This is a genomic window from Prescottella subtropica (genome assembly GCF_005434945.1).
GTDB lineage: Bacteria > Actinomycetota > Actinomycetes > Mycobacteriales > Mycobacteriaceae > Prescottella > Prescottella subtropica.
The window spans coordinates 1-49,334 of record NZ_SKCH01000027.1; the positions used below are offsets into that span (position 1 = coordinate 1).

General features: G+C 67.4%; 45 protein-coding genes and 1 riboswitch. Of the genes, 29 read left to right on the forward strand and 16 right to left on the reverse strand.

The window, feature by feature from the left end; genetic code table 11:
* Positions 1–249 precede the first annotated feature (249 nt).
* The gene (locus tag E0497_RS17750) at positions 250–1,812 is read right to left on the reverse strand and encodes a DUF3459 domain-containing protein (protein ID WP_137726125.1); all 1,563 of its coding nucleotides are present in this window, start codon (positions 1,810–1,812) and stop codon (positions 250–252) included.
* A gap of 96 nt (positions 1,813–1,908) precedes the next feature.
* On the opposite strand from E0497_RS17750, the gene E0497_RS17755 reads away from it, so the two are divergent.
* A complete protein-coding gene (locus E0497_RS17755) occupies positions 1,909–2,763 on the forward strand; it encodes an SAM-dependent methyltransferase (protein ID WP_161987440.1) in 855 nt (284 codons plus the stop codon).
* Between the two features lie 4 nt (positions 2,764–2,767).
* Here E0497_RS17755 and treY read toward each other — a convergent pair whose 3' ends face one another.
* Complete coding sequence (gene treY, locus E0497_RS17760) at positions 2,768–5,137, reverse strand: malto-oligosyltrehalose synthase (RefSeq protein ID WP_137726127.1); 2,370 nt, start codon at positions 5,135–5,137, stop codon at positions 2,768–2,770.
* 71 nt (positions 5,138–5,208) lie between these two features.
* Between treY and E0497_RS17765 the strand changes: the two genes are divergently transcribed.
* From E0497_RS17765 to E0497_RS17795, 7 genes are all read left to right on the forward strand, one after another.
* Positions 5,209–7,557, forward strand: coding sequence for a glutamate--cysteine ligase (locus tag E0497_RS17765; RefSeq protein WP_241665951.1), 2,349 nt, complete (start codon positions 5,209–5,211; stop codon positions 7,555–7,557).
* An 11-nt stretch (positions 7,558–7,568) separates the two neighbouring features.
* Positions 7,569–7,720: riboswitch (adenosylcobalamin (AdoCbl) riboswitch) on the forward strand.
* Between the two features lies 1 nt (position 7,721).
* Entirely contained in the window at positions 7,722–8,738 is a 1,017-nt protein-coding gene (locus E0497_RS17770; protein WP_206663654.1) for an ABC transporter substrate-binding protein, read from the forward strand.
* Positions 8,735–9,772, forward strand: a complete 1,038-nt coding sequence (locus E0497_RS17775; protein WP_137726128.1) for a FecCD family ABC transporter permease — start codon at positions 8,735–8,737, stop codon at positions 9,770–9,772. Before E0497_RS17770 ends, E0497_RS17775 begins: the two co-directional genes overlap by 4 nt.
* Before the next feature lie 7 nt (positions 9,773–9,779).
* Positions 9,780–10,535 carry an ABC transporter ATP-binding protein gene (locus tag E0497_RS17780; protein WP_206663655.1) on the forward strand — a complete coding sequence of 252 codons (756 nt, stop codon included), beginning with the start codon at positions 9,780–9,782 and terminating at the stop codon, positions 10,533–10,535.
* Positions 10,532–11,335 carry an LLM class flavin-dependent oxidoreductase gene (locus tag E0497_RS17785; protein ID WP_161987441.1) on the forward strand — a complete coding sequence of 268 codons (804 nt, stop codon included), beginning with the start codon at positions 10,532–10,534 and terminating at the stop codon, positions 11,333–11,335. Before E0497_RS17780 ends, E0497_RS17785 begins: the two co-directional genes overlap by 4 nt.
* Before the next feature lie 9 nt (positions 11,336–11,344).
* A complete protein-coding gene (locus tag E0497_RS17790; protein WP_137726131.1) occupies positions 11,345–12,577 on the forward strand; it encodes a PucR family transcriptional regulator in 1,233 nt (410 codons plus the stop codon).
* 67 nt (positions 12,578–12,644) lie between these two features.
* The gene (locus E0497_RS17795; protein ID WP_137726132.1) at positions 12,645–13,568 is read left to right on the forward strand and encodes a DUF5685 family protein; all 924 of its coding nucleotides are present in this window, start codon (positions 12,645–12,647) and stop codon (positions 13,566–13,568) included.
* A gap of 106 nt (positions 13,569–13,674) precedes the next feature.
* Here E0497_RS17795 and E0497_RS17800 read toward each other — a convergent pair whose 3' ends face one another.
* The 3 genes from E0497_RS17800 to E0497_RS17810 are packed head-to-tail and all read right to left on the reverse strand — an operon-like array spanning position 13,675 to position 15,483.
* Positions 13,675–14,073: an arsenate reductase ArsC gene (locus E0497_RS17800; protein WP_137726133.1), complete on the reverse strand. Its 399-nt coding sequence runs from the start codon at positions 14,071–14,073 to the stop codon at positions 13,675–13,677.
* 1 nt (position 14,074) lies between these two features.
* On the reverse strand, positions 14,075–15,145 hold the full coding sequence (arsB, locus tag E0497_RS17805) for an ACR3 family arsenite efflux transporter (protein WP_137726134.1): 1,071 nt from the start codon (positions 15,143–15,145) through the stop codon (positions 14,075–14,077).
* Complete coding sequence (locus E0497_RS17810) at positions 15,142–15,483, reverse strand: ArsR/SmtB family transcription factor (RefSeq protein ID WP_137726135.1); 342 nt, start codon at positions 15,481–15,483, stop codon at positions 15,142–15,144. Before E0497_RS17810 ends, arsB begins: the two co-directional genes overlap by 4 nt.
* A gap of 156 nt (positions 15,484–15,639) precedes the next feature.
* Between E0497_RS17810 and E0497_RS17815 the strand changes: the two genes are divergently transcribed.
* The 6 genes from E0497_RS17815 (at position 15,640) to bioD (ending at position 22,205) form a co-directional block, all read left to right on the forward strand.
* Positions 15,640–16,887 carry a cytochrome P450 gene (locus tag E0497_RS17815; RefSeq protein ID WP_137726136.1) on the forward strand — a complete coding sequence of 416 codons (1,248 nt, stop codon included), beginning with the start codon at positions 15,640–15,642 and terminating at the stop codon, positions 16,885–16,887.
* A gap of 115 nt (positions 16,888–17,002) precedes the next feature.
* Positions 17,003–18,532 carry an alpha/beta hydrolase gene (locus tag E0497_RS17820; protein ID WP_137726166.1) on the forward strand — a complete coding sequence of 510 codons (1,530 nt, stop codon included), beginning with the start codon at positions 17,003–17,005 and terminating at the stop codon, positions 18,530–18,532.
* Between the two features lie 25 nt (positions 18,533–18,557).
* A complete protein-coding gene (locus E0497_RS17825) occupies positions 18,558–19,865 on the forward strand; it encodes an adenosylmethionine--8-amino-7-oxononanoate transaminase (protein ID WP_137726137.1) in 1,308 nt (435 codons plus the stop codon).
* Positions 19,866–19,887: 22 nt separating this feature from the next.
* Positions 19,888–20,322, forward strand: a complete 435-nt coding sequence (locus E0497_RS17830; protein WP_137726138.1) for a hypothetical protein — start codon at positions 19,888–19,890, stop codon at positions 20,320–20,322.
* A 42-nt stretch (positions 20,323–20,364) separates the two neighbouring features.
* Positions 20,365–21,519: an 8-amino-7-oxononanoate synthase gene (locus E0497_RS17835; RefSeq protein WP_170313007.1), complete on the forward strand. Its 1,155-nt coding sequence runs from the start codon at positions 20,365–20,367 to the stop codon at positions 21,517–21,519.
* Complete coding sequence (gene bioD / locus E0497_RS17840; protein ID WP_137726140.1) at positions 21,516–22,205, forward strand: dethiobiotin synthase; 690 nt, start codon at positions 21,516–21,518, stop codon at positions 22,203–22,205. The genes E0497_RS17835 and bioD overlap by 4 nt, the downstream gene beginning before the upstream one ends.
* Here bioD and E0497_RS17845 read toward each other — a convergent pair.
* The 8 genes from E0497_RS17845 to E0497_RS17880 form a co-directional block, all read right to left on the reverse strand.
* On the reverse strand, positions 22,194–22,499 hold the full coding sequence (locus tag E0497_RS17845; protein WP_241665953.1) for a hypothetical protein: 306 nt from the start codon (positions 22,497–22,499) through the stop codon (positions 22,194–22,196). The genes bioD and E0497_RS17845 overlap by 12 nt on opposite strands.
* A gap of 79 nt (positions 22,500–22,578) precedes the next feature.
* Positions 22,579–22,779: a hypothetical protein gene (locus E0497_RS17850; protein ID WP_137726141.1), complete on the reverse strand. Its 201-nt coding sequence runs from the start codon at positions 22,777–22,779 to the stop codon at positions 22,579–22,581.
* 143 nt (positions 22,780–22,922) lie between these two features.
* Complete coding sequence (locus tag E0497_RS17855; protein ID WP_137726142.1) at positions 22,923–24,080, reverse strand: acyl-CoA dehydrogenase family protein; 1,158 nt, start codon at positions 24,078–24,080, stop codon at positions 22,923–22,925.
* Positions 24,081–24,112: 32 nt separating this feature from the next.
* Positions 24,113–25,096 (reverse strand): NAD(P)H-dependent flavin oxidoreductase, encoded by a 984-nt coding sequence (locus E0497_RS17860; protein ID WP_137726143.1) that lies wholly within the window; start codon positions 25,094–25,096, stop codon positions 24,113–24,115.
* A complete protein-coding gene (locus E0497_RS17865) occupies positions 25,090–25,734 on the reverse strand; it encodes a TetR/AcrR family transcriptional regulator (protein WP_137726144.1) in 645 nt (214 codons plus the stop codon). Before E0497_RS17865 ends, E0497_RS17860 begins: the two co-directional genes overlap by 7 nt.
* Positions 25,735–25,765: 31 nt before the next feature.
* Positions 25,766–26,527 carry a 3-hydroxyacyl-CoA dehydrogenase gene (locus tag E0497_RS17870; protein ID WP_137726145.1) on the reverse strand — a complete coding sequence of 254 codons (762 nt, stop codon included), beginning with the start codon at positions 26,525–26,527 and terminating at the stop codon, positions 25,766–25,768.
* A gap of 30 nt (positions 26,528–26,557) precedes the next feature.
* Positions 26,558–27,751, reverse strand: coding sequence for a thiolase family protein (locus E0497_RS17875; protein ID WP_137726146.1), 1,194 nt, complete (start codon positions 27,749–27,751; stop codon positions 26,558–26,560).
* Between the two features lie 78 nt (positions 27,752–27,829).
* Positions 27,830–28,630 carry a crotonase/enoyl-CoA hydratase family protein gene (locus E0497_RS17880; protein ID WP_137726147.1) on the reverse strand — a complete coding sequence of 267 codons (801 nt, stop codon included), beginning with the start codon at positions 28,628–28,630 and terminating at the stop codon, positions 27,830–27,832.
* Between the two features lie 189 nt (positions 28,631–28,819).
* Here E0497_RS17880 and E0497_RS17885 point away from each other — a divergent pair, with 189 nt between their 5' ends.
* Positions 28,820–29,608, forward strand: a complete 789-nt coding sequence (locus E0497_RS17885; protein WP_137726148.1) for an enoyl-CoA hydratase-related protein — start codon at positions 28,820–28,822, stop codon at positions 29,606–29,608.
* Positions 29,609–29,657: 49 nt separating this feature from the next.
* Here the strand turns inward: E0497_RS17885 and E0497_RS17890 are convergent, their stop codons facing one another.
* From E0497_RS17890 to E0497_RS17900, 3 genes are all read right to left on the reverse strand, one after another.
* Complete coding sequence (locus tag E0497_RS17890) at positions 29,658–30,269, reverse strand: TetR/AcrR family transcriptional regulator (RefSeq protein ID WP_194150333.1); 612 nt, start codon at positions 30,267–30,269, stop codon at positions 29,658–29,660.
* A gap of 109 nt (positions 30,270–30,378) precedes the next feature.
* Positions 30,379–31,929: a long-chain-fatty-acid--CoA ligase gene (locus E0497_RS17895; protein WP_137726149.1), complete on the reverse strand. Its 1,551-nt coding sequence runs from the start codon at positions 31,927–31,929 to the stop codon at positions 30,379–30,381.
* Between the two features lie 193 nt (positions 31,930–32,122).
* Positions 32,123–32,686 (reverse strand): VOC family protein, encoded by a 564-nt coding sequence (locus E0497_RS17900; protein ID WP_137726150.1) that lies wholly within the window; start codon positions 32,684–32,686, stop codon positions 32,123–32,125.
* Positions 32,687–32,927: 241 nt separating this feature from the next.
* Between E0497_RS17900 and E0497_RS17905 the strand changes: the two genes are divergently transcribed.
* From E0497_RS17905 to E0497_RS17970, 14 genes are all read left to right on the forward strand, one after another.
* Positions 32,928–34,040, forward strand: a complete 1,113-nt coding sequence (locus E0497_RS17905; RefSeq protein ID WP_137726151.1) for an alpha/beta hydrolase — start codon at positions 32,928–32,930, stop codon at positions 34,038–34,040.
* Positions 34,037–35,065 carry a phosphotransferase family protein gene (locus E0497_RS17910; RefSeq protein ID WP_137726152.1) on the forward strand — a complete coding sequence of 343 codons (1,029 nt, stop codon included), beginning with the start codon at positions 34,037–34,039 and terminating at the stop codon, positions 35,063–35,065. Before E0497_RS17905 ends, E0497_RS17910 begins: the two co-directional genes overlap by 4 nt.
* Before the next feature lie 7 nt (positions 35,066–35,072).
* Entirely contained in the window at positions 35,073–36,359 is a 1,287-nt protein-coding gene (gene eno, locus E0497_RS17915; protein WP_137726153.1) for a phosphopyruvate hydratase, read from the forward strand.
* Positions 36,356–37,312 (forward strand): 2-hydroxyacid dehydrogenase, encoded by a 957-nt coding sequence (locus E0497_RS17920; RefSeq protein WP_241665956.1) that lies wholly within the window; start codon positions 36,356–36,358, stop codon positions 37,310–37,312. Before eno ends, E0497_RS17920 begins: the two co-directional genes overlap by 4 nt.
* 178 nt (positions 37,313–37,490) lie before the next feature.
* Positions 37,491–38,978 carry an ABC transporter substrate-binding protein gene (locus tag E0497_RS17925; protein WP_161987442.1) on the forward strand — a complete coding sequence of 496 codons (1,488 nt, stop codon included), beginning with the start codon at positions 37,491–37,493 and terminating at the stop codon, positions 38,976–38,978.
* A 13-nt stretch (positions 38,979–38,991) separates the two neighbouring features.
* Positions 38,992–39,936, forward strand: coding sequence for an ABC transporter permease (locus tag E0497_RS17930; RefSeq protein WP_137726156.1), 945 nt, complete (start codon positions 38,992–38,994; stop codon positions 39,934–39,936).
* Positions 39,933–41,936, forward strand: a complete 2,004-nt coding sequence (locus tag E0497_RS17935; protein WP_137726157.1) for a dipeptide/oligopeptide/nickel ABC transporter permease/ATP-binding protein — start codon at positions 39,933–39,935, stop codon at positions 41,934–41,936. The genes E0497_RS17930 and E0497_RS17935 overlap by 4 nt, the downstream gene beginning before the upstream one ends.
* 3 nt (positions 41,937–41,939) lie before the next feature.
* Positions 41,940–42,950: an oligopeptide/dipeptide ABC transporter ATP-binding protein gene (locus E0497_RS17940; RefSeq protein WP_137726158.1), complete on the forward strand. Its 1,011-nt coding sequence runs from the start codon at positions 41,940–41,942 to the stop codon at positions 42,948–42,950.
* A gap of 16 nt (positions 42,951–42,966) precedes the next feature.
* Positions 42,967–44,505: a class I adenylate-forming enzyme family protein gene (locus E0497_RS17945; RefSeq protein ID WP_137726159.1), complete on the forward strand. Its 1,539-nt coding sequence runs from the start codon at positions 42,967–42,969 to the stop codon at positions 44,503–44,505.
* Positions 44,502–46,079, forward strand: coding sequence for a sulfatase family protein (locus E0497_RS17950; protein ID WP_137726160.1), 1,578 nt, complete (start codon positions 44,502–44,504; stop codon positions 46,077–46,079). Before E0497_RS17945 ends, E0497_RS17950 begins: the two co-directional genes overlap by 4 nt.
* Before the next feature lie 94 nt (positions 46,080–46,173).
* Entirely contained in the window at positions 46,174–46,905 is a 732-nt protein-coding gene (locus tag E0497_RS17955; protein WP_161987443.1) for an HpcH/HpaI aldolase family protein, read from the forward strand.
* Positions 46,881–48,371 carry a 3-isopropylmalate dehydratase large subunit gene (gene leuC / locus E0497_RS17960; protein WP_421958360.1) on the forward strand — a complete coding sequence of 497 codons (1,491 nt, stop codon included), beginning with the start codon at positions 46,881–46,883 and terminating at the stop codon, positions 48,369–48,371. Before E0497_RS17955 ends, leuC begins: the two co-directional genes overlap by 25 nt.
* A gap of 99 nt (positions 48,372–48,470) precedes the next feature.
* Positions 48,471–49,082, forward strand: a complete 612-nt coding sequence (locus E0497_RS17965) for a TetR/AcrR family transcriptional regulator (RefSeq protein WP_137726163.1) — start codon at positions 48,471–48,473, stop codon at positions 49,080–49,082.
* Positions 49,083–49,227: 145 nt separating this feature from the next.
* A partial coding sequence (locus E0497_RS17970) for a transposase (protein WP_137726116.1) occupies positions 49,228–49,334 on the forward strand: 107 nt, incomplete at its 3' end.

Below are 49,334 nucleotides of genomic sequence, written 5' to 3' on the forward strand. Positions count from 1 at the left end.
CTCCTCGTCGACCGGGGTGACCAGTCCGCCACCCCGGCCCCGACGCAGCGGTGGACCCCCGAGTCGATACCACAACGACTGCGCACCCCGCCGTGACATCCCTACCGCCCGGGCCGCTTTCCCCTGCGGCACACCACCACAGATCAGCCGGACGAACCGCCGCCGATTCAACAATCCCAACGCCATCCCAGCCTCCTCACGATCACCTTGTTGCTGTGACCATATGAATCCGCCCTCCACTGCGGGCTGTTACTGCGTGTGCCTCTCGGGCGATGCCGCAGCAACAGCCCGCAGTGCTGTGTCCAGGACCGCGAACGACTGTCCGGGCACGGTGACGGCCGACGCTGTCTCGTCGACGTGCGGCTCGTCCCACCACAGGACGGGGATCCCGCCGATCGGGACTGCCACCGGTCCGTCCCCGAGGTTGCACACGACACGCAGTTGTCCGCGGATCAGGGCGATCCACCGGGCGTCCTCGTCGTATTCGATGCGGAGGTGTTCGAGCCACGGGTCGGTGAGGTCGGCGCGGGCGTGCCGGAGTGCGATCAGCCGGCGGTGACAGTCGAGTAGCCGGTCGTGCCCGGGCCGGCCGGGTTCGGTCCAGTCGAGCGTCGACGACGCGCCCGTGCCCCATTCGTCGCCCATGAACAGGGTCGGCGTGAACGGGGAGCACAGGACGAGGGCGGCTTCGACGGCGCGCTGCCCGGCCGTGAGTACCGGCCCGGAGTGTTCGCCGGTGCCCCGGCAGCGTCCGGTGTACGCGATCATCGCGTCGGCGGGAACATGCCGAATGTCCATGGGACGTCCGTGGTTCCGGCCGTGGAACGTCGAGTAGGCGCCGCCGTGGAAGTAGCCGTGGGTGAGGGTGTGGGCGAGGGCCCGGATCGAGCCGAAGTCGCCGTAGTAGCCCTGCCGTTCCCCGGACACCGCGGCATGCACCGCGTGGTGGACGTCGTCGGCCCACTGGGCGTCGAAGCCGTAGCCGCCGGCAGCGCGGGCGGTGACGATCCTCGCGTCGCCCGACGCGCTGTCCGCGACCAGGGTCAGGGGGCGCCGCAGATGCGCGGCCAGACGGTGGGTGTCGATCGACAGTTCCTCGAGCACGTGGATCGCGCCGTGGTCGACGAGGGCGTGGGTGTCCTCGACCCGGACGGCGTCGAGGTGGAAGTCTCGGAACCAGTGCAGGACGCTGTCGACGATGTGCCGGCGGACCCCGATGCTGCCCGGCCCGGACAGGTTGAGCGCACCGTCGGCGCGGTAGGGGGCGACGCCGTCGAGTTCGGGGCCGGTGTGGTGGGCGACCGTGGTCGCGACCGCCAGTCCGCGCTGATGACAGGCGTCGACGAGTCGCTGCAGCCCGTCCGGACCGCCGGACGCCTCGGCGACGGCGAACCAGGCGGCGCCGTCGGTGACCGGGCACAACTCCACGAACCCCACCCCGAGGTCCACGAGATGGTCGAGGCAGTCGATTGCGGCGTCGAATGTGCCCGTCTCGGTGAATGTTCCGACATCCAGCGCGTAGACGACGTTCCCGGCGAGCTGCCGTCCGGTCCACTCCGCATCCGTCCAGCCGACCGGATCGAGATCGTGCACCTGCGACAGGGCGTGGGGGCCGTCGGGTTGGCGCGTCGACCGCGGATCGGGCAGCACCGCAGGCGCGTCGTCGAGCACGAATCCGTAACGGGCCCCGGCCGTCACGTCGATCTCGGCGCGCCACCAGCCGTCGGGGGTGCGGGCCATGTCGTGATCGGTGCCGTCGATCCGGACGCGCACCATGGACGGTGTCGGGGCCCAGACCTCGAAGGTGTGCACATGCCCAGCATGCACCGGATGCGCGGTGGCCGCACAGCGTTTCCTGGAGGACAATCGGCGGTGGACCGACTGTGCGGGGGCGAGGAGGTAGGTGTCGTGAACCGACCCGAGGGTGTGGGTGCGACGGCGGTGTTCGTCGCCGCGGGACGAGCATTCGAATCCGAACGTGACGATCATCTGTTCGACGATCAGTGGGCGGGCAGATTCGTCCGCAGTGCGGGCTGGGTGCCGTCCACCGAGGCGATGGACGACACGAGCCGCGAGATGCTGACGACGTGGATGGCGGTGCGGACGAAGTTCCTGGACGACTACGTGCTCGCCGCGGTGGCCGGCGGCTGCGGGCAGGTGGTGCTGCTCGGTGCGGGCCTCGACTCCCGCGCGTTCCGGCTGCCGTGGCCGAAACCGGTCACCGTGTACGAACTCGACACCAGCGAGATGGTCGCGTTCAAATCCGCGGTGCTCGGTGCGGCGACACCCGGCGCGGCGACGCGGATCGTCGTGCCGATCGACCTGCGTGACGACTGGCCGGCCGCCCTCACCGACGCCGGATTCCTCCCCGACGTCCCGACCGCGTGGATCCTCGAGGGGCTGCTGCTGTACCTGCCCGAGGATGCCGTCGACGGGTTGATACGCCGGGTGGGGGACCTGTCGGCGCCCGGCAGCGAGATCGGTGCGACCGTCACGAACGTCGACGTCGAGGCGGTCCGCAACGATCCCAACGCGTTCCAGCACGGGTTGCTCGGACGCGAGGAATGGCTGGACCTGCTCAACTGGAACGGCCCGGACGATCCCGAGATCTGGCTCGGCGGCTACGGCTGGGACGCCACCGCGGTCCCGACCGACGACCTGACCCGCCGCTACGGCCGCACCCTGTCCACGGAGGCGATGCAGCGTCCCGCGCGCCCCGGGGACCGGTGGATGGTGTCGGCGGTGCGACGCCGGGAAGCCTGAGCGCTCACCCGCGGTCCAGTCGCACCAGGAGCGCCACCGGCAGTCGGTCGAACACGGACGCGAGCCGGGCGGTGCCGATGTGGACGTCGCCGCTGACCCGGTCGAACCATTTTCCGGTCGGCAGGGTCACCGCGGTGGTGCCCCAACCGGTTTCGGTCAGCCGGATGCTGTGGCGGGTGGCGAGGGCGATGACGTCGGCCGGGCCGTCGGCGGGGCCGCGGGCGTATCCGAGCAGATGGTCACCGGCCGGGCCCACGGCGAGTATCGGCCGGTAGCGGCCGCCGACGAAACTGTCGGGGCGTTCGCGGCGCAGTCGCAGCGCCGTGCGCGTGACGTGCAGTTTCGTCGCACCGGACGCGTCGAGCGGTGGCGCATCGACACCGGGGGTGTCCATCGACGTCAGCAGGTCGCGGCGCACCCGATAGTCGACGGGGCGCCGGTTGTCGGGGTCGACGAGCGCGTCCTCCCACAGTTCGGTGCCCTGGTACACGTCCGGGATGCCCGGCCCGCACAGCTGCAGCAGCTTCTGCCCCAACACATCCGACCAGCCGTGCGGGGCGAGTTGCCGCGCCACCGCGTCGATGCTACGGCCGACGGGGCCGTCGACGACACGGTCGATCCACGCGTGCAGTGCCGTCTCGAACGTCGCGTCGACGGCCGTCCACGACGTGCGCAGACCGGCCTCCCGCGCTGCTTTGACGGCGAACCGGTGCAGCCGGTCCCGGAACTCGGATGACGTCGCCGCCGCGGTGCCGGATCCGTGGACCGGCCACACCCCGAACATGTTCTGCCACAGGAACAGTCCCGTGACACCGCCGGGGCTGGGGGTCGTCATCTCCCAGTCGGCGATGCACCGCATCCACAGATCCGGCACCTGGGAGAGGACACCGATGCGGGCGCGGACGTCCTCGCCGCGTTTCGTGTCGTGCGTCGACAGGGTCGTCATCGTGCTCGGCCGTCTCCGGGCCCGTTCGGCGGCCCGGAGATGGAACTCGGCGGGCGACATGCCGAATCGTCCGGGGTCCGAACCCAGTTCGTTCAGCGACACCAGGCGGGCGGTCCGGTAGTACAGGCGGTCCTCGACGGCCTTCGCGGCGACCGCGACGCGCACCTGCCGCAGCCGGGTCCGGGATTCGGTGCCGGCCGCGACGGCCCCGGCGAGGACGGTCAGGGCGGTCAGGGTGGTTTCTGCCGCGGGCCGCGACTCGAGCAGGTCCGCGATCACGCGGGGGAGCGGAACCTCGGACGGTTGCGCGAGTACCTCGACGAGGATGTCCCGCAACAGGTCCGGGCTGCAGAACGCCGGTGATTCGCGCAGCACGGTCCGCCCCAGCCGGGCCACATCGGCCGCCAGTTCGGTCCGGGCGACGTCCCGCCGCAGCTCGGCGCCTGTGTCGCGCAGCCAGTCCCGGTCGCCGGCGGCCCCGGCCCGGCCGGCGAGTTCGGCCAGCACCGCGGCCCCGGCCGGGTCGAGGAACACGCTGCCGTATTCGGTGAGCGCGTCGTATCCGGTGGTGCCGTCGACGGGCAGTGTCGGGTCCAGGGATTCGTCGGGTCCGAGGATCGTCTCGATCACGAGCAGCCGATCGGGTCCGAGCAGTCCGCGTAGCCGGCACAGATAGTCGCCGGGGTCGGCGAGTCCGTCCGGGTGGTCGACGCGGACCCCGTCGACGAGGCCGTCCCGTACCCACGTCGCGAGCTGGCTGTGGGTGGCGTCGAACACCCGCGGATCCTCCTGCCGCAGCGCCGCCAGGTCACCCACCGTGAGGAACCGGCGATACCCGACGACCCCGTCCCGCCACGGCACCAGCCGGTACACCTGCCGGTCGTGGACCTCGACGGCCGGCCCGCCCTCCGTGCCGGGCGCGATCGGCCACCGCCGGTCCCCGAGCGCGAGGACCGGGTCGTCCCCGTCGCGGTCGATGCGCAGCCCGAGCAGGTCGGCGGCGTGGTCGAGGACCGGTAGCGCGATCCGTCCGGCCGCGCCGTTGTCGTCGTGCCAGTCGATGTCGAAGAACGGGGCGGACGCGGAACGGCGGCCATAGGTCAGCACGTCCCACCACCACGGGTTCTCGTGCGGTCGGGCGACACCCATGTGGTTCGGGACGAGGTCGACGATCAGACCCATGCCGCGGTCGCGCAGCTCCGCCGACAGCGCCACCAGCGCCGCCCGTCCACCCAGCACAGCCGACACCGTGGTCGGGTCGGTGACGTCGTAGCCGTGCGTCGATCCGGTCGTCGCGGTGAGGATCGGCGACAGATACAGGTGGGAGACGCCGAGCCGGCCGAGGTAGTCGGCGAGGCGGCGGGCGTCGTCGAGCGTGAACGTGCCGGCGCGCAACTGCAGCCGGTACGTCGCGGTGATCGCCCTCACGCCCGGAACACTAGCCGCCCGGAGTTGCCGGCTCCTTCCGGAAACCCGGCCTGCGGCGTTAGCCTGACTGGGTGAGTGTCCGCCGGAAGGTGGGCGTCGAGGAGGAGTTCCACCTCGTCGATGCTCGGACCCGCCGTTTGACTCCACGGGCGCAGGAACTGCTGGCGCGGCTGCCGGAGGACCGGTTCGTCGCCGAACTGCAGCGGTGCGTGGTCGAGGTCAACGGCAGCGTCGTCGACGACATGACCGCCCTGCACACCGATCTCGTCACCGACCGGCGGCTTCTCGTCGACACGGCCGCCGACCTCGGTGTCGGGGTGGCCGCGGCCGGGGCGATGCCCCTGGCGGTGCCCACCGAACTCGAGGTGACCGGGTCCCCCCGTTTCCGGCACATGCTCGACGAGTACCAGCTGCTGGCCCGCGACCAGCTCATCTGCGGCACCCAGGTGCACGTCGAACTGCCCGACCGGGACGAGGCTGTCCGGGTGGCGGGCCGTGTCGTCCCGTATCTGCCGATCTTCCTGGCCTTGAGCGCGAGTTCACCGTTCTGGGCGGACGGCACCGACACCGGCTACGCGAGCGGACGGGCCCTGGTGTGGCCGCGGTGGCCGAGCACCGGGCCGGCCGCGCAGGTGACGACGGCGTCCGAGTACGACGCACTGATCGACGGCCTCATATCGAGTGGGGTGATCTCCGATCCGGGGATGGTGTACTTCGACGTCCGGCCGTCGGCGCACCGGCCCACCCTGGAGCTGCGGGTGTGCGACAGCTGCCCGCACGTGGAGTCGGTGGCGTTGATCGCGGCCCTGTTCCGGGCCCTCGTCGACCGGGAGGTGGCCGCGGTCCGGGCCGGTGAGCCGCCGCCGACGGTCGCCCCGACGCTGGCGCGGGCGGCCCTGTGGCGGGCGGCGCGTTCCGGTCTCGAGGACGGGCTGGTCGACGTGGACCGGGCGGTTCCGCGGCCCGCCACCGACCTGGTCGGGGAGTTCGTCGACCGGCTGCGGCCGCACCTCGAGGACACCGATGACTGGGACACGGTCACCGACCTGTGCGCCCGCGCGCTGCGCGACGGCAGCTCGGCGGAGCGGCAGCGTCGGGCGCTGCGGCGGCGGGGCCGGCTCACCGACGTCGTCGACCTGCTGGTCGCCGAGACGGCGGACCGGTCCCTCGCGGTGCCGGTGGAGCCGCCGGCCGCCGTCGAACCGGTGCGCGGGGAACCCACCACCGCGCACCGGCACCACCACCGCGCCGGGACGTTCCGGCCCGGAGTCGTCGGCGACACCACCGGGCTCACCGACACGCAACTGGTCGGGTGGCGCCGGGATCTGCACGAACATCCGGAACTGTCGTTCGAGGAGCGGCGCAGCACGACACTCGTCGCCGATCACCTGCGGGCGCTGGGCCTGACGCCGGTCCTACTGCCGGGCGGCACCGGACTGTGGTGCGATCTCGGCCCGGCCACACCGCAGTGTGTGGCGTTGCGCGCCGACCTGGATGCGCTGCCGGTGCCGGAGGCGACGGGACTGCCGTACGCGTCGACGGTTCCGGGTGTCTCGCACGCGTGCGGGCACGACGCCCACACTGCGATGCTGTTGGGGGCCGCGACCGTGCTGGCCGCGGCTCCGCCGCCGCAGCGGGTGCGACTGGTGTTCCAGCCGGCGGAGGAGACGACACCCGGCGGCTCCGTCGACACCATCGCCGCCGGTGTTCTCGACGGCGTCGCGAAGATCTTTGCGCTGCACTGTGATCCGCATCTGCAGGTCGGTCGGCTGGCCACCCGGACCGGGCCGATCACCTCCTCGAACGACGCGGTCACGGTGCGGTTGTGGTCGGCCGGTGGGCACACCGCCCGCCCACATCTGACCGGTGACCTGATCCACGCCGCCGCGGTGCTGGTCACGGGGATGGCGTCGGTCCTCGACCGTCGGCTCGACGCGCGCACCGCGACGGTCCTGACGTGGGGCCGGATGGCGGCCGGGCAGGCCGGTAACTCGGTACCGGAGTCGGGTGAGCTGGTCGGCACGCTGCGCAGCGCGTCCCGGGACACGTGGGCGAGCCTCGAACCGCTGGTGACGCGCACGATCGGTCAACTGCTGGCGCCGTACGACGTCCGGCACGAACTGTCCTACCGGCAGGGGGTGCCGCCGGTGGTCAACGACCCCGACTGCACCGAGGACCTGCGGGAGGCGATCGGTGCGGTCGTCGGCGACGACCACCTGGTCGAGGCGTCGCAGTCCAGCGGCGGGGAGGACTTCGCGTGGTATCTCGAGCAGGTGCCGGGGGCGATGGCCCGGCTCGGGGTGTGGGACGGCACCTCGCCCCGCGAGGACCTGCACCAGCCGGCGTTCACGCTGGACGAGCGGGCACTGATGCTCGGGGTCCGGACCTTCGTGGCGCTCGCGCATTCCGGTCTCGGCTAGTATTCGCGACGTCCAACATGTTTCGGACAGCGCTACGGGTGGAAGTCCGGTGTGAATCCGGCACGGTCCCGCCACTGTGAGCCGCGACGATGCGTCGCGGCGAGTCAGATCGCCCCGCTGTCCGCTCCGGCTTTCGAGGCGTGCGACCTCGGAAAGGAACCTCGGTGCTCCGTCCTGCCCCCTTCTCGTCCCGACGCGTCCTGGCGGCCCTGCTGCTGGGCTCGGCCACCGTCCTCACCGCGTGCGGCCAGGCCGTGGCCGACGACCCCGCCGCCGCGGACGGGACCCACTCGTTCACCGACGCCGACAACTGCGGTGTCACCACCGAGTACGACGCCGTCCCCGCCCGCGCGGTCACACTGACGTCGAACGCCACCGAGACGATGCTCGAACTCGGGCTCGCCGATCGGATGGTCGGCACCGCGTACATGCGTGGCCGGGAGATCGCCCCGGACTACGCCGCCGCGTACGCGACGGTGCCGGTCCTGTCGTCGGAGCAGCCGACGATGGAACAGCTCGTCGACGTCGACCCCGACTTCGTCTACTCCGGCTACCCGGACGGGTTCAGCGAGAAGAACAGGCACACCCGCGAGCAACTCGCGCAGGTCGGCGTCGACACCCGGCTCAACGCGGAGGGATGCTCGACGGCGCCCGTCGGCATCGACGGCATCTTCGACGAGATCGCCACCGTCGGAAATATTTTCGGTGTTCCCGACCGGGCGGAGGCGTCGGTGACGCGGCTGCGGGAGCGACTGGGCGCCGTCCGCGACCGGATCGGCGACGAACGCCCCGTCACGGTGTTCCTGTACGCGTCGGGCACGGACAAGGCACAGACCACCGGCGGCAACAGCACGGCGACCGCGCTGATCGAGGCGGCCGGCGGCGTCAACGTGTTCGCCGACGTCCCGGAGCGCTGGATGAGCGTGTCGTGGGAGCAGGTCGCCGACCGGGCGCCCGACGTGATCCTCGTCCGCGAGGAGGGCACCACCCCGGAGTACCGGTCGCCGTCGGTGGAGAAGAAGATCACCGACCTGAAGTCGGTGCCGGTCATCGCCGACACCCCGGCGCTGCGGGACGGCCGGTTCGCGACGGTCACGCTGTCGCAGCTGCAGCCCGGCCCGTACTCGATCACCGGTGTCGAGCACGTGGCCCGGCAGCTCCATCCCGCCGCCTTCGAGTGATCGGGCAGGCGCAGCGCACCCGGTTCCGGGTGGTGCTCGCGATCGCGACGATCGTGCTGCTCGTCGTCGCGACCGCGGGTATCCTCGTCGGCTCGGTCGGTGTCGACCCGGCGACGGCGTGGCGGATCCTCGGGCACCGGATCGTCGGATCCGGGATGATCAGCCCGGACTGGACGCGGTCGCAGGACCTCATCATCGCCGACGCCCGCGCCCCCCGGGTTCTGCTGGCCGGGGTGGTCGGGGCGGGACTCGCCCTGGTGGGCACCACGATTCAGGCGGTGGTGCGTAACCCGCTGGCCGGGCCCGGCATCCTCGGGGTGTCCGCGGGCGCCGCGGTCGGCGCGGTGGCGGTGCTGCGGTTCGGACTCGGCGCGCAGGCGGTGCTGCTGCCGGTCGCCGCATTCGGCGGGGCGCTCGCCGCGATGCTCGTCGTCCTCGTCGTGGCCCGCGGCCGCGGCGCGCTCGAACCGACCCGGCTGGTCCTCGCCGGCACCGCGGTGTCGGCGGTGCTCAGTGCGCTGACGTCACTGATGGTGCTCACCTCCCCGGATCAGAGCCTCGCCGGGCAGGTCCTGCAGTGGACGCTCGGCGGATTCGGCGGCGCCCGCTGGGACCGACTGCTCGTCCCGGTCGTCGTGCTCGCGGTGTCGTGCCTGGCGCTGATGCCGCTGGCCCGGCACCTCAACGTGCTCCTCGCCGGCGACGAATCCGCCACCGCCCTCGGCCTCGACGTGCGCCGCATGCGGTTCGGGCTGATCGTCGGCTGCGCGGTCCTCACCGGGGTCCTCGTCGCGGTGTCCGGTGTGGTCGGCTTCGTCGGGCTGATGATCCCGCACATCGCCCGCATGCTCGTCGGCTCCGACCACCGCCGGGTACTGCCCGTCGCGCTCGTCGTCGGTGCCGGGTTCGCGATCGCCGCAGATCTGGTGGCGCGCACCGTGATGATCCCGCAGGAGATTCCCGTCGGAATCGTCACCGCGCTCGTCGGCGGCCCCTATTTCGTGTGGCTGCTGCGCCGCACCACGAGCCGGTGAGGCGATCGTGCTGACCTTCGACCACGTCACCGTCCGCGCCGGGCACACCACCCTCGTCGACGACGTGTCCCTCGACGTCCGGGCGGGGGAGGTGCTCGCGCTCGTCGGACCGAACGGCAGCGGCAAGTCGTCGCTGCTGCGCACCGCCTACCGGGCGATCCGGCCCGCGTCCGGGACCGTCACCCTCGCCGGACGGGACGTGTGGCGCACCCCGGTCCGCGCGATCGGCCGCACCGTCGGCGTCGTCGCCCAGCACACCCCGGCCGACTTCCCGCTCAGCGTCGCCGACGTGGTGCTGCTGGGCCGGGCCGCGCACAAGGGACTGTTCGACGCCGACGACAGCCTCGACCACCAACTGGTGATCGCGGGACTCGACGCCGTCGAGATGCTCGATCGTGCCGACGACGACTTCGCGACCCTCTCCGGTGGGGAACGGCAGCGGGTGCTGGTGGCGCAGGCGCTCGCGGGGGAGCCGTCGGTACTGCTGTTCGACGAACCCACCAACCACCTCGACGTCCGACACCAGTACGCGTTGATGAAACTCGTTCGCGCCCAGTCCTGTACGGCTGTCGTCGCCCTGCACGACCTGGGTCTCGCGGCACGTTTCTGCGACCGGGTCGCGGTCCTGCACGACGGCCGGGTGTGGGGGGTGGGGACACCGGAGGAGATCGTCACCGCGGGACTGCTCGACGAGGTGTACGGGGTGAAGGCCGACATTCGGGCGCACCCGATCGACGGCAGCCCGATGGTGGTCGTGCTGTGAAGTGGGGTGTGCTCAGCCACGTGGACACCGACCCGCGTCCGGGCGTCGCGATCGAGCAGACGATCCGGTTGGCCCGCGTCGCCGAGGACCTCGGATTCGACTCGTTCTGGATCGCGCAGCACCGCTTCGGCGACCAGCGCGGCGTGATGCCGAGTCCGCTGGTGCTGCTCGCCGCCCTCGCCCGCGAGACCGACCGCATCGAGTTGGGGACCGCGTCGATCGCGGCCGCATTCGAGGATCCGCGCCGGCTCGTCGAGGACGCCGCCGTCGTCGACGCACTCACGTCGGGTCGGCTGCAACTGGGGCTCGGGAGCGGATCGTCGCCGCGGGCGTCGGCGGCGTGGGGACTCGACCACGACGACCGCCGGGCCCGGTTCTGGCGGACGGTCGACGACATCCTGGGTGCCGCCGACGGTATCGGTGCGGGGGAACGGCACACGGTGGTGCCGTCGGCGGCCGGTCTACGGGAACGCACCTGGATCACCAGCGGCAGCGCGGGCGGGGTGCGGTCCGCCGCCGACCGCGGGCTCGGCCTGATCGTCGGACGCCGCTCCGTCGGCCCGGACGGACCCCGCGCCGAGGACGAACGCGTCGCCGGACTCGTCCGCGACTACCGCCGGTACGCCGGGGACCGGGCGCGGGTGGCACTGTCCCGGCCGATCGGCGCGGTCGAGGACCTACGCGACGACCCGGGAGCCGCGCTCGCCGACCACATTCTGATCCACAACCGCCCGCACACCGTCCCCCACGAGGCGACGGTGGCGGGCCTGAGACTGGTTGCGGAGCGGATGCGGGGCTAGGTTGGCGGCATGGGGGAGCAGTCGCGCGCCGAGATCTGGTTGCGGACCTACATCGCCTCGACGTGGACGCCGGACGAGTTGCACGCGTTCCTGGACGGGCTCGAGGAGTCGTTCGCCGCGGACGTGCCGGAGTTGGCGGCGGACGCCGAACTGCATCGGGACCTGCGGGCCGCGCTGCGCAGCCAGCTGGCGGTGTTCCTCGATGCGAGCCGGCTGCCCGAGGGTGGCCCGGTCACCGCACCGGTGTCCGCGGAGGCCCACGCCCTGGCCCGCACCGTCGCGCAACGCGGCCTGGAACTGCGGGTGCTGTCGCAGCTCTACCACGCCGGACATCGCGCGGTGCTCGGGTTCGCGACCGGATTCCTCGAGCAGGAGGACCTCGATCCGCGATTCGTGCTGCAGGTGCTGACCACGATGTGGTCGCAGACCAGTGAACTGCTCAACACGATGCTCGACGAACTCGCCGTCACCTACACCGACGAGCGGGAACGACTGCTGCAGGGCGCGTTCGCGTCCCGGCTCGAGGCGGTCCGCGAGATCCTCGACGGGGTCGGGGTCGGGGTCGGGGTCGGGGACGAGGCGCAGGCGTCGAGCCGGCTCGGGTATCCGCTGCGGCTGCCGCACACCGCGATCGTCGCCTGGATCGACGACCCGGCTGTCTTCACCGGCTCCCTCGACACGGTGGTGACGCGGATGGCCGACGGCCGGCGGGTGTTGACGGTGCCGTCGGGGGCGCGCGGCGTGTGGGCGTGGATCGTGCACGACGCCGCGGACATCGGTATCGACGACGTGCCGGCGGGCGTGCGGATCGCGGTCGGCGACACCGCCCCCGGCATCGACGGGTTCCGGCGCAGCCACCGCGAAGCCGCGGCGGCGCAGCGGATCGCGGAAACGGCAGTCGCAGGCGCCCCGGTCACCCGCTACACCGACGTGGAGGTGGTGTCGCTGCTGTCCGCGAGCCCGGAGGCGACGCGGGTCCTCGTCGAGCGGGAACTCGCGGGCCTGCTCGGCGCCGATCCGGCGTCCGGGCGTCTGCGGGACACCCTGCGAGCGGTCTTGGGCTGCAACGGCAACCACGAGGCCGCCGCGAGGCGGCTCGGCATCCACAAGAACACCGTCCGGTATCGGATGCAGCGGATCGAGGAACTCCTCGGCGGGGATCCGTCGACGCGCAGGCTGCCCCTCGAACTCGCGTTGGAATGGGTGACGGTGTCCGGGGTGGATGGAGTGTCCGGCGGGTAGGGCGACCGTCACGGTGCATGATGTTCCGGGAACCACGCTCAGGTAGCTGTGTTCGGGAGGAATCGTCATGCTCGGTCTCGTCCACCCCTGTTCTGCGGGCCTGGGCCCGGAACTGCGTGAGCAGTGGCGCGCACACCTGTGCGGCACCTGTCTCGCGCTGCGGTCGGGGGCCGGGCAGGTCGCCCGGGCGACGACGAACACCGATGCGGTGCTGCTGTCCGCGCTGGTGGAGGCGCAGCAACCGGAGACCGCGGCGACCCGGACCGCGGGCCCGTGCCCGCTGCGGAAGTCCGTGCGCCCGCAGGTCATCGCGCCGAGCGAGCTCAGTGTGCGACTCGGGGCGACCGCATCCCTCACGCTGGCCGCCGCGAAGGTCGACGACACCGTCGCCGAACAGCGCGCCGGTCTGGCACCGCGGCGGCGGGGCGTCGGACTCCTGGCGGCCGCCGGCACCCGATGGGCGCGCAAGGCGCGGCGGGACCACCGGGTCGCCGATGCCGCCGGGGTCCCGCAGGTGCTCGACCGGCTCGCCGGGCAGGCCGCGGTGGAGTCCCGGTCGACGGCGCTACCGGAGATCACCGCCCCGACGGCGGACGCGGTGTCCGCGATGTTCGCGGCCACCGCCGACCTGGCCGGCGTGCCGGAGAATCGGGACGCGCTCGCGGACCTCGGCCGGATGTACGGCGAGTACGCGCACCTGCAGGACGCGGTCGAGGACCTCGAGGCCGACCGTGCCGCCGGTGTCTACAACCCACTCGACGCCACGGGCACCACCGTCGAACAGGCGCGGGAGCGGATGCGGCACCTCGGACGGCAGGCCGCCGACGCACTGGGGCGGATCCGGATGCGGGACGACCGGCTGGTGCGACCCCTGCTGCTCGGGGCGATGGCGGTGGCGATGCTCGCCGACGGCGCACCGGGCAGGAAGAAGCAGCCGAAGGGCAGTTCCTGCTGTGACTGCTGTGAAGTCTGTGACTGCTGCGACAGCTGACGCGGTGTCCTGACCACCTGGCACCCTGCCGCGGGAGGTTGCTGCGCACGCCTCTCGATGTTCGGTACAGCAGCCTCCCGCGGCGGCGGCGGTCGGTCCCGGTCGGTCAACTCTCGCCGGTCAACTCCGCGATCAGCGCCTCCACCCGCACCCGGATCGCGTCCCGGATCGGCCGGACCGCGTCGAGGCCCTGCCCGGCGGGGTCGTCGAACACCCAGTCGCGGTAGGACTTTCCGGGGAACACCGGGCACGTGTCGCCGCAGCCCATCGTGATCACCACGTCGGAGTCCTGGACGGCGTCGACGGTGAGGATCTTCGGGTTCTGCGTCGAGATGTCGATACCGACCTCGGCCATCGCGGCCACGGCGGCGGGGTTGACCTGGTCGGCGGGGGCGCTCCCGGCGGAGCGGACCTCGATCCGTCCGGCAGCCAGATGGGTCAGGAACCCGGCCGCCATCTGCGACCGTCCGGCGTTGTGGACGCACACGAACAGCACACTGGGCATGTCAGGACTCCTTCACGGCGCTGAAGCGTTTACGCAGCGCGAGCGAGACGTAGACGAGGGCGACGAGGACCGGCACCTCGATCAGCGGCCCGACTACTCCGGCGAGGGCCTGCCCGGAGGTGACGCCGTAGGTGGCGATCGCAACCGCGATGGCGAGTTCGAAGTTGTTGCCGGCCGCGGTGAACGCGAGGGTCGTGGTGCGGGCGTAGCCCAGGCCCATTACGGCACCGAGCAGGTAGCCGCCGCCCCACATGATCGCGAAGTACGCGAGCAGCGGGAGCGCGATCCGTGCGACGTCCCACGGTTGCGAGGTGATCTGCTCACCCTGCAGCGCGAACAGGATCACGACGGTGAACAGCAGCCCGTACAGCGCCCACGGCCCGATCTTCGGCAGGAACGTCGACTCGTACCAGTCGCGCCCCTTCGCCTTCTCCCCGAAGTGCCGAGTCAGGAATCCGGCGAGCAGGGGGATGCCGAGGAAGATCAGGACCGAGGCCGCGATCTGCCACGGGGAGACGTCGATCGTGGTCTGCTCGAGGCCCAGCCGGCCGGGCAGCACCGACAGGTAGAACCAGCCGAGCACCGCGAACATGATCACCTGGAAGACGGAGTTGATCGCCACCAGGACCGCCGCCGCTTCGCGGTCCCCGCAGGCGAGGTCGTTCCAGATGATGACCATCGCGATGCAGCGGGCGAGGCCGACGATGATCAACCCGGTCCGGTATTCGGGCAGGTCGGGTAGGAAGATCCAGGCGAGGGCGAACATCAGCGCCGGGCCGAGCACCCAGTTCAGCAGCAGCGACCCGAGCAGCAGACGCCGGTCGCCGGTGACGGTGTCGAGGCGGTCGTAGCGGACCTTCGCCAGCACCGGATACATCATGATCAGCAGGCCGGCGGCGATCGGCAGGGAGATGCCGTCGATCTCCACCGCGCTCAGGGTGTCCCCGAGGCCCGGGATCGTCCGGCCCAGCAGCAGGCCGGCGAGCATTGCGGCGCCGATCCACACCGGCAGGAACCGGTCGAGTGTCGAAAGCCTACCTGCGGCAACGGGTCCGGTGGCTGTGTCGCTCACGGGGCCACCTCCGCGCACCGCGACGACGCGACGGCCGGTGCGGCGTCGAAACGCAGCACCGCAGACAGCCGTTCGAGTGCCGCCGGAACGATCCGGTAGTACACCCAGGTGCCGCGCCGCTCGTGCTCGACCAGTCCGGCCTCGCGCAGCACCTTCAGGTGGTGCGAGACGGTCGGCTGCGACAGCTCGAAGGCTCCCGAGATGTCGCACACGCACGCCTCGCCGCTCTCGTGGGCGGCGACGATCCCGAGCATCTGCAGGCGCACCGGATCGCCGAGCGCCTTGAACATCCGGGCGTCGGCGAGTGTCCCGTCCGCGACCGCTGATTGATTCGACATGTGTCTATATTGACAGATGTCGAATCAGTGGCGCCACTCGCTGTGTGCGCGGCACAAAACGTGACGGACGGTTGTGCCGATCGGCCAAGCGCGCCCGCCGTCGACCGTGTGACGATGGTCATGACAGGCGACGGTCTCCGAGAGAGGGTGTGCGACATGGCAGTTCCCGGTGTTCCCGACGGTTTCGACTTCACCGACCCCGACGTGTACGAGCAGCGACTCCCCGTCGAGGAGTTCGCGGCACTGCGCCGGTCGGAGCCGGTGCACTGGGTGGAGCAGTCGCCCACGACGGGCGGTTTCGCCGACGAGGGGTACTGGGCGGTGACCCGGCACGCGGACGTCAAGGAGGTCTCCCGCCGCAGCGACATCTTCTCGTCGTGGGAGAACACCGCGATCGCCCGGTTCTCCGACGACCTGCCCCGTGAGAACGTCGAGATGCTGCGGCACCTGCTGCTCAACAAGGACGGCGTCGAGCACACCGCGCTGCGCAAGATCGTCTCGCGCGCGTTCACGCCCCGAGCGGTGCAGGGCCTGCGCGCCGCGCTGAAGGAGCGGGCCGAGAAGATCGTCACGGAGGCCGCCGGGTCGGGCCGCGGCGACTTCGTCGAACAGGTGGCGTCCGAGTTGCCGCTGCAGGCCATCGCGGAACTCATCGGGGTGCCGCAGGAGGACCGGCACAAGATCTTCCACTGGTCGAATCAGATGATGGGCTACGACGATCCGGAGTTCGCGCAGGAATCCCTGGTGGCGTCGACGGAGATCCTCGCGTACTCGTACGCGATGGCGGAGGATCGCCGCACGTGCCCCGCGGACGACATCCTCACCGCCCTCGTCGACGCCGAAATCGACGGCGGCGCCCTCGATTCCGCGGACTTCGGGTTCTTCGTGCTGCTGCTTGCGGTCGCCGGCAACGAGACCACCCGCAACGCGATCACCCACGGCATCCTGGCGTTCATGGACAACCCGGACCAGTGGGAGCTGTTCCGGCGGGAGCGGCCGGCCACCGCGATCGACGAGATCGTCCGCTGGGCCAGCCCGGTCGTCGGCTTCCAGCGCACCGCGACGGTGGACACCGAACTCGGCGGGCAGCAGATCCACAAGGGTGACCGGGTGGTGATGTTCTACGCGTCCGCCAACTTCGACGAGGACGTCTTCGAGAACCCGATGACGTTCGACATCACCCGCACCGGCAACGACCACCTCGGTTTCGGCGGCACCGGTGCCCACTACTGCATCGGCGCGAACCTCGCCCGCATGGAGATCGAGCTGATCTTCGACGCCATCGCCGACCACATGCCCGACATCACGGCGCTCGGTGATCCGCGGCGGCTGCGGTCCGGATGGATCAACGGCATCAAGGAACTTCGCGTCGACTACGGCGGCGGCTGCCCGGTCCCGCACTGACCGCGCCGGGCAACCGGTCGGTCCGCACGCTACTGTCGTGTTTGTGAGTATTTCGGGGAATGGTGCACGACGTTCGGCAGGCAAGCGGATCGGGTCGGGGGTGCTCACCGTCGGCATGGCGATCGGATTCGCCTCCGGTGCAGCATCATCGGCGTCCGCAGCGGACACGCTCGACTGGGGGGTGTGTCCCGCCGAGTACGCGCTCGACGCCGCCGAGCAGTGCGCGACGGTCCCCGTGCCCCGCGACTACGGCAATCCCGACGCCGGCACGATCGACGTCCTGGTGACGCGGCACCGCGCGGAGGATCCATCGGCGCGCCGCGGAGTCCTGTTCACCAACCCGGGCGGGCCGGGCGGCGACGCGATCGCGTCGAACGCGATGCTCGCGCAGGCACTTCCGGAGCAGATCCGGCAGCAGTGGGACGTGATCGGGGTGCAGCCGCGCGGACTTCCGCACGCCGGGGCGCCCGAGTGTGTGCTCTCCCCGGAGATCATGGCCGCGATGGGTGCCGGATTCGGCGGCGGCGCCACCCGCGTCGCGTGTGACGGCGGAACCCCCGGCGCCACCGCGCACCTGACCACCGAGAACACCGCCCGCGACTGGGACACGGTACGAACGGCGTTGGGGGAGGACCGGATCGACGTCTACGGACTGTCCTACGGCACCACTCTCGCCTCGACGTACGCGACGTTGTTCCCGCAGCACACCGGTCGGATGGTCCTCGACTCGGCGGTCGACCGGGGTTGGTTGTGGAACGAGGTGCTGTGGCAGCAGAACGACGGCTACCGGGGGCGTTTCTACGACCTCATGGACTGGATCGCCGCCCACGACGACACCTACGGTCTCGGTGCCACACCGCTGCAGGTGTACCAGCGGTGGTCGGACCGGATCGTCGAGGAGGCCGGGGGCAACCCCACGCTCGCGCCGCCGCCCGCGCAGATCGGGGACGTCCCGCCGGCGTTCACGGCCGTCGCCGACGCCTACCGGGCGGGTGTCGACCTCACCGGCCCGGCCCGCATCCAGTTCGAGGCGTTCGTGCGCCGGACGATCGATCCGGCGCACACGCAGGCGGCGTCGAGCCTGTATCTGTTCACCCGCCAGGCACTTCCGGCTCGCAACTCCTGGCCGACGATCGCGCGGGTGGTCCGGGACGGCCTGTCCGCGATGCCGGAGTCGCAGCCCGACGAGACCGACCTCGACATGATGGTCGCCTCGCAGCTCATGCAGGCGCTGGTCCTGTGCAACGAGAACGCGGTTCTGCCGCGGCCCGACCGGATTCCCGGCTGGCTGTTCTCGACGTTCGTCACCGGCGACCTGTTCGACGCCGTCGGCTACGGCTTCAGCGCCGGTGCGTCGTGTGCGGGGGCGCCCGCGGTGACCACCGTCCCTGCGCCGTCCGGTGCCGGCCTCGACACCCCGCCGCTCGTGCTGCAGGGCCTGCGGGACCCGCAGACCCCGTACGCGGGCGGGATGCGCCTGGCCGACGCGCTGGGCGCGCACGTCGTCACCGTCGACGGCGGCGACCACGGGGCCGCGATCCAGGGCGGGAACACCGTCGTCGACCGGGCCGTCACCGAGTATCTGACGACCGGTACCACCGACGTCACGCACGCCCCGGAGGCGCCCGTCACCGCACCGCTGTGACCGTCGCTGGTTAGAGTCGGGCCGCGTGAACCCGCAGCAACTGTCCTCCGACCGCATCCTCGAACTCGACGCCACCCATCTGTGGCACCCGTACGGCGCGTTCCCGGCGTCGACGACGCCGCTGGTCGTGGAGTCCGCGCAGGGCACCCGCCTCACCCTGGCCGACGGCACCGAACTGGTCGACGGCATGAGTTCGTGGTGGTCGGCAGTGCACGGCTACCGGCACCCGGTGCTCGACGCCGCGGTCACCGAACAGCTCGGCCGGATGAGTCACGTCATGTTCGGCGGCCTCACCCATGCCCCGGCGGCGCGTCTCGCGCAGCTGCTCGTCGACGTCACCCCGGACGGCCTCGACACGGTGTTCCTCGCCGACTCCGGCTCGGTGTCCGTGGAGGTCGCGGTGAAGATGTGCCTGCAGTTCTGGCGGGCGCAGGGCCGACCGGGCAAGCACCGGCTGCTCACGTGGCGCGGCGGCTACCACGGCGACACGTTCGCGCCGATGAGCGTGTGCGACCCGGACGGCGGCATGCACACGATGTGGACGGATGTGCTGGCCCGGCAGGTGTTCGCGCCCGCCCCGCCCCGTGACTTCGACCCGGACTATGTCGCCGAGTTCGAGCAACTCGTCACCGCGCACCGCGACGAGCTGGCTGCTGTGATCGTCGAACCGGTGGTCCAGGGGGCGGGCGGGATGCGCTTCCACGATCCGCGGTACCTCACCGAACTCCGGCGGATGTGCGACGAGCACGGTCTGCTGTTGGTGTTCGACGAGATCGCCACCGGCTTCGGCCGCACCGGGGAACTGTTCGCCGCCGACCACGCCGGGGTGTCGCCCGACGTCATGTGCGTCGGCAAGGCGCTCACCGGCGGCTACCTCACGCTGGCCGCCACGCTGTGCACGACGGCGGTCGCCGAGACGATCAGCGCCGGCGAGGGCGGCGGCGTCATGCACGGCCCGACGTTCATGGGCAACCCGCTGGCCTGCGCGGTCGCCGTCGCGGCCGTCGAGTTGCTGCTGTCGCGGGACTGGCGCGCCGAGGTCGCGATGGTGAACGCGCGCCTCGAGCACGGGCTGGCCCCGGCCCGCGAGATTCCCGGTGTCGTCGACGTCCGGGTGCTCGGCGCCATCGGGGTGATCGAACTCGCCGCACCCGTCGACATGCCGTCGGCGACCGACGCCGCCGTCGCCGCCGGGGTGTGGCTGCGCCCGTTCCGGAACCTGATCTACGCGATGCCGCCGTACGTGAGCACTGCCGACGACGTCGACCGCATCGCCGCCGGCATGGTCGCCGCGGCCCGCAGCCAATCCTCCGAAAACCGGCCTGGGCTGTGATCCGCGTCGCTAGGGTCGGGGCGTGTACCGCGACCTGTTTCGCCGCCCCCGCCCGGTCACCGCACTGCTCGTCACCGTCGGCCTGCTGCTGGGGCTGACCGCGGCACTCGTGTGGCACGTCGCCGCCGACGCGCCCGACTGGTGGCCGACCCTGCCGTTGCTGGCCGGTCTCGGTGCGGGGGTCGGCGGGTTCGTCGCCGCGTGCGCCAACGCGGAGGGCTGGCGGATGACGCGCGCCCAGGACGGCGGCTACCGACCACTGGCGGTGTTGACGACCGGCACCGCGCTGGTCTCGGGGGTGTGTTTCGCGTGGGCGTGGACGGCATCTCCGCCGTCGTCCGGGGCGGCCTCCCCGTCGCCGTGGTTGACGTTCCCGCTGCTGAGCCTCGTCGTGGCGGCGGTCGCGGCGGTCGTCGCGTTCGAACTGGACATTCGGGTTTTCCGGCTGCGCCGGTAGCCCACTTGAACGCTGTTCAAGTGGGCTTGTAGGGTGCTGTCCGTGGGAACCGAACGGGATGCACTGGCCTGGCTGGACGACGTCGAGACGCAGCGGCGGACGGCCGGACTGCGCCGCGAACTGCGGCCGCGGGGCGCGTCGGATCCGGTGATCGACCTCGCGTCCAACGACTATCTGGGCCTGGTCCGGCACCCCGAGGTGATCGCGGGCGCGGTCGCCGCCGTCCGCCGCTGGGGTGGGGGAGCGACCGGATCGCGCCTGGTCACCGGGACCACCACGGACCACGATCTGCTCGAAGGGGAGCTCGCCGACTTCGTCGGCGCCGAGGCCGGTCTCGTCTTCGCCAGCGGGTACGCCGCGAATCTCGGTGCGGTGACGGCACTCTCGGGTCCCGGTGCACTGATCGTCTCCGACGCCGGTTGCCACGCCTCCCTCGTCGACGCGTGCCGGCTGTCCCGGTCTCGGGTGGTCGTCGCCCCGCACGCCGACGTCGACTTCCTGGCCCGCACCCTCGCCGCACGCGCCGAGGAGCGGGCGCTGGTGCTCACCGATTCGGTGTTCAGCGCCGACGGCGATCTCGCGCCGCTGCGCGACATGCACCGGGTGTGCCGCGCGCACGGGGCGGTCCTGCTCGTCGACGAGGCCCACGGCATCGGGGTGCGCGGCCGCGGCGGCCGCGGCCTGGTGCACGAGGTGGACCTGGCGGGGGAGCCGGACGTGGTGGTGACCGCGACCCTGTCGAAATCGCTTGCCGCGCAGGGCGGTGCGGTCATCGCATCGGAGCGGGTGCGGGCGCACCTGATCGACGCGGCCCGCACGTTCATCTTCGACACCGGTCTCGCCCCGGCCGCGGTCGGGGCCGCCCGTGCCGCACTCGCGGTCCTCGTCCGGGAACCGGAGCGGGCCGCTGCCGTCCTGGAGCGGGCCCGCGACCTGGCCCGGATCACCGGCGCCGCCGCCCCCGAATCCGCTGTGGTGTCGGTGATTCTCGGTGACCCGCAGGTCGCGTACGACGCCGCATCGGCCTGCCGGGAACGAGGCCTGCACGTGGGCTGTTTCCGGCCGCCGTCGGTCCCCGCCGGCACGTCACGGCTGCGGCTCACGGCCCGCGCCACGATCGACGCCGACGAGATGACGCGGATCGACGCCGTGCTCACCGAGGTGCTGGCAGCGCATCGGGTGCGGGTGGCGGCATGACCGTGCTCGTCGTCTCCGGAACCTCCACCGATGTCGGCAAGACGGTGGTCACCGCGGCGCTCGCGGCCGCGGCGGCCGCGCGGGGGCTGTCGGTGGCGGTGTGCAAGCCCGGCCAGACCGGTGTCGCGCCGGGCGAACCCGGCGACCTCGCCGACGTCACCCGGCTGACCGGGATCACGGCGACGATCGAGTTGGCCCGCTACCCGGAACCGCTCGCCCCGGACACCGCGGCCCACCGCGCCGGGATGCCGCTGCTCACGCGCGCGCAGGTGGTCTCCGCGGTCCGGGAGCTCGAGGCCCGCCACGACGTCGTCCTCGTCGAGGGCGCCGGAGGCCTGTTGGTGCGGCTCGGGGCCGACGGGTTCACGATCCGCGACGTCGCCGCCGACCTGGATGCCCCGGTCGTCGTGGTCGCGGCCGCCGGACTCGGCACGCTGAACCACTGCGCGCTCACCGCGGAAGCCCTCACCGCCCGCGACGTCGTGTGCAGCGGGTTCGTCGTCGGATCCTGGCCGGACACACCGGACCTCGCGGCCCGCTGCAACCTCGACGACCTCCCGGACGTCACCGGCGCGCCCCTGGTAGGACGGATCCCGGAAGGCTCCGGCCGCCTGGATGCGGCGGCGTTCACCGCCGCGGCGGCGGGCTGGTTCGAGCCGGAATGGATTGCGTCGCTAGGGGTGTAACGGGAGTATTCGCACCCGGAGCGCATACGCGACGACGTGGTGGTCGTCCGGGATCGCGCACCCGCGATACAGGGTCCGCGGCCCGTCGTAGGTGACGTTGTACCAGTTCGGGTAGTCGGTGGGGGTGTGCACGACATGCTGGATCAGCGGTACGCGCTCGATCAACTGCACCCGGCCGGTGGGCTGCGTGTAGTAGTTGCTCCACAAGTAGCGATCCCACATCAGGCACCCGGTCAGGGTGGTCGCGCCGACCGCGCCGACGTCGTCCGGGACGAGTACGGTGAATCCGTCCAATACGTCGTCGGCTCGAACACGTCCCCCACCTCGGGTCGGTCGGGGAACGACTCGAGGTGGGGGACCCTCCGCAGGATCGTCATGAGTGCGGACGCGGTGCATAGGGGTACGGACCGAGGCGGGTACTCGCCGAGCCCCGGAGCAGGTCGGGTCGCACCCCGTGAACGGTGCCGTAGGTGCGTTCGTCGAGGTCGAGCGACCGGATCGTGGCGTGGGTGGCGTGGGTGATCCAGTGGGGAACGAACACGGTGAGCGTGAGATGTGCCGGTGTGGCAACCATCGTCGAACCCCACGCACTCGAAGGTCCGTCGAGCGACGCCGTCGGGCGGGGCTACCTTGTCTCGCAGTCAACCTCGCTTATCGAGCGGGATGCAGCAGTGGAGACGTTCACCGTCCTCAATTCAGAGTGGATAGGGCGGTGGTTCATGCGAAGCCGGAGGCGATGTCGCGGCCGATGATTTCCTTCATGATCTCGGTGGTTCCGCCGTAGATGGTTTGGATGCGGGTGTCGACGTAGGCGCGGCCGATGGGGTACTCCATCATGTAGCCGTAGCCTCCGTGGAGTTGGACGCAGCGGTCGATGACGCGCTTCTGCATCTCGGTGGCCCACCATTTGGCTTTGGCGGCGTCGACAGCGGTGAGGTTGCCGGCGTTGAGTGCGAGTACGCATTGGTCGATGTAGGCCTGGGTCACCTCGATCTCGGTGACGATCTCTGCGAGGGCGAAGCGTGTGTTCTGTAGGTCGCCGATCGGTTTCCCGAATGCTTTGCGTTCGAACACATAGTTCTTCGTCCATTCGTAGGCGGCGCGTGCGGAGGCTACTGCGCTGAGCCCGATGGACAGACGTTCGAGGGGCAGGTTGTTCATCAGGTGTGTGAAGCCGTGTCCCTCGGTGCCGAGAAGGTTTGCTGCGGGGACACGAACATTGTCGAAGACCAGCTCGGCGGTGTCCTGCGCGGCGAGTCCGACCTTGTGTAGCTTGCGGCCGCGACTGAATCCGGGGGTGTCGCGTTCGACGACGATCAGGGAGAACCCCTTGGATCCGGCGTTCGGGTCGGTGCGGCACACGATGATCACCAGGTCGGAGTGGATTCCGTTGGTGATGAACGTTTTCTGGCCGTTGATGACCCAGTGGTCGCCGTCACGGACTGCGGTGGTCTTGAGGCCTTGGAGGTCGGATCCAGCTCCGGGTTCGGTCATGGCGATGGCACCGATCAGTTCCCCGGCGGCCATGCCGGGAAGCCAGCGTTGTTTCTGGTCGTCGGTGCCCAGATGTGCGATGTAGGGGGTGACGATGTCGTCTTGGGTGTTGATGCCGCTGCCGAACGAGGTGGTGGCGGTTCGGGCGACCTCTTCGACGACGACACAGCGGAATCGGTAGTCGGTGACGCTGGAACCGCCGAACTCTTCGGGGACCGCGAGTCCGAGGATGCCGGCTTTGCCTGCGGCGAGCCATGCGGAGCGGTCGACGATCCGGTCTTCTTCCCAGCGGTCGTAGTGGGGTTCGATCTCGCGGGCGAGGAACTCTCGTACCGTTTCCCGGTATGCCTCGTGGTCGGGTTCGAAGAAGTTGCGCTGCATCGGTTCTCTCCAGAGTGTGAGGTCGTCAGGTGTCAGGCGTCGACGGTGGTGAGTGTGCGGGCAAGGCGTTCGGCGATCAGGGATTCGGCGTCGTGGACGATGCGGTCGACCAGGTCCGCGACGGTGGGGATGTCGTGGATCAATCCTTGGGAGGAACCGACGGTCCAGATGCCGGCATCTGTGTCGCCGGTGTCGAAGACCGTCCTGCCGCGGGTGCCGGCGACGAGGTGCCGGACGTCGTCGAAGGTGCCGCCGCGGTTGAGGATGTCGACGACTTCGAGGCTGATGGTGTTTCGGGCGACGCGGGCAGTGTTGCGCAGTGGCCGGAAGATCAGTTCTGTGTCGGTTTCCTTGGCGGCAACGATCGCTTCTTTGATGTCGCGGTGGATCGGGGCTTCTTCGGTACACATGAATCGAGTCCCCATGTTGATGCCGTCGGCACCCAGCGCGAGGGCAGCGACCAGGCCTCGTCCGTCTGCGAAGCCGCCGGAGGCGATCATGGGGATGGTGACGTGTTCGGCGGCCGCGGCGATCAGGACGAGTCCGGGGACGTCGTCTTCGCCGGGGTGGCCGGCGCATTCGAAGCCGTCGATGCTGATGCCGTCGACGCCGGCGTCCTGAGCTTTGAGTGCATGGCGGACGCTGGTGCATTTGTGCAGTACTTTGATGCCGGCCGCGTGGAAGTCGGGGAGATGGGGTCCGGGGTTCGCGCCGGCGGTTTCGACGATCTTGACGCCGGAGTCGATGATGACCTGCCGGTACTCGGCGTAGGGGGGAGGGTTGATCGAAGGCAAGATTGTGAGGTTGACCCCGAATGGCTGGTCGGTGAGTTCGCGGGTGCGCGCGATTTCTCGAGCCAGGTCGTCGGGGGTGGGTTGAGTCAATGCCGTGATCATGCCGAGTGCTCCGGCGTTGGCTACGGCGGCAACGAGTTCGGCTCTGCCAACCCATTGCATTCCGCCCTGCACGATGGGGTGGCGGACGCCGAAGGTGTCGGTGAATGCGGTGGTCAGCATGTGATCTCCTCACTGGGTGTGCTCTGATAGCCGACGATGCGTAGGGCGATAGCGGTGTAGCGGTCGGCGACCTGTCCGGGAGTGAGCGGGCCGTCGATCTGGTACCAGCGGGCGATCGACTGGGCCATGCCGAGCAGAGCGCGCACGGGTTCCTCGGTTTCGTCGATGACGAATACACCTTGTTCGACACCGTCGCGTACCAGGTCGGAGGCCATCGTTTCCAGACGTTTGCGGGTGGCCGCATAGTTTCGGCGGTTGTCCGGGGAGACATGGCGGAGTTCGGAATCGAGCGCGGATTGTGGGGTCCGGTGCGTCATGTTGAGGACGATCGCTTCGACGAAGTTGCTGAAGCGTACGACCGGGTTGTCGCCACCGGCGGCGACCGCGGCGAACGATCGGTCGATCAGATCACGGACCGCGGTGTCGAGAAGGGCGACGAGAACGGCTTCCTTGTTCTCGTAGTGGTAATACAGGGCGGGAACGGTCACCCCGACCCTGCGAGCAAGTTCGCGCACCGAGGTGCCGTGGAAGCCGTTCTCGTGGAAGGCGTGGAGGGCCTGGGCGAGGACGGGATCGAGTTGGAGTGGTTCGAATACCCGCCAGCCGTCGACTGTTTCGGATGCAGGCCCTGCCGTCATCGCTGCTCCTTCTTCAGTACCTGGTTGTTCGTCAGCGGGGTGCCATGCGGATGGCGCCGTCGAGACGGATGGTTTCGCCGTTGAGCATCGGGTTGGCCACGATGTGCGCGGCGAGAGCGCCGTACTCTGCAGGGTCGCCCAAGCGCGACGGGTGCGGCACCTGCTGTCCGAGTGAGGCCTGCGCGGCTTCGGGCAGCGAGCCGAGCAGTGGGGTCTTGAACAGGCCCGGAGCGATGGTGACGACGCGGATCAGCAGTGAGGCGAGGTCGCGGGCGATCGGTAGGGTCATGCCGACGACACCGCCCTTGGAGGCGGAGTAGGCGGCCTGCCCGATCTGACCGTCGAACGCGGCGACGGAGGCGGTGTTGATGATGACACCGCGCTCACCGTCGACAGGGTCGACCGTGGAGATTCGTTCGGCGGCGAGACGCAGGACGTTGAAGGTGCCGACCAAGTTCACGTTGATGATCTTCGTGAAGTCTGGCAGGGGGAAGGCGCCACTGCGGCCGACGGTCTTGATGGCATTGCCGATGCCGGCGCAGTTGACGGTGACACGCAGCGGGCCGAGGGATTCGGCCAGGTCGAGGGCAGTGGTCACCGAGGCTTCGTCGGTGACGTCGCCGGGGGAGAACCGGACGCGGTCGCCGAGTTCCTTGGCGACGGTTTCTCCGTCGGACGAGGGCAGGTCGAGGATGACGACCTGGGCGCCCTGGTCGTGGAGGGCTTTGACGGTGGCCAGTCCGAGTCCGGATGCACCGCCGGTGACGACGGCGACGCTATCGGTGACGATCATGTGGGAGGTCCTTTCGAGAAATGCTGTGGTTCAGAGACGTTCGATGATGGCGGCGTTGGCCATGCCGGCGCCTTCACACATGGTCTGCAGGCCGTAGCGGCCGCCGGTGGCTTCGAGATGATGGACGAGGGTGGTGAGCAGCCGGGTGCCGGAGGACCCGAGAGCGTGACCGAGAGCGATCGCACCACCAAGTGGGTTCAGCTTCGCCGGGTCGGCCCCGAACTCGTGTGCCCACGCCAGTGGCACGGGTGCGAACGCCTCGTTGACCTCGTACGCGTCGATCTGGTCGATGTCGAGGCCGGACTTGGCCAGGGCTTTGCGGGTGGCGGGGATCGGTGCGGTCAGCATGAGCATCGGATCGTCCCCGGCCACAGCGAACGTGTGGAACCGGGCCCGGGGAGTCAGTCCGAGCTTGTTCGCGGCTTCTTCGCTCATGATGAGTACCGCGGAGGCGCCATCAGTCAGCGGCGAGGAGTTGCCCGGCGTGATGGACCAGTTCGCTTCCGGGAACCGGGCGGCATAGGCGTCGGTGTGGAAGGACGGCCTCAGCCCGGCCAATCCGTCCGCTGTGGTCGTGGCGCGGACCGTTTCGTCGAGGGTATGTGTGGCCGTCTCACCGGTAGGTGTGGTGATGTCGATCGACACGATCTCCTTGTCGAACGCGCCGGAGGCGATCGCGGCCGCAGCCCGTTGGTGTGACTGCGCGGCATAGGCGTCGAGCGTTTCGCGGTCGAGCTTCCATTTCGCGGAGATCAGTTCTGCAGAAATACCCTGGTTGACAAGGCCTTCCGGATATCGGGTGCGCAGGCTCGGCCCGTGGGTGTCCTTGCCCATCGGGGCAGTACCCATGGGGACACGGCTCATGGACTCGACCCCGCAGGCGATGACGATGTCGTAAGCGCCGGCGATGATGCCCTGGGCGGCGAAGTGTGCGGCCTGCTGACTCGACCCACACTGGCGGTCGATCGTGGTGGCCGGTACCGAGTCCGGGAATCCTGCTGCGAGCAGTGCGGTTCTGGAAATGTTGAGGGCCTGTTCGGAGGCTTGGTTGACGCAGCCGCCGATGACATCGTCGACGAGTACAGGGTCGAGGTTGTTCCGATCGACGATGGTGCGGAGAACGTGGGCGAGCATCTCGACGGGGTGTGTTGCGGACAGGGCGCCACCGGGCTTGCCCTTGCCGGACGCGAGCCGGACCGCGTCGACGATGACAGCGTTCGTCATGTGTGTTCCTTTCACCGGAGTGGATTCAACTCGGATACGGCGAGTTGGTGTGTGCGACCGGGGTGTAGATGGTCGATGTCAACGCCCCTGCCAGACCGGGGTGCGTTTTTCCGCGAACGCACGGGGGCCTTCCTGCGCATCGGCGCTGGTGAATACGGTGCGTATTGCGGTCGCGTTCTCGTCCCACACGTGTTGGTCCCAGTCGGAGTGGGTGGCGGTGCGGTGGATCATCGACTTCGATTCACGCACGGCCAGGGGGGCGTTGGAGGCGATGGCCTGGGCGAGGTCGATCGCGACGTCGAGTGCCGTGCCGGCAGGGGCGACACGGTTGATCAATCCCAGCTGCCGGGCGTCAGTGGCGGTGATGGGGGTGCCGGTCAGGGCGAGTTCCAGTGCGATTTTGCGGGGAATCTGTTGTTGCATCCGGATGACACCGCCGGCTGCTGCGAACAGTCCGCGTGTGACTTCGGGTAGTCCCAGCTGCGCGTGCTCATCGACGACGGCCAAGTCCGAGGCCAGGACGAGTTCGGTGCCGCCGCCGAGGGCGAATCCGTTGACCGCGGCGATCGTCGGCTTGCTCACCCAGTGCTGGGTGTACCCGGCGAACCCCCACTCTGGATGACCATCGGCGTCGAGGGGTTCGCCGGTGCCGAGTGCCTTGAGGTCGGCGCCGGCGCAGAAAGCGCGTCCCTCGCCGGTGAGGACGATGGCACGAACTTGTGTGTCGGTGTCGGCCTGTTCGAGCAGTGCGCCGACCGCGGTCGCGAGTGCGCCGTTCACCGCGTTCAATGCCCGCGGGCGGTTGAGGGTGATGATCGCGACGGCACCGCGTCGCTCGTACAGCGCGGAAGGTTCTGTGGGAGTCGGCTCTTCGGCCATGCGGACCTCCAGATGAGTTCTGCCATTGACTTACTTAACGCTCGCTAAATAGCTACCATGAGGACTGCGCCCGGTCAACGTCAATGCTGTTCCAGCGCAATTCAAGTCGAAGCTGTACGGCATGCATGGCCATGCCGGGCGGGCCTCTGAACTGCCCAATCTCACCCGAAATCGTCAAGGAGAACGATCATGAACTCGACACCCGTCCGTGACGTCGACGTCGAACTGGACGCAGGGATTCTGGCGGTCACCATCGCCAGGCCGACCGTCATGAACGCGGTAACTGCACAGACCCTCAACGAGGTGGCCGACACCTTCGAGCAGTACGCACGCGACCCGGCAGTCCATGTCGTAGTGCTCTCGGGAACAGAAGGCGCCTTCTGCAGCGGCGCAGACCTGTCGACCCTGAACGATCTGACAGCTCCACCGGATCCGGCCACTATCGATGCCGCCAATCGTGCGGTCGCCGCAATTCGACACTTCCCACGCCCGGTGATCGGCGCGGTTGGCGGCCCGGCAGTCGGTGTCGGCGTATCGCTCGCACTCGCGTGCGATCTGACCGTCGCTTCCGAATCTGCTTACTTCATGCTGGCTTTCACAAAGATCGGCCTCATGCCCGATGGGGGTGCCACCGCTCTCGTCTCGGCATCGATCGGACGTGCACGTGCCATGCGAATGGCGCTACTCGCCGAACGAGTAACCGCGCGACATGCGGTGGACATCGGGTTGATCGCATCGGCGCACCCCGACTCGACCTTTGCCATGGACATACGGGAACTGGCAGCCCGGGTCGCCGCGGGGCCGCGGTACGCGTTCCAGCAGACCAAGCATGCGGTCAACGCTGCGTCGTTGACCGAACTCGAGCGTGCGTTCACGCGGGAACGGATGGGGCAGCTCGAGTTGCTCGGATCAGTGGACTTCGTGGAAGGCGTTCGAGCGTTCCGCGCCAAGCAGATCCCCGCGTTCGGCCGGCGGTGACGAGGGGGTGGGGGTGATCGACGCCGACGTCGATCACCCCAGATCCTCGTCAGTCTTTCCAGTAGATCGCGCGATACCAGATCGACGACATCGCTGCTATTGCGTCGTCGTCGTCGACGGTCTCCGGGTCGACGCCGTTGGCGAGTTGGTCGTAGCAGAACTGGTTCAACATGGCGACGATGGCGGATCCGGTCAACCGAGGGTCGATGCCAGGGCAGTAGCCCTCTTTCTGTGCACGCCGCACGGTCTCGGACACCGCGTCGACGAGATCGTCGCACAGTTCCTGCCAGAAGGCGGCGAAGGTGTCGTTGACCATCGCCAACTGGAAGACGCCGACCATTTCCGCGAGGCGCTCCCGATAGGTGAGCCAGTGTGCGCGCGTCCATAGTTCGATCCGCTCACGGTTGGTCTTGCCGTGGGCGAATGCTTCGAGCGCACGTTCTCGCGCGTCCACGCGGAACTGCTGTGCCCAATGCGACAGCAGATCTTCCTTGGAGTCGTAGTAGTTGTAGAACGATGCCGTCGAGCGCCCGGACTCCTTGGCGATATCGGCGACCGTTGTGGCCAGATAGCCCTTGTGCGAGATCACTCGCCGTGCGGCGTTCTCGATGGCCGCAAGGGTCTCGCGGCCGCGAATCGTCGGCTTGGTTTGAGTGTTCACCGGAACATCCCCCTCTGTTGAGCGTCATCCGATCCGGACGGTGCAGGGCGTACGCAACCGAGCCGAATCTGATACTAACATCAGATTCGGCTCGGTTGCGTGCTGCCCGTCAGTTGATCTGACGACCGCCTACTGGCCAGTATTGCTGACGGAGGGCGACTTTCTGTACCTTTCCGGTGGCATTCCGAGGAAGTGACTCCACAACATCCACACCGGTGGGGCACTTGTAGTGCGCCAGGCAGTCCCGGCTGAAAGCAATCAGTTCGTCGGGGGTTACCGAGTGGCCGGAGCGTGCGACGATGACCGCCCTGACGGTCTCACCCCACCGGTCACTCGGTACGCCGATGACCGCAGCCTCGGCAACTGCCGGATGGGCCATGAGAACGTTCTCGACCTCGGCCGGGAAGACGTTCTCGCCACCGGTGACGATCATGTCCTTGATGCGGTCGGTGATGTACAAGTAGCCGTCCTCGTCGAAGAACCCGGCATCACCCGTACGGAACCAGTCACCCGCAACGAATGCGGCGGCCTGCTCGTCGGGGCGGTTGCGGTAGCCGAGCATCACCAGATCGCTTCGAGTCCGAACCTCACCGACCTGATGTGGTGGAAGGGACTCGTCGGTTACGGGGTCGAAGACGCCGACGTCGATGCCGTCCACGGGCCGCCCCGCAGACGCCAAACGATGCTCGGGTGCCCCGGCGGAATGGTCCTCAGGCCACAGAAACGAGATGGGCCCATTGGTTTCAGTCATGCCGTAACCCTGGGCGAGGTCGGAGTCGAATGCAGCGCGCGCCTCTTTCATCAGTGTTGTCGAGATCGGAGAACCTCCGTAGATGATCATCTTGAGGGACGGGAAGGACACGCCCTCGATCGAAGGTTCACGGGCCAACATCTGGATCACCGCCGGCACCATGGCCGCGTACGTGACTCCCGCCGCGTTGATGAGAGCCAGGATGTTCGCAGGGACGATCTCGGTCACGAAAAGCGCAGTCGCGCCTCGCGCCAGGCACAGGAAGAAGAAGCCGGTGCCTGAGATGTGGAACAGCGGTGACGGGATGAGTAGTACGTCATCGCATCCGACGTCGAAGGGTGTCGGCTTCGCAAGGTTCGCTGCGATGTTGGCGTTGGTGAGTTGGACGCCTTTCGGTCGACCGGTGGTCCCGGACGTATAGAAGATGAACGCGACATCCTCCGCGGCAGGGTCGATACCGGTGTCTTCCGGTGAATGCGGTGCGAGCCATTCCTCCAACTCGACGACTTTCGCGCCCTTGACGACGTACACCTCGCCCGGGGTGCCGGCCGCCAGTCCCATCAAGGGGAGCATCGAGGCCTCGCACACGGTGACGACCGGGTCGGCGTCCGCGACGAGTTCGAGTACCTCTCGTTGCGCCAACCTCCAGTTCAGTGCGATCCCGGATGCCCGGATCTTCGACGCGCCGACGAGGGCGGTCACCCACGTTTCGGGGTCTCGGCCGAGGAACGCAACCCGGTCACCCGGCATCGCCCCCAGCGCAAGGAGAGCGTTGGCGAATCGACTGGTCCTGTCATGTAGCTGACTGAATGTCAGGGCGCGAGAGGAGTCGACGGCGACGGCCGTCTTGTCGGGGGAGGCTCGGGCCCATTCTCGAAGCATGTGGGCGAGGGACGTTGGCTTGTTCACGGTGCTCCTTCGTTCGGGGTGGAACTACCTGGAGAAGTGAGGCAGTGCGGTGACTGCTGCATCGATGTCAACGAGTTCGATCGGCGGGGCGTGCGGTGTCGACCCGGACCGGCCGAGCCCGGTCAGGGTGCGAGCGGACCGAGATTGGTCCAGGAGTGCAGAGCCCGTGAGCAGGCGCCAGGTGGGGCAGGTGTCAGAAGACGCGTGCGACCCGTTCGGCGCCGGTCTTCGGGATGTGGCGAACGTCGTCGGGTGTGAACTCCCGCAGCCAGCACGAGAACTCCAGGAGGATGTCGTCCGGATCCTGAAAGTAGAAGGAGCGGACATAGACGCCGGGATGCATGCTCTCGGCTACCTGGGTGTCACTATCGTCGTGGTTGACGAGCGGTCCTACACGAATGCCCTTCTCCTTCAACCGGTTGCGGTACTCGATGAACTTCTCTGCAGGAACGTCGAACGCAACGTGGTTGAGGGAGCTGACGGAGCTGGTCCACTCGCCGAACCCGGGCAGGGTGATGGGCGAAGAGATGCCCGGTACGGCGTCGTGGTTGTCGGCGAACCAGAAGAACGCGAGCGAGTTGCCGTTGCCGGCGTCGAAGAAGAAGTGCTGGCCGATGCCGTCGGGCAACTCGACAGTCTTGATCAGCGGCATACCGAGGACTCCGCTGTAGAAGTCGACGGTGCGTTGCATGTCCGAACATACGAGGGCCACGTGATTGAAGCCGCGGAGCTCGAACTCGGTGTTGGTGGAGGTCATGGATCCTCATTTCGTATCGAGAACCGCCCAGGGCGAGTCAGGCGAGACGGTTCTGAGGCTAACATCAGATTCAGGTTTTGGAAGAGGTTTCACGAGATCCGACACGGACGGCGTCCACGCATTCAGATCGCTGCCGGTTGAACTGAGGGGCAACGTGTTTCGCTGTGATAGACAGCGCTGAAGACGGATGCTACTAATGTGACGTCAGATTTAGTTCCGACGGAAACGAAGGGCAAATCTCATGGAGATCAGCCGCACGTTCGTCGGGTTGCCGTCTCCGACAGCGACCCGTGCTGGAGCGGGGGGCCACCCCTGTCAGGGCGTCTACTACCACGTCAACGGGAAACGACCCAAGGTTGCGGTCATCGCCACGCACTACGGGATCGACTTCTCCGAGCACTACATGTCCACCTACCTCGCCGAGCGAGGGATCGGGTTCCTCGGCTGGAACACACGATTCCGGGGCGACGAGAGCCACTTCCTCCTCGACCACGCGCTCGTCGACATCGGCGTCGGGATCCGGTGGCTTCGCGAGGTCGCCGGTGTGGAGACCGTTGTTCTTCTGGGCAACTCGGGTGGCGGATCGTTGATGTCCGTCTACCAGTCCCAAGCTGTCGAATCGAACGTGACACCAGTGGCCGGCATGCGCCCGGCTGCGGGCCTCGACGATCTGCCCGCAGCGGACGGATACATCTCCACCGCGGCGCACCTCGGCCGCCCGGATGTACTGACGTCATGGATGGACGGTTCGGTGACCGACGAGTTCGACCCGATCGCTACCGACCCCGCCCTCGACCTGTTCAACCCGGACAACAGTCCCGCCTACGGCCCCGAATTCCTCGCCCGATACCGGCAGGCACAGATCGACCGCAACCACCGCATCACCGCGTGGGTGAAGGACGAGCTTCGACGGATCAACGGTGCCGGCTACCACGACCGACACTTTGCGGTGCACCGCACGTGGGCCGACCCCCGGATGGTGGACCCGACGATCGAACCGACCAACCGGGAACCGAACCGCTGCTACGTCGGAGTTCCTCAGCGCACCAACCGATCCGTATTCGGAATCGCCTCATCGTGCACATTGCGGACCTGGCTGTCGCTGTGGAGTCTCGACGATTCGCAGACCAGGGCACGACCCCACCTCGCCCGCATCACCGTCCCGGCGCTCGTCGTCAACGGTGACGCAGACACCGGGGTCTTCCCCAGCGATGCAGCCGAAATCGTGGCCCACCTCGGATCCGAAGACAAAGAGTTCTACGAACTCCACGCCGACCACTACTTCCTGACTCCCGGCGCACGGGACGAGTTGGCGGACCTGGCGGCAGCGTGGATCGAGAAGCGGTTCACATGACGGCGGCCACGGCGCGACCCAACTCGACGAGTTCAGTGCCGGCGGAGATGGTCGCCGCACTGCGACGGCAGGGACTCGCCGATCCCACCGAACATATCCACGGTGTTCCCGTGACCGGCGGAGTTTCCTCCGACGTCTGGCGGATAGACCTTCCCTCCGGACCGGTCTGCCTGAAACGGGCTCTGCCCAAGCTGAAAGTGACAGCAGACTGGCGAGCGCCGACAACCAGAGCACAGTGGGAGGCGCGCTGGCTCGGTATGGCGGGATCAGTGCAGCCCCCGATCCTGAAGGCATTCGACCGAGACACCGGGGTGCTGATTCTCGAGTGGCTCGAACCCGGCGGCTACCCCGTCTGGAAGAACGAACTGATCGCCGGACATGTCGATGTCCGCTTCGCCGGCGCCGTCGGAGACTCGCTTGCGCGTCTCCACGCGGTCGGCACTCACGAGGATCTCGGCGGTTGGGCTCAGGCCCGCCCTCTGTTCGAGACGCTGCGCATTGCCCCGTACTTCCGCTCGACGGCCCGCGCACACCCGGAATGTGCATCACGACTAGCGGATGTCATCGAGTCACTCGAACACGCCGACGTGACCGTGATCCACGGTGACATCAGCCCCAAGAACATTCTCACCGGCCCCGGGGGCCCGGTCTTCCTGGATGCAGAGTGTGCGTCGCTCGGAGATCCCGCCTTCGACATCGCATTCTGCCTGAACCACCTCCTACTCAAAGCCGTATGGATGCCCGACCGAGTCGGCGAGTTGCACACCGCGGCCGACGCACTCCTTACCGCATACGCGGCAACTGTGGACTGGGAAGATTCCGACAGCGTCGTGCAAAGAATGCTGATGTATCTCCCTGCACTCGCCCTTGCCCGCATCGACGGTATGTCGCCAGTGGAGTACCTCGACAACACGAATGGTCGACCAGTCGTCCGTGCGGCAGCCGTCCACCTCCTGAACTCGCCGGCGCGAACCTTCGACAGTCACATCGCGCGCTGGGCGTCACTCACATCGACGAACGGATGACAGAGCCATGACCGATGCACATGAGATCATTGCCGTCCGGGGAGCCCGCCGTTGGGACTCCCGCGGGCGTCCGACCGTTGAGGTCGAAATCCGTACTCCGACCGCGGTCGGTCGAGCGATCGCTCCTGCCGGCGCATCGACAGGAACTGGAGAGGCCGTCGACCTCCGCGATGGTGGTCCCGGATGTGGTGGGGCGGATGTCACGACTGCCGTCCGCAATGTCGACACGGTGATTGCGCAGGCTCTGATCGGTCGGCGTGTCGACGACCAAGTGGGCATCGACACGGCACTCGAGGCAATCGACGGCACCGGTTCGTTCGCCACGCTCGGCGGCAACGCCGCCGTGGCCACCTCCATGGCTGCCGCACACACCGCTGCCGCGGTCGAGAAACTTCCGCTGTGGAAGTACCTGAATCCGAACGCACGGCAACTGCCACTTCCAGAGATCCAGATCTTCGGGGGCGGAGCCCACGCACACGGGCGCATCGATCTGCAGGACCTCATGGTCGTGCCGTACGGGGCGCATTCGTTCGCCGAAGCTGTCGACTGGGCCGTCGAGATTCATCGCGCCGGCGGGCGCTGGCTGGATGCCCGCGGGCGACTCGCCGGCGTCGCCGATGAAGGCGGATGGTGGCCGGCGTTCGACTCCAATGTGCAAGCGCTCGACGCTCTGGTGGCCTCGATCGAGGATGCCGGACTCGTTCCCGGAGATCAGGTAGGGATTTCGATCGATGTCGCCGCGACCCAGTTCGTTACCGCCGACGGCTACCGCCTCGCCAGTGAGGACCGGGACCTCGACCGGGACAGCTGGCGGGAGGAACTGCTGACGTGGTTGTCGAAGTACCCGATCGCATCCATCGAGGACCCGTTCGCTGAAGATGATCCGGTAGGAATGCAGTCGATCACCGCAGCTGTGGGCGACAGGGTTCAGGTCGTCGGCGACGACTTCCTGGTCACCAACGCAGATCGAGTGCGAACTGCGGCAGCAGCCCATAGCGTCAACAGCGTGCTGATCAAACCGAACCAGGCCGGGACCCTCACACGCGCGAAGGCCGCACTCGATGCCGCCTCCGAGGAGGGGCTAGGTGCCATCGTGTCAGCACGCTCAGGTGAGACCGAAGACGTCACTATCGCTCACCTCGCGGTCGGATGGGCGAGCGGCGGATTCAAGGTCGGATCCGTCACGCGTAGTGAGCGAACCGCGAAATGGAACGAGATGATTCGCATCGAAGAAGAAATCGGATCATCCGGTCGATTCGTCGGGCGAGCAGGGCTGGGGCCGTGGCTGCGGTGACGGCGAGGCAACCGGTGCGGGTGCTCTTCCATTTCGATGGATCCCCGAGATTGCAGGACCGACTGGCACCCCTACTCGACGACCTGGACATCCGGTGGTGTGCCGAGCATGACGAGGAACGGTTTCGGGATCTACTCCCGGACACCGACGTTCTCTGGCATGTGCTCAGGCCGGTGACGGACGCCGATCTCGAGCGTGCGCCGCGACTCCAACTCATCCAGAAGTTGGGATCCGGTGTCAACACCATCGATCTCGTATCGGCCCGCCGACGTGGAATTACGGTGTCCAACATGGTCGGCGCGAATGCCCAGGCGGTGGCCGAATCCGCACTGATGCTGATGTTGGCCGCGTTACGGCGGACAGTCGAACTCGACGCTGCCACCCGGTTGGGGGACGGCTGGCCACTGGACACCTCACTGGCCGATCGTGTGGGTGAGCTTGCCGGGCGAACTGTGGGACTGGTCGGGTTCGGAGAGATCGCACGAAAACTCGAGCGACCACTGGTGGCGCTCGGGGCCCGGGTCCTGCATACGACTCGGAGAACGGATTCGGCCGACGAAAACTGGCGATCCCTCGACGACTTGCTGGTCGAATCGGATGTCGTTTCCCTGCACCTGCCCCTTGATGCATCGACCACACATCTGCTCGATACACGACGTCTCGGCCTGATGAAGCCGGGCGCGATACTGGTGAACACCGCGCGCGGTGAACTCGTCGACGAGGATGCACTTCATGCGGCGCTGACGTCCGGCAGGATGGCTGCTGCCGGCCTGGACACGTTCACCGTCGAGCCTGTCGATAGCACGAATCCTCTGCTCGCACTACGGAATGTGGTAGTCACACCGCATGTCGCCTGGCTGACTGCCGAGACGATCGAACGCTGTGTCACCATCGCGGCAGACAACTGCCGTCGCCTCATCAGGGGCGACTCTCTGCGCAATATCGTGCCCTGACGCTAGGGGCCGTGACCGCGTGCCACCACGTGCACCACGATGCGTGATCGATGTCACGAAGATTTATTGACAGAGACTTGCGTCACATATATAACTAAATCTGAAGTCAGATTCGTTTCCTGTTCACAGACGAGTGGAGATCTCTATGTCGAATGGATGGTCTTGTCGGAGAATCGGTGTGGCCGCAGTGGCTGCAACCGCTGTTGCCGGCGTAGTGACCGGCTGCGGCTCGGCATCGAGTGCGACCGGTGACGGAACACTGGCGATCGGCACTCTGGTCGACGTCCAAAGCTTCGATCCGGCGCTCAATCCAGGTCAGGGGCAACGTCTTTACCTCGATCCGATCTACGATTCGCTGCTACGCACCGACGCCGACGGCAAGGTCGTCGCGGGACTGGCTACGCAGTACACGCTCACTCCGTCATCACTCGACCTCACCCTCCCCGAGGGGCGGGTGTTCAGTGATGGCACGCCCCTGGATGCGCAGGCCGTCAAGGAAAGCCTCGAGCACATCAAGTCCGCGGCCGGGCCCGCGTCCACCGCGCTTGCCAGTGTGAGTGAGGTGCGGGTGAGTGATCCAGCACATGTGTCGCTACAGCTATCGGCGCCGGCACCGGCGCTACCGATCGCATTGACGGACGTCGCTGGAATGGTGGTGGCGCCGAGCGCGCTCGATGGGAACGATTTGGGTTCCGCTCCAGTGGGTTCCGGGCCGTACATGCTGGACCCCGCGGCATCGAGCAAGGGCGTTTCGTACGTCTACGTGCAGAATCCTCACTACGAAGACAAGACCGACCAGGGACTGAATCGGGTCGAGATCAAGGTCCTCACCGACGGGGCGGCCCGGGCCGGCGCTCTACGCTCCGGTCAGATCGATATGGCCCAGGTCGACCGCGCACAGGCCGACGCGGTCAGTTCGGCCGGCATGAACGTCGAGTTCACCTCAGGAAACCACTGGATGCTCCAACTCGCCGACATCGGCGGTGACAAGTCGCCGGCTCTGGCGAACAAGGACATCCGTCAGGCCATCGGCTATGCCATCGACCGTGAGGCGATCGTCAACGCAAGCCTCTTCGGCCAGGGAACGGCGACCACCCAGGTGTTCGGCCCGGAGAGCCCGTTCCACGTGGGGACTCTTCCGCAGCAGTACCGATACGACCCGGAGAAGGCTCGGCAGTTGGTGGCACGATCGGGCGTTCAGTCGCCGAAGTTCACCGTTCCCGCGTTCGGCCCCACCAAGCCGATTGCTGAAGCGGTCCAGGGGTACTTGCGTGACGTCGGCATCGAGATGGAGATCGTGCTGGTGCAGCCGGGAACCCTCGAGAAGGAGAACCGGTCCACGAACTTCGGCGGCTTCCTCACCCCGATCAAGCAGGTACACCCCGAGCAGCTGTACAACGAGCGTCTCGCGCCGAACGGGCCCCAGAACCCGTTCGGGACGGTCGCCCCGACGATCGACGAGCTTCACGCCGCCGCGTTGGCCGCCCCCGACGAGGCATCACGTGACGTCGCCTACCAAAAGATGCTCGCGGAGGTTGCGGACGAAGCTCTGTGGATCGATCTGTTCACCGACCAGACGCCGCTGGCGTGGAACGACAAGGTTCAAGGAGTCACCCTGCAGCCGGGATGGGTGATGGGCCCCTCTCTTCGCGGCGTGACTGCGTGACGGGACTCAGGCGATGACGAAACTCATTGGCGGACGGGCGCTCGCACTCATACCGATGCTTCTGCTGATCACCGTCATCAGCGTCGGCCTGATCCAGCTGATCCCGGGAGATGCGGCAGAGACCATCGCCGGAGCCTCCGCCACCCCTGAACAGGTAGCGCAGATCCGATCCGAACTCCAGCTCGACCGCTCAGTGTTCGAGCAGTACTTCGGATGGCTCGGTCACGCCGTCCAAGGAGATCTGGGCCGATCCGTGATCGACCAGAGCGAGGTCCTACCGGTCGTGCTCGAACGTCTCGGCGTGACAATCTCCCTCGCTCTTGCCGGTGCAGTGATCGGGTTGGTGCTCGGTATCGGAGCGGGAACGGCGGCGGCACTCCGACCGGGTTCGTGGATCGATCGGGTCATCACGCTGCTCGCGTCGGCGGCGCTCGCTATGCCGACGTTCTGGCTCGCACTGATCCTGGTGTCCGTGTTCGCGCTTCGTCTCGGATGGCTACCCGCCACCGGCTACACCCCGCCGGCGGTGAGCGTCACCGGTTGGATCCAGTCCCTCATCCTCCCGGGTATCGCTCTCGGCCTGGTGATGGCGGCAATGCTCGCCCGACATGCTCGTGCCTCGATGATCGCGGTGATGCAGATGCCGCACATCCGGACCGCCCGCGCGATGGGGCTTCCCCCTATCAGCGTGATCGGAAAGCACGGACTGAAGAACGCACTCGGCCCGGTGGTCAGCACGCTGGGCTTCCACTTCGCTCATCTTCTGGGCGGTGCGGTCGTCGTCGAGCAAGTCTTCGGTGTTCCCGGAATCGGTGACCTCGCATTGGCGGCGGTGAACCAGCGCGACATCCCGGTCATCCAGGCAGTTGTCGTGGTCACCGGAATCTGTGTGGCACTCGCACAGTTGCTCGTCGACGTCAGCTACGGATACCTCAACCCCAAGGTGAGGAAGTCATGACGACCATCACCCGGCAGCGGAACCGGAACTCCGGAGCCGCGGATGCCCCGCACAAAACACCGACTCCGCAGAACACCGTTCGTGCGCCCGGCCGCTGGGAACGGGTCGGCAGACGACTCATCAGCGACCCGGTGGTGCTCGCTGCCCTCGTCGTACTGATCGCCATCGTGTTCTGTGCGATCTTCCGCGACCATCTGATGCCCTACGACCCCGAGGCGACCGATCTGTCCCGGGTACTCGAAGGACCGTCAGCCGAACACCTTCTCGGCACGGACAACCTGGGACGTGACACGCTGTCCCGCCTGATCGACTCGAGTCGTATCGCGATCCTCGCATCCTTCGAAGCAGCAGGGATCGCACTGCTGGTCGGTGTCCCCGTCGGTCTCGTGATCGGGTACACCGGAGGCTGGCTCGACAACGTCGTCATGCGTGTCGTCGACGGGTTCACCGCACTCCCGGGTCTGATCGTCGCGATCGCAGTGATCGCAGCACTCGGGCCGGGCATCGGCAACGCGATGCTCGCACTGGGACTGATTTTCTCGACGACCTTCGCCCGGGTCACCCGCGGTGAGGTGATGGCCGCACGCCAGCACGTGTATGTCGAGGCTGCGCAGGTAACCGGTGCCGGCACACCACGGATCCTCTTTCGACATGTTCTCCCGAACATCGTCGGCCCACTGATCGTGCAACTGTCACTCACCTTGGCAGCGGCCCTGCTGGCGGAAGCAGCATTGTCGTTCCTCGGCCTCAGCGCGCAACCACCCGAAGCGAGTTGGGGTGTCATGGTCGCCGAGGGCGGACAGATGCTCGCCCGTCAACCGTTCCTGGTGATACCGCCCGGAATCGCGATCGGGCTGACCGTGTTGTGCCTCAACATCGTTGCCGACGGCGTTCTTGCCGGACTGCGCGACGAACCCCGTGCTTCACGCCGCCGGCGTCGCAGCGCGTCCCGCACCCCGTCTGCACCGATCACGGTCGCCTTGACCAGTGTCACGACCACCACGGTCGCCGAACTCCCGGACGACCAGGACGTCGTACTGCAGGTGCGTGGCCTGAACGTCGACGTCACCCGTGACAGCGACGATGTGATGCTCCTCGAAGACGTCTCACTGACCGTGCATCGCGGCCGCACCCTCGGGCTCGTCGGAGAATCGGGCAGCGGTAAGACGATGGCAGCGCTCGCGGTCATGGGATTGCTTCCGCCCGCCGCGCATGTGACAGGAGGATCTGTTCGCCTCGGGAACACCGAACTGCTCGGACTCTCGAACTCCTCGTGGAATCAGATCCGAGGTGCCCGGATGTCGATGATCTTCCAGGAACCGTCGACTGCACTCGATCCGGCCTTCACCGTAGGTGACCAGATCAGCGAGGTCATTCGCTGTCATTCCGGGATGAGCCGCAAGGATGCACACGAGAAAACTCTGTACCTGCTCGAACGTGTCGGCATTCGCGAACCTCACCTGCGGTACAAGAGCTATCCGCACGAGCTGTCCGGTGGTATGGCCCAGCGCGTCATGATTGCGCTTGCAATCAGCTGCGACCCGGAGCTGCTCATCGCGGACGAAGCGACGACAGCACTCGATGTGACACTGAAAGTGCAGATCGCGGACCTGCTTCGAGATCTGCAGGACGAGCTGGGCATGGGCATGGTCTTCGTGACGCACGAACTCGGTATGGTCGCAGACCTCGCCGACACGGTGGCCGTCATGTACGCCGGCAATGTCGTCGAGACTGGTGATGCCTCGGCACTGCTCAAGGATCCGCAACACCCCTATACCGCGGCGTTGCTCGAGTCCAGCTCGCAAGGCCGGCCGCGTGGTGAGGAACTCGGCACCATTCCAGGAACGGTTCCGCTGCCGGGGAATCGCCCTTCGGGATGTACCTTCGCACCGCGCTGCAGCTACGCAACCGAACATTGCACGCACGGTACGCCGCCGGCCCACGGAGACACGTCCACCTTCGTGCGTTGTGTACATCCATTGCTCCGAGCCGAGGGGTAACCCATGAGTGCGCTACTCGAGATCGAGAACCTTCGTGTCACCTTCCGCCGTCCCGGACTGATCCGCCGCCCGCCGCCGTTCGTGGCCGTCGACGATGTCACACTCAGACTCGGTGCCGGTGAAACACTCGGTGTTGTCGGCGAATCCGGATCGGGAAAGACGACCGTCGCACGGGCAGTGCTGCGGTTGCTCCGCCCAGAATCGGGAACGGTCCGATTCGACGGCCACGATGTCACCGCGTTCGACAAGGTACCGAAGTGGTATCGGCGCCGGGTCCAATCGATCTTCCAGGACCCCACCACGTCCCTGAACCCCTCATGGACGGTGCGCGATATCGTCGGGGAGCCGATCCAGGTGCACGAGAACGTCAGTCGCAGGGAGCTTCTCCTTCGGGTAGGGGAACTGCTCGAACACGTCGGCCTCGATCCCGCTAGTGATCAGCGTCGTCCAGCAGACTTTTCCGGAGGACAGCGTCAGCGGATCGGTATCGCACGGGCTTTGGCGACTCGACCGGACCTGATCGTGTGCGACGAACCGGTAAGTGCCCTGGACGTCTCGACTCAGAGCACGGTCGTCAATCTCCTCAACAGAATTCAGCGAGACACCGGCGTGTCGTATCTCTTCATCGGCCACGATCTGACATTGATGCGGCACGTCAGTGACCGGATCGCGGTGATGTACCGAGGCCATCTTGTGGAGGAAGGGCCTGCAGAGAACATCTACCGTGACCACACACATCCGTACACGCGTATGTTGCTCGACGCCGCTCCGACGCTGGACCCGGACGAACAGAAGCGCCGGCGGTACCGTCGCGCCGAGTCGGAACCGTCTTCGGCTACAGCGGACCAGTCGAGTGGATGCGCGTTCGCGCCCCGATGCCCATCGGCCATCGACCGGTGTCTGACCGAGGCCCCAGCAGCACAGCACCGAGCAGGCGGATCGGTGAGATGCCATCTCACTTCCACTCCCTCAGCCCCCGCACCTCGATCGCTCACATCCAGTTCACACTCCTGACCGGAGGAAACCCAGCATGCTGTCGTGGATTCACCTGATCGAATGGCGCGCGCGCCGCCATCCAGAACTCCTGGCACTCAGCGACGATCAAGGCCGCTGCCTGACATACGCAGAACTCAACGCCGCAGTGGAACAGTGTGCCGGCGGATGGTCCGAGGCAGGGATCGGACCCGACGATGTCGTTGCGATCGTCGCACGTAACCGCGTGGACTGGATCGTGCATCTCCTCGCACTCAACCGAGTAGGAGCAGTCCCCGCAGCGGTCAACTGGCGTCTCTCAGCTGACGAGGTAGGCATCCTGTTCGGCGAGCTGTCCCCGGCTGCTGTCGTGACCGACGACGAGGACCTGCCGTTGATCCGAGCGGCAGCTCCGAGCCTGCCGTGTGTCGTGATGCCCCGTGTCGGAATGCCCGACACTTTCGGCGGCCCGGCTCCAGCTCGGCCTATCGGCCGGCTGACCGGCGATGCTCCGTTCGTGTTGATGCATACGAGTGGCACAACCGGCGCCGTTCCCAAGCTCATCCCGTTGACGAACCAACGGCTGATTTCGTCGGCGACCTATCTCAAACTCGTCGTCCCCGGCGCCGACGAAGGCGCACGGCATCTGCGCGCGATGCCGCTCTTCCACCTCGCAGGCCTGGCCAACGTCACCTACGGGTTGTTCATCGGCGCAACGATCTTCATTCAAGGCCGCTTCTCCGCAGCTACCTTCGTCGACACCGTCGCTGAACAACGGATCGAGTTCACCAATCTCGTACCGTCAGCGATCTCGATGGTCGTCGACGAGATCCGAAGCCGAGACACGAAGCCGGACCTGTCCTCACTCGTCGAGATCGGTTACGGGGCATCAGCGATCTCGCCTGATCTCCTACGAGACGCGATGGACACTCTCGGGTGCCGCTTCCGACAGAACTACGGCTGCACCGAAACAGGGGGCTTCCCGGTGTCGACACTCGACCCGGACGACCACACACCGGACTCGGCGCGATTGCGGTCGGCAGGCAAGCCGGCCCTGAACTGGGAAGTGCGGATCATCGGGCATGACTTCGCTGACGTGCCAGTCGGTGAACCCGGCGAGATCGTCGTGCGGGGAGCCGAACCGTTCGACGGATACTGGAACAACCCCGATGCCACCGCTGCAGCGTTGACCCCCGACGGATTCTGGCGCATCGGCGACGTCGGCCGCCTCGACGAGGACGGCTACCTCACCATCGTCGACCGAGCGAAAGACATGCTTGTCTCCGGCGGAGAGAACGTCTACCCGGCGGAAGTCGAATCGCTGTTGCACCAGCACCCGCAGATCAGTGAGGCCGCTGTGATCGGTGTGCCGCATACCCGCTGGGGTGAGAGTGTGCACGCGGTCATCGTCACACGTGAGGGGATGGACCTGCGATCCGACGCAGTCATCGCGTGGTGCCGCGAACGGTTGGCAGGCTTCAAGTGCCCCACGAGCGTCGAGTTCGTTGACGAGATCCCACGGAACGCCACGGGAAAGATCCTGAAGCGAGTGCTCCGCGAGAAGTTCTGGGTCGACGAGGAGAGGGCAGTCTCGTGAACACCTCAGCCGTTCATCCGAGCGACGTGCCGAATATCGTGTTGATCATCGCCGACCAACTACGCGCCGACCACGTCGGATTCGGCGGCAACCGGGTTGTCCGTACCGAGAATATGGATTCCGTTGCAGCACAGGGGACACGCTTCGATCGCGCATACGTCGCGAACCCGATCTGCATGCCGAACCGTGCCAGCATGCTCACCTCTCGGGTGCCGTCGTCGCACGGCACCCGCTACAACGGCATCGCGTTGGATCCCGATGCGAACACTTTCGTCAGGTCTCTACGGTCCGCCGGCTACCGGACGATGCTGGTCGGAAAGGCGCACTTCCAGAACATCGGCCACCAACCCGAGTTCGCGGCCCGGGCGACGGCGAGTGCTCCCGAGCGAGACGCGGTCGAGCGCGCATGGGCACCGGACTGGGATCGATGGGAGAACCTGGAACTCCACAAGCAACAGCGGGTGGAGATCCCCGAGGACTACTACGGTTTCGACCATGTCGAGCTGGCGATCGATCATGCCGACTACTGCGGAGGCCATTACGAGCACTGGCTTCGTGAACAGGGCTTCGACCCTGACGCTCGGGGTAGCGACCATGCAAGCGAGACGTCACCCGAATGGGGCCAGATCTACCGGCCTGCGATGCCGGCCGAGGTGTACCCGACCGCATGGGTGGGGAATCGGAGCGCCGATCTGATCCGGTCGGCAGCAGAAAGCGGGCAACCCTTCTTCTTGCAGTGCTCGTTCCCGGACCCCCATCACCCGTTCACACCGCCGGACAAGTACTACGACATGTACTCGCCGGCAGACGTAGAACTACCGGTGACCTTCGACGACCCCCACACGGCATCGATGCCGCATGTCCGATCGAAGATCAAACACAAAGGCAGCCAGCGAGGTGCCATGTCCCCGTTCGCGCCCACCGAAAAGCAGTACCGCGATGCCGCGGCCAAGGAATACGGCGCCATCACCTTCATCGACGACGCGGTCGGAACGGTCCTCGACGCACTGGCACAGGCCGGTGTCCGAGACAACACGATCATCGTCATCACCAGCGACCACGGCGACATGTTCGGCGACCACGGACTGATGCTCAAAGCGGGGTTGCACTACGAGGGTTGTGTCCGAGTACCGCTGGTGATCTCGACGCCAGGGGAGACGGGGGGAGCATCGGACGCACTGGTGTCCTCTCTCGACATCGGGCCTACCTTGCTCGACCTCGCGGGAGTCGAGGGATACGCAGGTGTCCACGGCCACAGCCTCACCGGTGTGATGAACGATCCCACCGGTGCCGTCAGGGACCGTATCTACATCGAGGAAGATCAGATGTTCGAACTGCTTCCGGGTTGCGGTCCACTTCAGATGAGAACCCTTGTCGACGACAACGGACGGATCACCGTCTACCGAGGAACCGACGACGGCGAGTTGTTCCTGTACACAGACGACCCCGGTGAACTGGTCAACCGTTGGCGCGATCCCACATACGCCGAGGTCAAGGCACGCTATCTCGCCCAACTCGTCGACGCCCAACTCGAGCACACCGACATGTCCCGTCGCCCCACTGCAATGGCATGAGAGGGAACACATGACCCACCGAGAAGATTCAACATTCGGCCCGCGCCGAGGCAACAGGGTCCGCCACCAACTCGACAACGGAGGAGTCGCGGTAGTGGCTGCCGGGCACTCCGGTCGCGCCGACACAGCAGACTTCGTCGGCCAACTCGGATTCGACGGGTTTTGGTACGAGGGTGAACATGGTCCCGCAACGTGGGATGCGATCGGCGACGTGAGCCGCGCATGCGAGATCTGGAACATGGCCATGATGTACCGGGTACGGACACTCGAGCCGTCACTGGTCGCGCGTGCGCTGACCCTGGGCGCACACGGAATCGTCGTTCCGCAGGTGCAGACCGCCGACCAGGCCTCGGAACTCGTCCGCGCAGCCAAATTCGCGCCGCTGGGAAGTCGTGGCGTCTCCCGCGGCCGCCGCTCGTACGGTGCCCAAGATTTCTTCGACCGTGAGAACGAGAACACAGTGCTGGTGGTTCAACTCGAAGACCCGCTGGCGCTGTCCAACATCGACGAGATCACCTCGGTACCGGGGGTTGACGTCGTGTTCGTCGCGCCCAACGACCTTGCCCAGGCAATGGGACACCAGGGAAACCCCGGACATCCGGAGGTAGCCGGCGCAATCGATCGTGCGCTGGAACAGATCGCAGACAACGGGGTCGCCGCAGGAACACTGTGCATGCCAGGGCGGGTCGATCATTTCGTCTCGCTGGGCGCGCGGTTCCTCTACACCTCGTACGACAACTGGCTCGTGGAGGGAGCCAAGAATTTCCATGCCGAACTCGATCGCGCCGTTGTCCCACGTGGATCTCGCGAGACGGCGCCTGCCTAGTGAGCCCGCGGACGCTTGTCGAGAAGATCTGGGCGGACCACGTTGTCACAGCGGTCGATGATCAACCGCTGGACCTCTTGTACGTGGATCTGCATCTTCTGCACGAGGTGACATCGCCACAAGCATTCGATGGGCTCCGTTCGCAACGCCGGACCGTGCGCCGCCCAGATCTGACTATCGCCACCGAGGACCACAATGTCCCTACGTTCGGTACGGGCGACGTCGTCGAGGATCCAGCCAGCCGACGTCAGATGGAGACGCTTCGACGGAACTGCGCAGAGTTCGGGATCTCCAACTATCCGATGGGGGATCCACGTCAGGGCATCGTTCATGTGATCGGGCCGGAGCAAGGACTCAGCCAACCGGGGATGACGATCGTGTGCGGTGACTCGCACACGTCTACCCACGGCGCGATGGGTGCTCTCGCCATGGGCATCGGCAGCAGCGAGGTCGAACACGTTCTGGCGACTCAGACGCTCGTACTGCCGCGTCCCCGAACACTGTCCGTCGAGGTGACAGGCGGACTCGGGGGCGGGTCCTCGGCGAAGGATCTGGCGCTGGCGGTCGTGCAGGCACTCGGTCCGAACGGTGCCGTCGGGCACGTGATCGAATACCGTGGAACGGCGGTCGAATCACTTTCGATCGAGGCACGAATGACCCTGTGCAACATGTCGATCGAGTCGGGTGCCCGTGCGGGGCTCGTCGCTCCGGACACCGTCACATTCGACTACCTGCATGGTCGGCCGTTCGCTCCCCGAGGTCGTGATTGGGACGAGGCCGTACGGTACTGGTCGACTCTGAGAACCGATGACGGCGCAGTCTTCGATCAGTACCTCACCCTCGACGGCGCCGATGTGATGCCAACGGTGTCATGGGGCACGAACCCGAGCCAGGTCGTGCCGCTGTCTGGGCTCGTGCCGGATCCGGACTCCTGTTCCGATCCTCGGGAACGAGTGAGTGCTGCCGAGGCGCTGCGCTACATGGGACTGACCGCCGGCACTCCGATTCGTGATATCGCGGTGGACACCGTGTTCATCGGATCTTGCACGAACGGCCGCATCGAAGACCTGCGTGCAGCAACGGAGGTCCTTCGCGGACGGAAGATCGCAGACGGTGTGCGCGCGTTGGTCGTGCCCGGCTCGATGCAGGTTCGTCAGCAGGCCGAGAACGAAGGGCTCGACGACGTCTTCCGCCGCGCCGGATTCGAATGGCGGACCGCTGGATGCTCGATGTGTACCGGCATGAATCCAGACCGACTGGGGTCCGGGCAACGCAGCGCATCGACCACGAACCGGAACTTTCAGGGACGACAAGGGGATGGTGGACGAACGCACCTGGTCTCGCCCAGCGTCGCAGCAGCAACTGCCGTGGCCGGACGATTCGCCCTCCCCGGTGATCTACTCGCGGACAGATGCGACACCCCTGTACCGGCAAGCAGCGACCACTCCATCCTGCGACGAGCATGACTGCCACCGGAGCGGACCCACGCCATGCGATCGCCAGGGGCGTACACAGCGCATGGAGGACTTCACTGTGCGGGTACGCGTGTGCAATACGGTGAAGGAATGACGACGGACACGACTTCCGGTGCGTGGCGTAACTACGGGGGTTCGACGTTGTCCGGACCGCTGTCGGCGGCGTTGGACCTGTTCGCGGAACGCGGATACGAAGGTACCTCGATCCGTGAGATCGCCATCCACTCAGATTTGTCGGTCCCTGGCCTCTACCACCACTTCCCGTCGAAGCAAGCGATGTTGGTGGAGCTGACGCGGATGAGTATGGAGGAGTTGCTGGGGAGGAGTCGTGCGGCACTCGAGGAAGCAGGGCCGACGTCAAGAGAACAGTTCGACGCCGTCGTGGAATCCCTGTTGCGTTTCCACATGTGCCGTCGAAAGCAGGCGTTCGTCGCCTCGACCGAGATTCGGAGCATGGGGGAGCCGGCACGTACGAGCTACATCGGCATGCGGGACGAGCAGCAACGGATGCTGGACTCGATCGTCCGAGAAGGTGTCCGCACCGGCGACTTTCATACGCTTTTCCCTGATGAAGCCAGTCGCGCAGTCATCACCATGTGTGTCGCCGTTGCAGGTTGGTACAGGACTGATGGGTCCTTGACCCCGGATCATCTAGTAGACCGCTACCTCGTCATCGCTCGCGGAGCCGTCGGTGTCAACTGAAGAGGACCTGGGCATGTAAGTCACTCCGCCCGGAATTCGAAGGACCGAACAGGCGCTGGAAGTCGGCTGTGAGCCCCGTGAGGTTCCCCCCGAACAGCGGACACCGAGATAGCGGGATCGAAACCCCCGCTGGAAGGATGTCCGTATGTCCCGCACCCGCCGGTCGTTCACGACCGAATACAAGGTCGAGGCCGCCCATCGTGTGATCGATTCGGGCCGCACGATCGCCGAGGTCGCCCGCGAGCTCGGATT

What these genes read in the sequence shown, in the direction of transcription:
- E0497_RS17790 (WP_137726131.1), top strand. Translation starts at nt 11,345, where the DNA reads ATGGGGGAGCAGTCGCGCGCCGAGATCTGGTTGCGGACCTACATCGCC.
- E0497_RS17795 (WP_137726132.1), top strand. Translation starts at nt 12,645, where the DNA reads ATGCTCGGTCTCGTCCACCCCTGTTCTGCGGGCCTGGGCCCGGAACTG.
- E0497_RS17800 (WP_137726133.1), bottom strand. Translation starts at nt 14,073, where the DNA reads ATGCCCAGTGTGCTGTTCGTGTGCGTCCACAACGCCGGACGGTCGCAG.
- E0497_RS17810 (WP_137726135.1), bottom strand. Translation starts at nt 15,483, where the DNA reads ATGTCGAATCAATCAGCGGTCGCGGACGGGACACTCGCCGACGCCCGG.
- E0497_RS17815 (WP_137726136.1), top strand. Translation starts at nt 15,640, where the DNA reads ATGGCAGTTCCCGGTGTTCCCGACGGTTTCGACTTCACCGACCCCGAC.
- E0497_RS17820 (WP_137726166.1), top strand. Translation starts at nt 17,003, where the DNA reads ATGGCGATCGGATTCGCCTCCGGTGCAGCATCATCGGCGTCCGCAGCG.
- bioD (WP_137726140.1), top strand. Translation starts at nt 21,516, where the DNA reads ATGACCGTGCTCGTCGTCTCCGGAACCTCCACCGATGTCGGCAAGACG.
- E0497_RS17850 (WP_137726141.1), bottom strand. Translation starts at nt 22,779, where the DNA reads ATGGTTGCCACACCGGCACATCTCACGCTCACCGTGTTCGTTCCCCAC.
- E0497_RS17855 (WP_137726142.1), bottom strand. Translation starts at nt 24,080, where the DNA reads ATGCAGCGCAACTTCTTCGAACCCGACCACGAGGCATACCGGGAAACG.
- E0497_RS17860 (WP_137726143.1), bottom strand. Translation starts at nt 25,096, where the DNA reads ATGCTGACCACCGCATTCACCGACACCTTCGGCGTCCGCCACCCCATC.
- E0497_RS17865 (WP_137726144.1), bottom strand. Translation starts at nt 25,734, where the DNA reads ATGACGGCAGGGCCTGCATCCGAAACAGTCGACGGCTGGCGGGTATTC.
- E0497_RS17870 (WP_137726145.1), bottom strand. Translation starts at nt 26,527, where the DNA reads ATGATCGTCACCGATAGCGTCGCCGTCGTCACCGGCGGTGCATCCGGA.
- E0497_RS17875 (WP_137726146.1), bottom strand. Translation starts at nt 27,751, where the DNA reads ATGACGAACGCTGTCATCGTCGACGCGGTCCGGCTCGCGTCCGGCAAG.
- E0497_RS17880 (WP_137726147.1), bottom strand. Translation starts at nt 28,630, where the DNA reads ATGGCCGAAGAGCCGACTCCCACAGAACCTTCCGCGCTGTACGAGCGA.
- E0497_RS17885 (WP_137726148.1), top strand. Translation starts at nt 28,820, where the DNA reads ATGAACTCGACACCCGTCCGTGACGTCGACGTCGAACTGGACGCAGGG.
- E0497_RS17900 (WP_137726150.1), bottom strand. Translation starts at nt 32,686, where the DNA reads ATGACCTCCACCAACACCGAGTTCGAGCTCCGCGGCTTCAATCACGTG.
- E0497_RS17905 (WP_137726151.1), top strand. Translation starts at nt 32,928, where the DNA reads ATGGAGATCAGCCGCACGTTCGTCGGGTTGCCGTCTCCGACAGCGACC.
- E0497_RS17910 (WP_137726152.1), top strand. Translation starts at nt 34,037, where the DNA reads ATGACGGCGGCCACGGCGCGACCCAACTCGACGAGTTCAGTGCCGGCG.
- eno (WP_137726153.1), top strand. Translation starts at nt 35,073, where the DNA reads ATGACCGATGCACATGAGATCATTGCCGTCCGGGGAGCCCGCCGTTGG.
- E0497_RS17930 (WP_137726156.1), top strand. Translation starts at nt 38,992, where the DNA reads ATGACGAAACTCATTGGCGGACGGGCGCTCGCACTCATACCGATGCTT.
- E0497_RS17935 (WP_137726157.1), top strand. Translation starts at nt 39,933, where the DNA reads ATGACGACCATCACCCGGCAGCGGAACCGGAACTCCGGAGCCGCGGAT.
- E0497_RS17940 (WP_137726158.1), top strand. Translation starts at nt 41,940, where the DNA reads ATGAGTGCGCTACTCGAGATCGAGAACCTTCGTGTCACCTTCCGCCGT.
- E0497_RS17945 (WP_137726159.1), top strand. Translation starts at nt 42,967, where the DNA reads ATGCTGTCGTGGATTCACCTGATCGAATGGCGCGCGCGCCGCCATCCA.
- E0497_RS17965 (WP_137726163.1), top strand. Translation starts at nt 48,471, where the DNA reads ATGACGACGGACACGACTTCCGGTGCGTGGCGTAACTACGGGGGTTCG.